Source organism: Roseateles subflavus (genome assembly GCF_030285365.1).
Classification (GTDB): domain Bacteria; phylum Pseudomonadota; class Gammaproteobacteria; order Burkholderiales; family Burkholderiaceae_C; genus Roseateles_B; species Roseateles_B subflavus.
Genome location: NZ_JASVDS010000004.1, coordinates 457,243 through 514,913, shown reverse-complemented (window position 1 = coordinate 514,913; position 57,671 = coordinate 457,243). Strand labels below are relative to the sequence as shown.

Here is a 57,671-nt window from a genome sequence, read left to right as displayed (position 1 = left end):
GGCCTCGGGCAGGGTGTGGATGACACGGCAGTGCCGCGCGAGGCGGCTGCACCAGTCCTTGCGGGTGCGCTCGTCTCGCGTGGCCAGGATCGCCAGGGCATCCCCGGGCCCCTGGGTGCTGCCGGCCAGCAGGGCCGAAAGCGCCTCGGGGGCGTCGTAGGGCCACAGCAGGAGGGGCGATCCGAGCGGTGCGCGGGCCAGCGCACCGAACAGATCGCCCGAGGCGGCCCCGGCCGATGCGTGCGAGACCTCAAGGGCGGCGGGCAAGGCCGGCGTGCCCGCCAGGAGCCGGGCGCCGGTGTCGAGCGCCGATTGCGTCCATGCCCGTGCCAGCGCGTGCTGGTGCCGCGTGGAGGCGCTCTGCCAGTGCGTGACGGGATGGCTGCCCTGCCAATCCTGCCAGCGCACCGTCAGGGCCTGGGCAAAGGCCGGGACCATGGCGCGGGGCAGGCACACGCCGCGCACGGCCCGCTCATGCAGCCCTTGCAGGGCCAGGGTGCCCAGCGCGATCTGGTCCGCCAGATGGTTGAACAGGGCCGAGCCGGGCTCGACGTCCTCGCCCACCACCGCCAGGCCGGCGGCGACGGGGGCCCGCATCCAGGGCGCCAGGCCCTGCGGCGGCGCTATCGGGTGCGGCTCCCCTGCCGTCCTGGCGCACCAGATCTGCACGTGGTCCGTGCCCTCCAGCAGCGGCAGCACCTGTGACGCCGCCCAGGTCTCATCGCTCACCTGCCAGCGCAAGATCGCGCCGAGGTGCGGCAGGCCGCTGCGCATCAGCGGCAGCAGGGCCTCCAGCACGGGATGGCTCTCCGTGCTGAGCGCGAGGCAGGCGCGGCCGGCAAGCCAGGCGCGGGCAAAGCCGAGCAGGAGATGGGCCGCGGGCCGGTGCAGCCCGAGCACCAGCACGTCCACGCCCTCGGCGCTGGTCTGCACGGGCGCCATCCAGGCCGTGTCATCGCCCGGCAGGGAGTGCGGTGGCCGCGGCACCACCAGCGCGGCATCCCCCCAGTCCTGGGCCGGCGCCTGGGCGAGCGCCCGCACGGCCTGCAGCCCGGCATCGATGTCCAGGCGCTGGTCCCAGGGCGCATAGCCGGCGAGCCAGCCGGCCTGCATCAGGACCTCGCGCTGGGTCTGCAGGTGGTCGCAGAGCTCGATCAGCTGCCGCGCCCGCAAGGGGAAGGCATCCTCTTGGCGACGGGCCGCTGCGGCACGCAGGCGCGCAAGGCCCTGGCGCACAAGCACCGTGGCGGGCGGGCCATCGACGGGCGCTGCCGCCTCCTGCGGCCCACGGGGCACGCGCGGCGGGCGTGCAGGCGTGGCGACCGGCCGGATCGGCGCGGAGAGGGGGCTGTCGAGGGGGCTGTCGAGGGTGAGCTCGGAGTCGGCGTGAACGGTCATGGGGCGGGTACTTTCGTGGCTGACGCGCTGGGGCGCCGGCACCGGCCGCCGCGGCGAGCAGGCGTGCGGAGCCGACGGCGCGGCGCGGCGCGTCGGGTGAGGCGGGAAGGCGATGGGCGGCGCGAGGCCGCGCGGCCATCGCGGTCAGGGGGGCGGGTGCCGGGTGCCGGTCAGCAGGCGGCCTCGGCGGCCGGCTGTCGACTTCGGCTGCGCCGCGCTCGCACGGCATGGGCCAGCAGGCGCAGGAGCTCGGCGCTCTCCTCCCAGCCGATGCAGGCATCCGTGATGCTCAGCTCCGGCGCGGGCGGGACGCCGGGTTTCAGGTCCTGGCGGCCCGCGGCGAGATGGCTCTCGATCATGACCCCGCCGATGGCCGCATTGCCGGCACTGATCTGGGCGGCCAGGTCCGCGCAGACGAAGGACTGTCGCCGGTGGTCCTTCTGGCTGTTGCCGTGGCTCGCATCGACCACGAGCACCTCGGGCAGGCCGGCGGCGCGCAGCTGGGCGGCGGCCGCGGCCAGGCTGTCGGCATCGTAGTTGGGCCGCGTGCCCCCTCTCATCACGAGATGGGCGTCGGGGTTGCCGGTGCTGTGGTAGACCCCCAGCTGCCCGTGCGGCTGCAGCGCCAGGAAGCTGTGGGGATGCCGCGCCGACTGGATGGCATCGACGGCCACCTGGACCTGCCCCTCGACGCCGTTCTTGAAGCCCACGGGCATGCCCAGCCCGGAGGCGAGCTGGCGATGGACGGGCGACGCCGACGTGCGGGCGCCGATGGCCACCCAGCTCAGCAGGTCATCGAGATAGCTCATGGAGGCCGGCGCCACCACCTCGTGAGCCACGGGCATGCCCATGGCGTTCAGCTCCTCGAGCAGGCTGCGACCGATCTCCAGCCCTTGGGCGATGAGGCCGCTGCCATCGAGAAAGGGGTCGTTGAGCAGGCCGGTCCAGCCGAGGGCGGTGCGCGGCTTCTCCAGGTAGGCGCGCATGACGATCTCGAGTTCCTGCCCCCACTGTTCGCGCAGGTGCAGCAGGCGGCGGGCATAGTGCCGCGCGGCCATGCAGTCGTGGATGGAGCACGGGCCGATCAGCACTAGCAGGCGGTCACTGCGACCCTGCAGGATGGCGCGGACGCCCTGGCGTGCCTGCTGCACGGTCGCCGCGGCCGTCGCGCCGCAGGGAATCAGCCGCTTGAGCTGTGCCGGCGTCAGCAGTTCGCTCACGAAGCCCGGCGCACGCGGCGCCACATCGACAGTCATCTCGTTCTCCTTGCGTGCCATCCCCCCTGGGTCGGCGAGTGGATGCGATTGAGCCTCACTTGCAGTTGGCAAGAAACTGGCAAAGGATGCAGGCGCGCGGCGGGCCGGCGCGGGGCGGCCGTCACACGGGCATCACGGACCTCCCGTCGCCGCAGGCGGGCCGCGGAGCCCATGCCCCGGGCAATCCCCTGGCGCCGGGGCGCAACGCTTTGTCGGGATTGGGGCTCGCGGGCCGAATGCGTACAAGGCGGCGGGGTGGCATGTCGCCAAGATCGCAACGCGGCCGCCAAGTGCCGTGCCGGCCCCTCTTCCGAGGGCACCGGACCCATGAATCCCCCTCCGCGAGACAAAGCCATGAACACACCCTGCCTGCCTCCCTGCTCCCCCCGGCCGCCCGCGCGCCTGCGCGCGGCGCTGCTCCTGGCCCTGCCGCTGGCCCTCGCCACCACGGCGCAGGCCGAGGACCTGCTGCTGCGGCTGCGCCACAACCCGCTGGATCCCGCCGCCGGCCTGCAGCTGAGCCACGCCGAGAAGGGCCGCTTCGCCAGCCAGGCCGAGCCCGGCGAGGCGCGCGACGGGGATCTCGTGCTCATCGCCCGGGATGCGCGCGGCCAGGAGCTGTTCCGCCGCACGGCCCGCCATCCGGGCCGGCAATGGGCGGAAGTGTTCGACCCGCGCACCGGCCAGATCCAGCTGGCCCGCGCGATCCAGCGGGACGGCAGCGTCGAGCTGCGCCTGCCCTGGTCGGCCGAGGTGCAGAGCGTCGACATCGTCGAGCACAGCGCCACGCTGGCGGCCCGCAACGCCCTGTCCGGCGCCACGCCGCTTCGGCGCCTCGCCCGCGGCGAGCTGGAGAACCTCGCGGCGCAGTCCGCCCTGCCCCCTGCCCAGCGCAGCCTCGCCGCCCCCCTGGCGACGCCCACCGGCAGCACCGTGCTGTGGAACAGCGGCGCGAGCGCGCAGCGCATGGACATCGTGCTGATCGGCGACGGCTATGCCAGCGCCGACCAGAGCAAGTGGATCGCCGACGCCAAGAAGATCAACGACGGCATCCTGGCAGACCCGCTCTTCGCGGCCTACCGCAACTCGATCAACATCCGCCGCGTCGACATCGTGAGCCCGCAGTCCGGCGTCAGCGAAGGCGGCGTGACTCGCAACACGGCACTCGGGACCGTGATCGGCTGCTATGGCATCGACCGGCTCGTCTGCGCCGACGAGAACAAGGTGTTCACCGCCGTCGGCTCGGTGACGGCCGGCGATGCGCGGGACGTCATCATCGTCGTCGCGAACAGCACGACCTATGGCGGCGCCGGCGGCAACATCGGCACCATGACCATGCACCCGCAGTCCATCGAGATCGCGCTGCATGAGATCGGTCACACCGCCTTCAAGCTGGCCGACGAGTACGACTACGGCACCTGCGATGCCAGCACCGAGCCGAGCGAGGCCAACGCCACGCGGGCGAGTACCCGCAGCACAGCCAAGTGGGCCTCGAAGATCAGCGCGAGCACGACCGTTCCGACGCCGGCCGGCAGCTACGCCAATGGCACGGTCGGCCTCTTCGTGGGCGCCAAGTACTGCACCAGCGGGCTGTACCGTCCGACGGAGAACTCCCGCATGCGCGCGCTCGGCCAGCCCTGGCACGCCGTCAACGAGGCCCGTGCGGCGCAGGTGTTCACCAGCTACACGGGCGGCTCCGGCGGCGGCGGCGGGGGCGGCGGTGTGACCGTCAACGGCAGCCTGAGTGGCGCAGGGGCCAGCGCGACCTACCCCAGCGGCGGCAGCGGCTATCACCAGAGCACGGCCGGCGGCGCCTTCTCGCTGCAGCTGACGGGCCCGTCCGGCACCGACTTCGACCTCTACCTGTACAAGTGGAACGGCAGCGCCTGGGCTGTCGTCGCCAAGAGCGAGGGCAGCGCGTCGAACGAGACCATCAGCTACAGCGGCAGTGCCGGCTACTACTACGCGCAGGTCAAGTCCTACGCGGGCAGCGGCGCGTTCACGCTCACTTACACCTTCCCGAACTGATGCCATCGACGGGCCGCTCTCAGGGATAACCGCATGGGGACATGCCCTGAGGCGCGCCCCTCCCGCGCCCCGCGCGGGAGATCGCTGCGTCAATATCAGGCACGGAGTGAGTGCAAGGAAGGAGCCCAACATGCAGGAAAGCATGCGTGCCCCGTGCCAGCCGCCGCTGAGGGTCGAGGCGGGTCCATCTGCCCTGGGTCGCCCCTGGTGCGAAGGACCGGGGCTGAGCCGGGAGGATGAATCGCGCGCCGACGCCGCCACGGAGCAGGCCCTGCTCTTCGGGGCCGCCCAGACGGCCATGCTGTTCGAGGGCCTGGCCGGATTTCTGTTCGTGGTGAAGGACCGCGCCGGCCGCTATGTCTCGTTCAACGCATCGCTGCTGCAGCGCCTCGGCCTGCCGCAGGACGCGGCGTTGCGCGGGCGGACGGTCACGGAGCTGTGGCCGGAGGCGTTGTCCTGCCGCTACCGGGCGCAGGACGAATGGGTGCTGAGCCGCCGCAGTCCCCTGCTCTACCAGCTCGACCCCATCTTGCTGCCCGGCGGCGGGGCGGGCTGGTGTGTCACGCACAAGTACCCGCTGTGCTCGGCCGGCGGTCAGCTGCACGGCATTCTGTGCCTGTCCAAGGACGTTCCGGGCCTGCGGCGGGACGCGGACGATGCCACGCTGGTGGAGGCCGTCGACGCGATGACCAAGACCTGCGAGCGCCGCCACAGCGTCGCGCAGCTGGCGGGCATGGCGGGCCTGAGCCAGGCGCGCTTCTCGGCCCTGGTGCGGCGCGTGTTCGGCATGAGCCCGCAGGAGTTCATCGTGCGTCATCGGGTCCGGGCAGCGTGCGCGCTGCTGCGGCAGGAGGGAGAGTCGCTGATGGACGTGGCGCTTGGCTGCGGCTTCTACGACCAGGCGCAGTTCAGCCGCCAGTTCCGGCGCGTTGTGGGCATGGCCCCGTCGGCCTACCGACGGCAATGGGCGACGCAGCCGACGGGCATGATGCCCTGGCCGTGGGAGCCCTGGGTGCACTGAGCCCGGCGCTGAAGGCGGTGCTGAGGCCTGCCGGGCTCGGGCATGGATCGCCGGTGCCCGGCACCACACCATCCCGGGCGCTTCCTGCCAGGGCCGTCACGCCGGCTGCAGCGCGCCGCGCAGACCGGGGCTCATCCAGAGCGCCTCGCTGCCCTGGCCTTCGCCCGGGCCGGCCAGCATCAGTTCCACGCCCTGGAGGCCGTGGGTCCAGCGACGGGCCTGAGCGGCTCCACCGACCATCATGGCGGGCCCCCAGGCGTTGACGTCCGCCACACGACCGGCCAGCAGCGCCAGCCCGTGCAGCCCCTGCGTGGGCTGGCCGGTGCGCGGGTCCAGGATGTGATGGCAACGGCGGCCAGCGGTGTCGAAGCCGCGTTCGTAGTCGCCGGAGGCCGCCAGCACCGCGCCACGGTGCGGCATGTCGACCACCCCCAGCCAGCGCTGCGGGTGGCGCGGATCCCGCAGGGCCACACGCCAGGCGCGCCCGGGCGCCGCACGCCCGAGCGTCAGGACGTCGCCGCCGCCGTTGATCAGTGCGTGCTCGACGCCATGGGCCTGCAGCACCTGCAGACCGGCCTCGAGGATGGGCAGCTTGGCCGCACCGCCCAGGTCCAGCTGCACGCCGGCACGGTCCAGCATCGCCCGGCGCCCGGAGGCGTCGATCGACAGGTGCTGCCAGCCGCGCAGCCGACGCTGCTCGCGGATGTCGGCCTCGCTCGGCTCACGCTGCAGCCCGGGCCGGAAGTCCCAGCCCCGGTAGCTGCCGACGGTGGGGTCGTAGAGGCCCTGGGTGTCGCTCGCGCGCTGGCGTGCCGCGGCCAACACGGCGCCCAGCTCGGACGAGACAGTCAAGACCTGACCCAGCCCTGCCTCGGCCGCCAGCTGCGACAGCGGATTCCCGATCTCGAAGCGGCTCATCTGGGCCGCCAGGGCGGCCATGCGCTGCCAGGCCGCGTCCATGGCCTCGCGGGCCAGGGCCGGCGGCACGGCGGCGACGCGCAGGTCGACCTGCGTGCCCATCAGCTCGCGGCGCTCAGACGCCACTGGAGCCGGCTTTGACTCGCCCGCCGGCAGCACCGCGGCCTGCAGGCCGACCGCCGGAAGTGCCGCCGCGAAACCGCCGAGTGCCGCGAGGCAATGACGCCTTTGCATGGTGTGTCCCTTCCCTGCCGACGGCACTCAGCGCGACTGGTCGGCCATGAAGTCGACCGCAGCCTTCACTTCGTCGTCGGTGAGGGTGGCACCACCGCCGCGTGCGGGCATCATGCCCTTGGCGCCGGTGAAGCCCTCGAGGGCGTGCTTGTAGAGCATGTCCTTGCCCTGGGCGATGCGGGGGCCCCAGTCGGCCTTGTCGCCCGGCTTCGGGGCACCGGCCACGCCGGCGGCATGGCACATCGAGCAGGTCTTGCCGAAGATCGACTTGCCGAGGGTGTTCTCTGGCGCGGCCGGAGCGGCGGCGGTCACAGGGGCCGCGGTGCTGCTGGCCGGCGCGGGAGCGCCTGCGCTGGCAGGGGCGTCCTGCTTGCTGCAGGCGGCGAGGCCCACGACGGCCAGGGCGATGAGGGTGCTGAAGGTGCTGCGGGCCAGGCGGCCACGGTAGATCGAAGTCATGAATGGGCTCCAAAGATGACGCCACCCGCTGGGCTGGCGCCGATGAGGCCGGATTCTGTGCAGCCGCGCGGCGCACCGCAAGCGTCTGCGGCTGCTTAAAGGTGTATTTCTCGTAAAAGTTCAAAACCTTGATGTGGTTCAAGGTACCAAACACCGGCTTTCCCGAGGATGCGAGCGCATCAGGCAGTGGCCCTGCACCCCGCAAGCGGCGCTGACTCCTGCGAGCGTTTCAATCACCCGAGGTCAAACCATGAAGGACGAGAACACCGTGACGAGCCAAGAACCCAGCGGACTGGGACGCCGTCGATTCATGAACTCCGCAGCCCTGGCCGGCCTGACGCTCGGCGTCGCGGCCTGCGCCGAGAAGAAGAGCGACGGCACTCCCGCCGCTGCGGGCAGCGCTCCCGCCGCGGCCGGTCATGCCGGCGGCAATCCTTCGCACCTCAAGCCGGGCGAGCTGGACAGCTACTACGGCCTCTGGAGCGGCGGCCACACGGGCGATGTGCGCGTGCTGGGCCTGCCCTCGGGCCGCGAGATCCTGCGCATCCCCTGCTTCAACCCGGACGCCCTGGTGGGCTGGGGCATCACCAATGAATCCAAGAAGGTGATGGGCACCAAGGCCGACGGCAGCCTGCGCTACACGGTGGCCGACACCCACCACGTCCACGCCTCGTACAAGGACGGCAACTACGACGGCCGCTACGCCTGGGTCAACGACAAGATCAACAGCCGCATCGCCCGCATCCGCCTGGACTACTTCGTCTGCGACAAGATCACCGAGCTGCCCAATGTGCAGGGCTTCCACGGCATCTTCCCGGACAAGGCCGACCCGGTCGATCCGAAGATCAACTACACCACCCGCGTCTTCTGCGGCGGCGAGTTCGCCATCCCCCTGCCCAACACCGGCACCGAGGACAGCAGCAAGTACCGCTCGCTGTTCAGCTGTGTCGATGCGGAGACCATGGACGTCCGCTGGCAGGTGCTGATCGACGGCAACTGCGATCTGGTGGCCACGTCCTATGACGGCAAGCTCGCAGCCACGAACCAGTACAACACCGAGATGGGTGCGAAGTACGAGGACATGATGTCCGCCGAGCGCGACGCCTGCCTCTTCTTCAACGTCGCCCGCATCGAAGCCGCCGTGAAGGCCGGCAAGTTCAAGACCTACGGCGACTCCAAGGTGCCGGTCGTGGACGGCACCCGCGAATCCAACAAGGATCCCAAGACCGCGCTGACGGCCTACGTGAGCGTGCCCAAGAACCCGCACGGCGTGAACGCCAGCCCGGACGCCAAGTACTTCATCTGCGCCGGCAAGCTCTCGCCCACGGCCACCGTGATCGAGCTGGCCAAGGTGCTGGAGTACTTCGACGGCAAGCTGGAGGCGCCGGACAAGGCCATCGTGGCGGAGGTCGAGCTGGGCCTGGGCCCCTTGCACACCGCCTTCGACGGCCGCGGCAACGCCTACACCACGCTCTTCCTGGACAGCCAGGTCGTGAAGTGGAACGTGGACGCCGCCATCAAGTTCCATGGTGGCGACAAGAGCGCCAAGTACGTGGTCGACCGCCTGGACGTGCAATACCAGCCGGGCCACCTGAATGCCAGCCAGTCCGAGACCCGTGCCGCCGACGGCAAGTACCTGGCCGTGGGCTGCAAGTTCTCCAAGGACCGCTTCCTGCCCGTGGGCCCGCTGCATCCCGAGAACGAGCAGATGATCGACATCTCGGGCGACAAGATGGTGCTGATGGCCGACCACCCCGTGCGTGGCGAGCCGCATGACTTCATCATCTTCAAGCGTGATCTGGTCAAGCCCAAGCAGGTCTACAACCTCGAGGACTTCCCGCTGGCGGTGAAGGACCCGAAGGCGTCGGGCGTCGAGCGCAATGGCAAGAAGGTCACCGTGCGCCTGACCTCGCAGGCCCCGGCCTTCAGCATGCGCGAGTTCAAGCTGAAGAAGGGTGACGAGGTCACGCTGATCCTGACCAACCTGGACAAGGTGGAGGATCTGACGCACGGCTTCGCGATCCCGAAATACAACGTGAACTTCATCGTGAACCCGCTGGAAACCGCGTCGGTGACCTTCGTGGCGGACAAGCCGGGCGTGTTCTGGTGCTACTGCACGCATTTCTGCCATGCACTGCACCTGGAAATGCGCACTCGCATGATTGTCGAGTAAAGGTCCACCCCCTACGCGCTTCGCGCGCCCCCTCAAGGGGGCACATCCGAAGGACCGGCAAAGCCGGATCCTCGGATGTCGCTGGGGGCGCCACGGCTGCGCCGGGCGCGTTTTGGCGCTCGGGCTCGGTTGGGGTGTCCTGGCGGCGCCGGACACGTTTTGATGGGAGCGCTTGGCGGTGACTCGAGACCACTGTCTGAGCAGGAAAGAGAAGATGTCGGTAGTTCTTCGTTTCATCGCGGCCTTGTGGGCCGCGCTTTTTCTTGGCGGATTCGCGGGTCTGACGCTTGCGGCAGATCAAGCGCCTGCGGCCAAGGCGCAGGAGCGCGGCACGCATCAGGCCTATGAGGCCCACCTGCCGGATGACCTGGCGACGGCGCCTGCACTGTGCGCGAAGCTGGACTGCGCCGCGGTGTTCCCGGGCGCGGTGAGCTTCTCGCCGCGCAAGGGGCAGCCGCCCTATGTCGAGGCCTATGGTCCGGCCAAGGACGGTGAGGCGCATGGCCCGCTGCTGGGCTACGTGATGCTGTCCACCGACATCACCGACACCCCCGCCTACTCGGGCAAGCCCGTGGTCACGCTGATCGGCATGGACCGCGAGGGCCGCTACGTGGGCGTGAAGGTGCTCAAGCATTCCGAGCCCATCCTGCTGCTGGGCATCCCCGAGGCGGCGCTCGTCAACTTCAACCACCAGTACGTGGGCAAGTCGGTGCGGGACAAGATCGAGGTCGGTCCCTCGCGGCCCGAGGAGCAGGTGCTGGGCGTGGACGCCATCTCGGGCGCCACCGTGACCGTGATCGCGCAGAACCAGGTGATGCAGCTCTCCAGCAGCGCCGTGGCACGCCAGGTGGGCCTGATCGCGCCGGTGCACCGCGAACCGCTGAAGGCCATCGAGGCCGGCACCACCTACAGCTGGGAGCAGCTGGTCAAGCTGGGCGCGGTGCAGCGCCTGCAGGTGCGGCCCGAGCAGGTCGGCCTGGACCGGAGCCCCGAGCCCTTCATCGAGCTGTGGTTCGGTGACCTGAACCACCCCGACCTCGGCCGCAGCCTGCTGGGCGCGACCGGCTACGAGAACCTGCGCAGCCGCCTGAAGGCGCATGAGCAGGCCTTCTTCATCATCCGCAGCGCGGGCGCGGAGTCCTTCAAGGGCTCGGGCTTCGTGCGCGGCGGGATCTATGACCGCGTGCAGGTGCGCCAGGGCGCCGAGTCCTTCACCTTCCGCGACCTGGACTACCTCAACCTCTATGGCCTCGAAGCCGCCGGGGCGCCGAGCTACACCGAGTCGGCCATCTTCATCATCCGTGCGCCGAGCTTCTCGGCGGCCTACCCCTGGAAGCTGGCCTTCCTGGGCAACCGCGTGGACCGCGCCACGGGCCAGCGCAGCTTCGCCAACTTCGAGGCCAAGTACTGGCTGCCCGCCGCGCTGATGCAGGGCGGCCGCCCCGAGGTCGAGGAGGACGACGCCCCCTGGCGTCGCGTCTGGAAGTCCCGCGCCCCGGGCATCGCCGCCTTCATCGTGCTGCTGGTCGGCGTGACGGTGGTCTACGCGCTGCGCGAGCGACTCACCCGCCGCGCCACGCACCGCAACAAATGGCCGGTCAACCTCTTCAAGTACAGCGCCTGGGCCCTGTCCATCACCTTCGTGGGCTTCGGGGTGATGGCGCAGCCCTCCATCACGCAGGTGCTGACCTGGTTCCACGCCCTGCTGTTCCAGTGGACGTGGTCGCTGTTCCTCTCCGACCCCTTCATCTTCGTCTTCTGGATCTTCATCATCCTGACCGTCTTCCTGTTCGGCCGCGGGCTCTTCTGCGGCTGGATGTGCCCCTTCGGCTCGCTGTCCGAGGCGCTGTACAAGGTGGGCGGCAGGCTGGGTCTGAAGCGCTGGCAGCGCCGCGTGCCGCAGGCCGTGCATGACCAGCTCAAGTGGCTGAAGTACGGCATCTTCTTCGGCCTGCTGGCCGTCTCGCTGGTGTCGATGAGCACGGCGGAAATGCTTGCCGAGGTGGAGCCCTTCAAGACGACCTTCCTCGTCGGCATCCTGAACCGCGCCTGGCCCTACGGCCTCTTCGTGTGCACCCTGCTGGGCGTCTCGCTCTTCGTCGAGCGGCCCTACTGCAAGTACATCTGCCCGCTGGGTGCTGCGCTGGCCATGCCCAGCACCTTCCGCTGGTTCGGCCTGCGCCGCAAGATGGACTGCAACAGCTGCAAGGCCTGCGCCGTGGGCTGTGGCGCCCAGGCCATCGACGCCGCCGGCCGCATCGACCATCGCGAATGCCTGCACTGCCTCGATTGCATGGTGCTCTACACCGACACCGCCGGCTGCCCGCCGCTGGCCAAGGAACGCAAGCGCCGGGAGCGCGACGGGCTGCTCATCACGCCCATCGGGCGCGATGGCTACTTCATCCCCCTCACCCCCGTGGCACCGGAACTGCCCGCCAAGGTGGCCCACGGACCGGACCCGCGCATGCCCACCGAGCCGCAGCAGCCGCCCCACAAGGCCGATGCCAGGGGCCTGCGCTGGGTGCTGCTGGAACTGCGTGACCACCTCTGGCCCTGGAGCCCGCAGAGCCTGCGCGGCCCGCGTGCGCTGCTGCTGGCCGGTGTCGCCTTCGCCCTGGCCGCGAGCGTGGCCTGGGTCCTGGCGGCCACCGGGCGGCTGTCCGGACCGGCGCTGATCCTGTGGTGGTTCGGCTGGAGCGTCTACGAGGTGCTGATCCGCCTGCAAGGCCGCCGCTACGTCAAGGACGGTCCGTGGTGGCAGGCGAACTACCGCCGCGCCAGCGTGATGGACATGCTCAGCTACGTCGGCTTCAAGAACCTGCTGCTGGGCGCCAGCTGCTTCCTGCTGCTCAAGGCGATGGGAGTGCTGCTGCCATGACGCCCCCCTCGGCCCGGTCGATGGCGGCACGCCTGATCGCGGCGCTGCTGGGCCTCGCGCTCGGCAGCACCGCCTGGTCCGCCACCTGGCGCGTGAAGCCGGGCGAGGCCATCCAGCCGGTGCTGGACCGTGCCGCCGCGGGCGATGTGGTGGAGGTCGAGCGTGCCTTCCATGACGAGTCCCTGCGCATCGCCAAGCCGCTGACCCTGCGCGGCCTGAACCGGCCCACCCTCAGCGGCGGCCGGCGCGGGGACACGATCCGCGTGACGGCGCCCGATGTGCGCATCGAAGGGCTGATCGTGCGGGACAGCGGCCACAGCCTCAAGGACCAGCACGCCGGCATCTACCTGCAGCCCGGTTCGCACCGCGCCGTGGTGAAGGACTGCGAGCTCGTCTACAACCTCTTCGGCCTGTGGATCGAGAAGGCGGACGACGTGCGCGTCGAGCGCAACAACATCACCGGCCTGCGCGATCTCAACACCTCGCAGCGCGGCAACGGCGTGCAGCTCTACAACACGCAGGGCGCGCGCATCGTCGGCAACCGCATCAGCTTCGTGCGGGACGCGCTGTATGTGGACGTCTCCCACCACGCCGAATTCCGGGGCAACGAGCTGCACCACAGCCGCTACGGCACGCATTACATGAACTCCTACTACAACCTGTGGGAGGGCAATGACAGCCATCACAACCGCGGCGGCCTCGCGCTGATGGAGGTGCGCGACCAGACCGTGCGCAACAACCGCACCTGGGCCAACACCGACCACGGCATCATGCTGCGCACGCTGCAGGACTCCGTCATCGAGGGCAATGTGGTGGCCGGCAACGGCCGCGGATTCTTCATCTACGACGTCGAGTACGCCACCTTGCGCGGCAACCTGGTGCTCAACAATGCCGTGGGCGTGCACCTGAGCGCGGGGTCCACCCGCAACACCGTGCAGGGCAACGACTTCATCGGCAACCGCGAGCAGGTGCGCTATGTGGGCAGCCGCGATGAGGCCTGGGGCGACAAGCCCGGCCAGCCCGCCGGCCACGGCAACCACTGGAGCAATTACCAGGGCTGGGACCGCGATGGCGACGGCCTCGGCGACCTGCCCTACGAGGCCAATGACGTCGTCGACCGCCTGCAGTACCAGCATCCCGCGATGGCGCTGCTCAGTGGCAGCCCCGCCGTGCAGGCCCTGCGCGTGCTCGGCCAGCAATTCCCCGTGCTGCGCGTGCCCAGCGTCGTTGACGCCGCACCCCGCATGAACCCTCACCACCGCGACTGGAGCTCCTGGCGTGACAAGCTCGCACAATGACGGCCGGGCCGTGCTGCAACTGCACGGCCTTTGCAAGCACTACGGCGCCGGCTCCACCCTGCTGAAGGCCCTGGACGGCGTGGACCTGGAGGTGGCGCCCGGGCAGCTCTTCGGCCTCATCGGCCACAACGGGGCGGGCAAGAGCACGCTCTTCAAGCTGCTGCTGGGCCTGATCCGGCCGACCGCCGGCAGCCTGCGCGTGCTGGGCGAGGCCGTGGACGGCCCGAACTTCCGCGCGCTGCGCCGGCACCTGGGCTACCTGCCCGAGAACCTCGTGCTCTACGACAACCTCAGCGGCCTGGAGACCCTGCAGTTCTTCGCACGCCTCAAGGGCGCTCCCCTGGCGCCATGCGAGGCCCTGCTCGAGCAGGTGGGCCTGGCAGCCGCCAGCCGCCGTGCCGTGCGGGAGTACTCCAAGGGCATGCGCCAGCGCCTGGGCTTCGCACAGGCCCTCCTCGGCGAACCGCGCCTGCTGCTGCTGGACGAGCCGACGACCGGCCTCGACCCGTCGGCCATCCGCGACTTCTACCGCCAGCTCGACGCCCTGCGCTCGCGCGGCGTGTCCCTCGTGATCAGCTCGCACATCCTGGCGGAGCTGCAGGGCCGTGTCGACGCGCTGGCCATGCTCAGTGGGGGGCGGCTGAAGGCGCAGGGCACCGTGCAGGCGCTGCGCGAACGCTCGGCCATGCCGCTGCGGATGCTGCTGGCGGGCACGCCGGCCCAGCTGGACGCCCTGCCCTCGCAGCTGTCCGGCCTCATGGAGCGGCTGGCGCTGCAGCGCGAGGACGCGCAGCATGCCTGCCTGCGCTGCCCGCGGGAGCTGAAGATGCCCGTGCTGCAGCGCCTCGCCGCGCTGGACCTGACGGACTTGAGCCTGCAGGAGCCCAGCCTGGAAGACGTCTACTTCGAACTGCGGGAGGCCGCATGAACGGGGCCCTCCAATGGCGCTGCCTGGCCACGCTGGCCGGCAAGGAATTCCGCGATCGCCTGCGCAACCGCTGGGTGCTGGCCGTGGCGCTGGTCTTCACCGCCTTCTCCCTCGCCATCACGTACTTCGGCAGTGCCGCCCAGGGCGTGGTCGGGCCGCGCTCCATCGAGCTGACCATCGCCAGCCTGGTGAGCCTGGTGATCTACCTGATCCCGCTGATCGCCCTGCTGCTGGGCTTCGACGCCATCGTGGGCGAGCGCGAGCGGGGGTCGCTGGATCTGCTGCTGGCCCACCCCTTGACCCGACTGGAGCTGCTGCTCGGGAAGTACCTGGGACTCGCGGCAGCGCTGAGTCTGTCCACGCTGATCGGCTTCGCGCTGGTCGGGCTGCTGCTGTGGCAGCGCTTCGGGCAGGCGGGGCTCTACCACTACAGCGGCTTCGTGCTGAGCTCCATCCTGCTCGGGCTGGCCTTCCTGAGCCTGGCGCTGCTCATCTCCGTGCTGGCGCCGGACCGCACGCGCGCCTCGGGCCTGGCCATCAGCCTGTGGTTCGTGCTGGTGCTCGTCTTCGACCTCGCGCTGATGGGCCTGCTGGTCGCGAGCCAGGGGCAGGTCGGCGGCGACGCCCTGGCCTATGTGCTGCTGCTGAACCCGGCGGACCTCTTCCGCATCCTCAATGTCTTTGCGCTGGACGACGTCCGGCGCCTCTATGGCCTGGCGGCCGTCGTGCCGCCGAGCCTCGGCCAGCCCTGGCTGCTCGGGTCCGCCATGCTCGGCTGGATCCTGGCGCCGCTGGCTCTTGCCTCCTGGAGATTCAAGCCATGACTGCCCCTTCTTCTCTCGATGCCCGCCCCCTGCCCCCGCTCACCCGCCGCCAGGGCCTGGCGCTCGGTCTGATCGGGCTGGGCGGTCTCGGGGGCTTGCTGAGCGCCTGCGGCAAGCCGGACGAAGCGCCGCCCGCGCCCAGCGAGATCGTCGCCGGCCTGAGCTGCGACCTCGACGGCATGCTGCTGGCCGACTACCCCGGCCCCAAGGGCCAGATCCTCTACGTCGGCGATGCCAAGCCGCACTGGTTCTGCGACACCGTGGAGCTCTTCAACGTGCTGCTCAAGCCCGAGCAGCAGCGCGCCGTGCGCGTCGCCTACACCCAGGACATGGCGCAGGCCGACTGGGAGATCCCGCGCGGGCACTGGTTTGATGTGCGCCAGGGCTTCTACGTCCTGGGCAGCAAGCGCCAGGGCTCCATGGGCCCGACGATCGCCAGCTTCAAGGAGCAGGCCGCGGCGCAGGCCTTTGCCCAGGCCTTCGGCGGCAAGGTGCTGGCCTTCGCCGCGCTGAAGCCTGACATGGTGGACCTCAGCGGCGGCGCCCAGCAGGACAGCCGGATGTGAACGCCCGGATCGAGCTCCACCCGCAGGCCGCCCCCAGCGCGGGGCCCGGCCGCCGCCGCGCCCTGCGCTGGGTGCTCGGCGGGCTGTGCCTGCCCGTGCTCGGCGGCGGCGCGGCGCTCGCCACCTGGCCGCGCGGCCAGGGTGACGCGGCCAGCCTGTCGCAGTCGCCGCAGCCGCCGCAGGACGTCTGCCGCGTCGCACCGCTGCAGTCCTGGACGCCCGCGCTGGGGCCCGATCCGCTGGCCGCACGCCTGCCGCCGCCGGACGCGCGCTGCCCGGTGTGCGGCATGTACCCGGCCCGGCAGCCGCGCTGGGCCTGCCAGCTGATCTACCGGGATGGGGCGGCGCATTTCCTGGACGCGGCGCCGGACCTGCTGCTTTATCTCCAGCATCCCGCCCGTCACGCGCCCGGCTACGGTCGCGGGGACGTCGCGCGGGTCTACCTGCCCGACGCCGGTAGCGCCGAGCCGCGATGGATCGCGGCCGAGGACGCCACCGTGCTGGTGGACAGCGCCTGGCCTGCGGCGGCCGCCAGCCCCATGCGGCGGGGCGCGCTGCCCGCCTTCGCCGAGGCCGACCTGGCGCGCCAACTGCAGGCCCGTCACGGCGGCGCGTTGTGGTCCTTTGCGCGGCTGCTGGCGCTGCCGGCCACGCAGTGGCCGCGCTCCCTGCAAGGCCTGGGGCCCCATCACTGACGCGCAGTTCGCATAGCGCCCACTCACATAACCCCACAGGGACCGACGAATTGGCGGTGCGGATCGACGGGCAGCGCATACTCCGCGGCTTATCCTCACGGAGCGGGCGATATTGCGATCCAGATTCAATCGGACGGTGCGCCAGGTGTTTGCAGCCGCACTGGCAACGACCCTGATTCTGTGCGCCGCCCTCTACAAGCTCAGCGTCGACGCCGAGGAGGCCGTGGCACTGGTGTCGCAGACGCACCAGCTGCTGGCCAAGGTCTCCCTGGTGCGCAATGCCACCCTGCAGTCGGAGCTCGACACCCAGAACTTCCGTCTCACCGGCCAGCAGGTCCACCGCCGCTCGCGTGACCTGCAGCTGGTGCGCCGCGAGTCGGCCCTCGCCGGCATCCAGCGCCTGGTGGAGGACGACGCCGCCCAGCTGGGGCGATGGGAGCAGCTGCGCCAGGTGATCGACCAGCGGATGGCCATCGCCAACGAGATCGTCCGGCTGCGGGAGGAACAGGGTCTGGAGGCGGCCACCGCCTATGCCATGGCGGCCCCGCTGCAGGCCACGCGGGCCCGCATGCACGTGCTGCTGGATGCCCTGGAAGGCGAGGCCGTGCGGCAGCAGCAGCTGTACATCGACCGCCAGACCCGCACCCGCGAGCAGCTGCGCTGGGCCGGGGCCGTGGTGTCGGCCGCGCTGCTGGCGGTGCTCGCCGCCAGCCATGTCCTGATCCGGCGGCAGCTGGCGGCGGCCCAGGAGCACCAGCAGGACCTCGCCGAGCGCGAGGAGCACCTGGACGTCACCCTGCGCTCCATCGGCGATGCCGTGCTGGTCACCGACACCGAGGGCCGCGTCCGCCGCATGAACCCCGCGGCCGAGCACCTGCTGGACAGCCCGCTGGAGCAGTCGCAGGGCCGTGACATGGGCGAGCTGCTGAGCCTCGTGGATGCCGATTCCGAAACCCTGTCGCCCCTGCCGCTGACGCGCCTGGCCGAGGCGGTCCGCGCCAGCGGCCTGCAGGCCCGGCTGCAACGGCCCGACGGCAGCCTGTGTGCCGTCAACGTGATGGCGGCGCCGCTGTGGAGCCGCAAGCGACAGTTCCTGGGCATGGTGTACGTGGTGCGGGACACCACCGACGAGCTGGCCCTGCAGGCCCTGCTGCGCCAGCAGAAGCAACAGGCCGACCGAGCGGCCCAGGAACGCAGCGACCAGCTCCTGGAGAGCAAGGACCATCTGCGCAACGTCCTCAGCAACGTGCCGGCCATGATTGCCTATGTGGACAGGACCCTGCGCTACGTCTACGTCAACCGGCAGTACCTGGACTGCTTCGCGCCTCCGCTGGCGGACCTCACCGGCCTGACCGTGGAGGAGGTCCTGGGCAAGGACCGGTTCGCCATCGCCAGCCCGATGATCGACAAGGTGCTGGCCGGCGAGCCGCAGGACTACGACTGGGAGCCCTTCCCCGGCGTCTGGCAAGCGATCAGCTACGCGCCGCGGCGCAAGGCGGATGGCGCCGTGGAAGGCTATTACGTGCTGGGCAGGGACATCACCCATCGCAAGGAGGCCGAGCAGCGCATCCAGGTGCTGAACCAGCATCTGGAGGAGCATGTCGACGAGCTGCAGCGCGTGAGCCGTGCGCTGCGCACCCTTAGCGCAGGCAACAAGATCCTGCTGCGCGCCCAGGACGAGCAGACCTTGCTGGACGGCATGTGCGAAGCCGTGGTCAGCGCCGGCGGCTACCAGCTGGCCATCGTGTGGCAGCCCCATCCGCTGGACCCGGACCGGCTGCAGGCCGTGGCGCAGAGCGGCCTGCAGGCCGGCCTCGACTGCCTGCGCCGGCAGGACTGGATCCTGGCGGACACGCCGGCGGGCCAGGGCGCCCCGGCTCGCGCCATGCGCCTGGGCCTGGCCACCTTTGTCGGCAACATCGCCGAGGAGCCGGCCGAGGCCCTGTGGCACCGCAGCCTGGATGGCGTCACCTGCGCGATGGCCTGCCCGCTGATCACCGCCGGGCGATGCTTCGGGGTGCTGGCGATCTACGACCGCCGCCCCTCGACCTTCGACCAGGAAGAGGCGCGCCTGCTGACCGAGGCTGCGGAGGACCTGGCCTTCGGCCTGGACACCCTGCGCACCCGCGCCGAGCGCCAGCAGGTGCTCGCCGCGATGCACCGCCTGGAGCGCACCGACGCCCTCACGGGGCTGCCCAATGGCACCGAGTTCGGCGAGGCGCTGGCGGCGGCGCTGGAGCCGCCAGCCACCGGAACGGCACCGGCCGGCTTTGCGCTCCTGCAGTGCAATGTGGAGCGCCTCAAGGACATCAACGACACGCTCGGTTTCAAGCAGGGCGATGCCCTGCTGCAGGAGATCGGCGAACGCCTGCGGGCCGAGGCGCCGGACTCGGCGCTCGTGGCGCGCCTGCGCGGCGACGAGTTCGCCGTGCTGATGCGCCACGCCGACCACGCGCAGGCGCTGGCCCTGGTCGAGCGGCTGCAGCGCGCCCTCGCCCGGCCGGTGCTGGTGGCGGACATCCCGCTGCACGTCAACGTCTGCATGGGCCTGGTGCAGAGCCCGCAGGACGGCACCAACCCGCACGACCTGTTCCGGCGCGTGGACATCGCCATGCAGCACGCGCGCCGCAAGGGCCTGCCCTGCGCGTCCTTCGAGCGCAGCATGGACCGCATCGATCCCGGCAAGCTCAAGCGGGCCGGCGAGCTCAAGCGCGCGCTGGAGCGGGACGAGCTGCGGCTGTACCTGCAACCCAAGGTGGACATGCGCGAGGGGCGCGTCTCGGGCGCCGAGGTGCTGGTGCGCTGGCAGCATCCGGAGCTGGGCCTGCTGGGGCCCGGCGAGTTCATCGACCTCGCCGAGCAGACCGGTCTCATCAAGCCGTTGACCGAATGGGTGCTGGGCCGCACGCTGGCCCAGCTGAAGGCCTGGCGTCCGCAGGGGCCGCATCTGCCCCTGGCCGTCAACCTCTCGGCCCGCAATCTGCGCGACGAGGACCTGCTGCCCACCGTGCTGCGCCTGCACCGCGAGTGGGGCGTCGAGCCGGGCACGCTGGAGCTGGAGATCACCGAGAGCACGGTCATGGAGGACGCCAGCTTCGCGATGCGCATCCTGCACGGCCTGCGCGATGCCGGCATCCCGCTGTACGTCGATGACTTCGGCACCGGCTATTCCTCGCTGGCCTATCTGCAGCGCCTGCCGGTGGACTACATCAAGATCGACCAGTCCTTCGTGTTGGACATGACCGAGAGCCAGAACTCGGCCACCATCGTGCGCTCGACCATCGACCTCGTGCACGACCTGGGCCGCAAGGCAGTGGCCGAGGGCATCGAGTCCCGCGAGCACTGGCGCCGCCTGCTGGGCATGGGCTGCGATGTCGGCCAGGGCTACTTCATCGCCCGGCCCATGCCGGTGGAGCAGTTCCCGGCCTGGTTGAAGGACTACCGGGCGCCGGAGCCCTGAGCGGCGCCCGCCTTGCCCGTCCCCCGCGACCTGCGCCGCAGGGTCAGCGCGCGGCCCGCCCCAGGGACGGTGCGGCGTCAGGCAGGCACTGCCGCGCCTGCCCCAGTGCCACTGCCTCGCCGATCACCAGCACCGCCGGTGAGCCGAGCCCTTCGCCGGCCACCAGCGCCGGCAGCAGGGCCAGCACGCCGAAGGCCTCGCGCTGGCGCTCGGTGTGGGCCGCGCTGATCACCGCGACGGGGGTGGTGGCGGCGAGCCCGCCCGCCAGCAGTGCCGCGACGATCTCGTGGCAGCGGCTCACGCCCATGTAGATGACCAGCGTGAGGCCCGACCGGGCCAGCGCCGCCCAGTCCGGTGCCCGGCCGCCCTCGCCGTTGTGGCCCGTCACCAGGGCCACGCCGGGCGCGCACCGCCGGTCCGTCACCGCAATGCCCACGCTGCTGGGGCCCGCGAGGCCGGCGCTCAGGCCGTTCAGCACCTCGACCTCGATGCCCTCCGTGCGCAGGGCGTCGACCTCCTCCCCGCCGCGGCCGAAGATGAAGGGATCGCCTCCCTTGAGTCGCACCACGTGCAGGCCCTGGCGCGCCGAGCGGATCATCAGTCCATGGATGAAGTGCTGCTCGGTCGACACGCAGCCGCCGCGCTTGCCCACGCGCAGCACGCGGGTGGGACTGGGCAGCTCGGCGAGCAGACGGGGGTCGACGAGGTCGTCCACCAGCACGAGGTCGGCCTGCATCAGGCGCGACCAGGCCTTGCGAGTCATCAGCTCGGGATCGCCGGGACCGGCGCCGACCAGGCTGACGCGGCCGGCGATACCGCAGGCGTCGGTGTTCGGGGTGCTCATGAGAGGGTCTCCAGGGTCGTTTGACTGAGTCGGCGCAGCTGCGGCAGGCAGGAGCCGCACTGGGTGCCGCAGCGCAGGGCCGCCTGCACCGCCTGCAGCCGGTCGGCGGGGGCCAGGTCTTGACAGCGCTGAAGCTGGCCCTGGATCTGCGCCTCGCGCACGCCCAGGCACTGGCAGACGACCGGGCTGGCGGGCGGCTCGGCAAGCCGGGCCTGCGGGGCCAGCAGCTGACGTCCGAGCGGCGCCACGGGGCGGGCCTCGCGCCACCAGGCGTCGAGCCAGGCGCCGTCCTCGCCCTGCGCCACGCGCAGCCAGGCCTGCAGGCGGGCATCGCCGCCCTCGCCCTGCAGACGCAGCAGGCGCAGGTGGCCGCGGCGGCCGTCGGCATAGCGCATCGTGCCCGGCCGCTGCAGGTCCAGCGCCGCGAGCAGCTGCGTCACCCACGCGGGATCGGGCGTCTGCGCGAAGGCGGCCTCCAGCTGCCAGCCAACCTGGCCCGGCGTGGCCCCCTCGGCGGGCACGCAGCTGGCGTAGGCGGCATCGCGACCGAGCGCCAGCAGCTGCTGGTGCAGGCGCTCGGCGTGGGCAGCATCGACATGGGCGGCCCCCATCACCCGCCAGGGCAGCTCGACCCGGCGCAGGCGGATGGCGGCGAACTTGAGCTCGGGCTGGGCCGAGTCCGGGCAGCGCGCATCCTGGCTCAAGGAATTCACGCCGTGCATCGCGGCGCCCTCTTCGTCTCGTCCGAGCAGGTATTCGCTGCCCCAGTGCATCGGCAGCCAGGCCTGGCGCAGGCCGAGCTGCGGGTCCGCCGCCACCCGGACGTGCAGCGTGCCGCGGGCGCTCTCCACGGCCACGAGCTCGTCCTGCCGCAGCCCGTGGCGGGCGAGTTCCTCCGGATGCAGCCCCAGCCGGGGCGCGGGCGCGCTCGCGAAGGCCGCCGGCACCGTGCCGCTGCGGCTGAGGCTGTGCCACTGGTCCCGCAGGCGGCCGGTCGAGAGCTGCAGCGGCCGCTCGACGGTCAGCGGCTCCGCGGGCGCGCGCCAGGCGATGGGCAGGAAGCGGGCACGGCCGCTGTCCGTGGCGAAGCGCCCGTCCTCATACAGCCGCGCGCGCCCCTGCGCGGCGCCTGCCGGGCAGGGCCACTGCTGCGGCGCGACCTCGAGCCCGGCGTAGCTGAGGCCGGTGATGTCGAGGTCCCGGCCGCGTGTGGCCGCCCGGTGCTCCAGCCACGCCTCGGCCGGGTGGTTCCAGTCGAAGAGGCGAGGCTGGCCCGGGCGCAGGGCCGGCTCCAGGCGGCGCGCCAGGTCTCGCACGATCTGCCAGTCCGTGCGCGCGTCCCCCGGGGGCGGGACCGCGGCACGCACGCGGCTGATGCGCCGCTCGCTGTTGGTGACGGTGCCCTCCTTCTCGCCCCAGGTTGCCGCGGGCAGCAGCACGTGGGCGAACTCGGCCGTGGCGCTGCCCGTGAAGGCGTCCTGCAGCACGACCAGCTCGCAGCGCTGCAATGCGGCGCGCACGAGGGACTGCCGCGGCAACGACTGCGCCGGGTCCGTGCAGGCGATCCACAGCGCCTTGATCTCGCCGGCCTCGGCGGCCTCGAACATCTCGACGGCCGTCTTGCCGGGGCGATCCGGGATCTGCTCGACCCCCCACAGCCGCGCGACCTCGGCACGATCGACCGCGGAGGCCGGATCCCGGTGTCCCGGCAGCAGCGTGGCCATGCCGCCGGCCTCGCGGCCGCCCATGGCATTGGGCTGCCCGGTGAGCGAGAACGGCCCGGTGCCCGGGCGCCCGATCTGGCCGGTGGCCAGGTGCAGCTGGATCAGCGCCTGGTTCTTGTCGGTGCCGGCGCTGCTCTGGTTCAAGCCCATGCAGTACAGGGACAGCGTGGCCGGGCTCTGCGCAAAGAGCTGCGCCGCCTCGATGATCTGAGCCTCCGGCAGGCCGCACAGCTGCGCCGCGCGGGCCGGCGTCATGGCGCGCACGGCCTCGCGCACGGCCTCGAAGCCCTCGGTGTGGGCGGCAATGTAGTCCGCGCGGATCCAGCCCTGCCAGATCATCACGTGCAGCAGGCCCTGGAACAGCGCCACGTCGCTGCCAGGGCGCAGCGCCAGGTGCAGGTCGGCGAACTCCGCCGTCTCGGTGCGGCGCGGGTCGACGACGATGATGCGCAACCCGGGGCGCGCGGCCTTCGCCGCCTCGATGCGCCGGAACAGCACCGGGTGGGCCCAGGCCGTGTTCGAGCCGGCAATGAAGAGGCAGTCGGCCCGCTCCACGTCCTCGTAGCTGCAGGGCGGCGCGTCCGCGCCCAGGGCCTTCTTGTAGCCCACGACGGCCGAGCTCATGCACAGGCGCGAGTTGCTGTCGATGTGCGGTGTGCCCCACAGGCCACGGGCCAGCTTGTTGAAGGCGTGGTAGTCCTCCGTCAGCAGCTGGCCGGAGACGTAGAAGCCGAGCGCTTCCGGGCCGTGCGCCGCGCGCAGGGCCAGCAGGCGCGCCACGAGACGATCCTGCACCTCGTCCCAGCCGCTCGCCTGCCAGGCTTGTGCCCGGTCCTCGCGCCATTGCGGCTGCAGCAGGCGGCGGCTGGCCAGCACTTCTGGCTGCGCCGTCAGGTGCAGGCTGGCCCCCTTGCTGCACAGCCGGCCGAAGTTGGCCGGATGGTCGGGGTCGCCGCGCACGCCGGTGATGCGCGGGCCCTCGCTCTCGATGATCACCCCGCAGCCCACGCCGCAGTAGGCACAGGTGCTCCGCGTCTCCCTCATGGCGTCAGCAGCGACGGCCGCAGGCGCTGGGCGCCAGCGCTTCGGTGCCCAGGCTGTCCAGCTCGCTCGCCAGCAGCAAGACCTGACCCTCGACCAGCCTCACCTCGAAGCGCGGCGTGCGGCCCTCGTCGGGCTCGCGGGCGCTGCCGGTGCGCAGCTCGATGGTCCAGTGGTGCAGGGGGCAGGCCACGGCCTTGCCGAAGACCAGGCCCTGGCTCAGCGGGCCGCCCTGGTGCGGGCAGCGGTCCAGCAGCGCATGCACCTCGTCGTCGGAGGTGCGGAACAGGGCGACGGGCGCGGCCTCCGGCAGCGCGGGGCGCTGGATGCGGCGGGAGCCCAGGCGCGGGATGTCGTCGAGGCGGCAGACGGCGATCCAGCCGTCGGTGGGGATCGTGTGCATGGCGGCTCCTCAGAGGGTCTCGAACTGGCGCAGGTCCACGCGCGCCTTGTCGTGCTCGAACCAGGGGTCCGGCTCGTTCGCGAGCGCGGCCTGCAGCGCCGCCCACAGCGCCTGGCGACCGGGGCCGTCCTCCAGGATGCGGCGGCGGACGTGGTCCATGCCGACGCGGGCGACGTAGTGCACCGTCCGCTCCAGGTACCAGCCCTCCAGGCGGTAGAGCTGCAGGAAGGCGCCGCTGTACTCCAGCACTTCCTCTGCCGTGCGCAGCTTGCACAAGAACTCGGCCACCTCGGTCTTGATGCCGCCGTTGCCGGCGATGTAGATCTCCCAGCCCGAGTCCACGCCGATCACGCCGACGTCCTTGATGCCGGCCTCGGCGCAGTTGCGCGGGCAGCCGCTGACGGCGATCTTGACCTTGTGCGGCGCGTACATGCGCCACAGCGCGCGCTCCAGGTCCTTGCCCATCTGCGTGGAGTCCTGGGTGCCGAAGCGGCACCACTCGCTGCCCACGCAGGTCTTCACCGTGCGCAGGGCCTTGGCATAGGCGTGGCCGCAGGGCATGCCGAGGTCCTGCCAGACGGCCGGCAGGTCCTGCTTCTTCACGCCCAGCAGGTCGATGCGCTGGCCGCCCGTCACCTTGACCGTGGGGATGGCGTACTTGTCCACCACGTCCGCGATGCGACGCAGGTCCGCGGCCGTGGTCTCGCCGCCCCACATGCGCGGGATCACGCTGTAGCTGCCGTCCTTCTGGATGTTGGCGTGGCTGCGCTCATTGATGAGGCGGGACTGCGGATCGTCCACCGCCTCGTGCGGCCAGGTGCTGATGAGGTAGTAGTTCAGGGCCGGGCGGCAGGTGGGGCAGCCGTCGGGGCTGGTCCACTCCAGGGTCTGCATCACGGCCTCGCGGCTCGTGAGATGCCGATCGCGGATGGCCTCGCGCACCTCCTGGTGGCTGAAGCCCGTGCAGCCGCACATCGCCTTCTTGCGCGGCGTGGCCGAGTAGTCGCCGCCGGCGGTGAACATGATCAGCTGCTCCACGAGGCCGGTGCAGGAGCCGCAGGAGGCGCTGGCCTTGGTGTGCTTGCGCACCTCCTCCAGCGTGAAGAGGCCCTTGTCCTTGATGGCCTTGCAGATCGCGCCTTTGCTGACGCCGTTGCAGCCGCAGACTTCATCGCTGTCGGCCATGGCGGCGGCCTTGCTGTGGCCTTCGTGGCCCACGTCGCCGATATTGGATTCGCCGAACATCAGGCGCTCGCGGATGTCCGCGACGCTGCGGCCCTCGCGCAGCAGCTTGAAGTACCAGCTGCCATCGACGGTGTCGCCATAGAGGCAGGCGCCGACGAGCTTGTCGTCCTTGATCACGAGCTTCTTGTAGACCCCGGCGTGCGGGTCGCTCATCAGGATCTCCTCGCTGCCCTCCCCGCCCATGAAGTCGCCGGCCGAGAAGAGGTCGATGCCCGTCACCTTGAGCTTGGTGCTGGTCTGGCTGCCCTGATAGCGGCCGATGCCGAACTGCGCCAGGTGCGTGGCGCAGACCTTGCCCTGCTCGAACAGCGGCGCGACAAGGCCATAGGCGATGCCGCGGTGGGCCGCGCACTCGCCCACGGCGTAGATGCGCGGGTCGGTGACCGTCTGCAGGGTGTCGCTGACCACCACGCCGCGCTGGCACAGCAGGCCGGCTGATTCGGCCAGCGCCGTGTTCGGGCGGATGCCCGCGGCCATCACCACCAGCTGGGCGGGGATCACCGTGCCGTCCTTGAAACGCACCTGGCTGACGCGACCGTTCTCGTCGCCGATCAGGGCCTCCGTCTGGGTGCCCAGGCGGAACGTGAGGCCGCGCTGCATCAGGGAGTCGCGCAGCAGGCTCCCGGCCTGCTCGTCGAGCTGGCGCTCCAGCAGCCAGTCGCCCAGGTGGACCACGGTGACGTCCATGCCGCGCAGCATCAGGCCATTGGCGGCTTCCAGGCCCAGCAGGCCGCCGCCGATGACCACCGCCTGGCGGTAGCGCGTCGCGGCGTCGATCATCGTCTGGGTGTCCGCGATGTCGCGGTAGGCGATGACGCCGTCCAGGTCCTTGCCGGGCACCGGCAGGATGAAGGGGGTCGAGCCGGTGGCGATGAGCAGGCGGTCGTAGGCGGCCTCCGTGCCATCGGCGGCGCGCACCACGCGGCGGCGGCGGTCGATCTCGGTGACCGTCCGGCCCAGGTGCAGGGTGATGCCCTGCTCCTCATACCAGCTCAGCGGGTTGAGGACGATCTCGTCCAGCGTCTGCTCGCCGGCCAGGACGGGCGAGAGCAGGATGCGGTTGTAGTTGGGGTGCGGCTCGGCGCCGAAGACCGTGATGTCGTAGAGGTCCGGCGCGATCTTCAGCAGCTCTTCGAGGGTGCGGACGCCGGCCATGCCGTTGCCCACCATCACCAGTTTCATCTTGTCCATGCGTGCTCCAGGCAAGACCTGGCCCTGCCCGCGAGGCTCGCAGGCAGGCCGGTCGGAAATCCAGGGGGGGGTCAGGCTTGCAGCGCGGGCTCGGCCTGGTCCTGCCCGGCGTGTCCGGCGTACAGGAAGTCGATCACCGCCTTGCGGCAGTGCAGGTAGACCGCGTCCTCGGCCAGCTGCACGCGGTGCCGCGGGCGAAGCAGCGGCACGGGCAGGACCTGCGCCAGCGTGGCCGCGCGACCGTCCGGTGTGGGCGGGCTCATCATGACGATGCGGTCCGAGAGCAGCACGGCCTCGTCCACGTCGTGCGTGACCATGAGCACCGTGCTGCGCGTGGTCGCGACGATCTTCAGCAGCTCGTCCTGCAGATGGGCCCGGGTCAGTGCGTCAAGTGCACCGAAGGGCTCGTCCATCAGCAGCACCTTGGGCTCCATCGCCAGGGCGCGGGCGATGCCCACCCGCTGCTTCATGCCGCCCGAGATCTCGTGCGGACGCTTGTAGGCCGCATGGGCCATGCCGACGAGCTCCAGCGCGGCCTGCGCGCGGGCCACCAGGCGAGGCCGGGCCTCCTTGGCGGCAAAGACGGTCTCGACGGCGAGCAGCACGTTGTCCAGGCAGCTGAGCCAGGGCAGCAGCGAGTGGTTCTGGAAGACCACCGCACGCTCGGGCCCGGGGCCGGCGATCTCGCGCTGGTCGCACAGCAACGCGCCCTGGCTGGGCTTGAGCAGCCCGGCCACGAGATTCAGCAGCGTGCTCTTGCCGCAGCCGGAATGGCCGATCAGGCTGATGAACTCGCCTCGGCGGATGTCCAGATCGATGCCCTCCAGGGCCTTGAACGATCCCTGGCGGGTCTTGTAGACCATGTCCACGCCCTGGATCTGGATGAAGGGGTTGTTGCTGTGCATGGCAGTCTCCTCATTCCTCAAAGCTGAAGCGGCGCGCCAGTGCGACCAGCGCCGATTCCAGCAGCAGCCCCACGATGCCGATCACGAAGATCGCCACGATGATGTGCTGCACGTTCAGGTTGTTCCACTCGTCCCAGACCCAGAAGCCGATGCCCACGCCGCCGGTCAGCATCTCCGCGGCCACGATCACCAGCCAGGCGGTGCCCACCGACAGGCGCACGCCGGTCAGCATGTAGGGCAGCACCGAGGGAAAGAGGATGCGCGTGAGCAGCTTCCACTCCGAGAGGTTCAGCACGCGGGCGACGTTCAGGTAGTCCTGCGGCACGCGCTGCACGCCCACCGCCGTGTTGACCACCATGGGCCAGATCGAGCAGATGAAGATGGTCCAGATCGCCGCGGGGTCGGCGCTCTTGAAGACCAGCAGACCGATGGGCAGCCAGGCCAGCGGCGAGACGGGCTTGAGCAGGCTGATGAGGGGCGAGACCATGCGGTTCGCGAACTCGAAGCGCCCGATCACGAAGCCCAGCGGGATGCCCACCGCGGCCGCCAGGCCGAAGCCCAGGGCCACGCGCTGCAGGGAGTTCAGCACGTTCCAGCCGATGCCGACGTCGTTCGGTCCCTTGCGGTAGAAGGGGTCGCTGAAGAGCTGCACGGCGGAGTCCCAGGTGGCGGCCGGCGTCGGAATGGGGCCGCCCTTGAACGTCAGCAGCGCCCACAGCCCGATCAGCAGGGCCAGGCCCAGCACCGGCGGCAGCGCCCGGGCGAGCAGCGCCGACACGTCCAGGGGCTGGCGCGGCGCCCGCGGCGGCCGCGGAAGTGGCGGGCTCGCGGGCACGGGCGGCGCGGGCGCAACGCTCGTGTCGCGAGGGGAATGGAAGACGGCAGACACCATGGAGACTCCTTGAGATCGTTCAGTGCGAGGGAGGCTCAGGCCTTGAGCTTGAAGCCGTCGGCATAGCGGGCGGGGTCCTTGCCCTCCCACACGGTGCCGTCGATCAGCTTGCTGCTGCGCATCGGGTCCTTGGGCACGCTCACCTTCAACTGCGAGGCAGCCTCGCGGTAGAGCTCGACCTGGTTGATCTGCTTCGCCACGGCCAGGTAGTCCGGGTGGTCCTTGATGAGCCCCCAGCGCTTGTGCTGGGTGAGGAACCACATGCCGTCGGAGAGATAGGGGAAGTTCACGGCGCCGTCGTCGAAGAACTTCATGTGCTTCGGGTCGTCCCAGGTCTTGCCCAGGCCGTTCTGGTAGCGGCCCAGGATGCGCTGGTTGATGGCGTCCACGCTGGTGTTGACGTAGCTCTTGTCGGCGATGGTGTCGGCCATCTTCAGCTTGTTCTGCAGACCGGCGTCGATCCAGCGGCTGGCCTCCAGCACGGCCATGATGACGGCGCGTGCGGTGTTGGGATACTTCTTCACGAAGTCGCCCGTGGCGCCGAGCACCTTCTCGGGATGGTCCGGCCAGATCTCCTGGCTCGTGGCCGCCGTGATGCCGATGCCGTCCATGATGGCGCGGTGGTTCCAGGGCTCGCCGACGCAGTAGCCGTCCATGTTGCCGACGCGCATATTGGCCACCATCTGCGGCGGCGGCACGGTGATGACCTTGGCCCCGCCCCAGGGGTGCACGCCGTGCGCAGCGAGCCAGTAGTAGAGCCACATGGCATGCGTGCCGGTGGGGAAGGTGTGGGCGAAGCTGTACTCGCGCTTCTCCGTGGTCATCAGCCTGGCCAGCGAGGCGCCGTCCACCGCGCCCTTGTCGGCCAGCTTCTTGGACAGCGTGATGGCCTGGCCGTTGCGGTTGAGGGTCATCAGCACGGCCATGTCCTTCTTGGGGCCGGAGACGCCGAGGTGCAGGCCGTAGACGAGACCATAGAGCACATGGGCCATGTCGAGGTCGCCGTTGACGAGCTTGTCCCGCACGCCGGCCCAGGAGGCCTCCTTGCTCGGGATGATGCGGATGCCGTACTTGCGGTCGAATCCCAGGACCGAGGCCATCACGACCGAGGCGCAGTCGGTGAGCGGGATGAAGCCGATACGGACCTCCTCCTTCTCCGGCTTGTCCGAGCCCGCGGCCCAGGCCTGCGGCATCGTGAGGCTCGCGGCGGTCCCGACGGCGGCGCCGAGCATCTGTCGTCTCTCCTGGCTCATCAAGCCCTCCTGGTGGCTGCTGGACATGCGTGTTCTCCTGATGACTGCAAAGCAAAAAAGGCGTCACGACCTGCTGGCGGCGCGCTTGCACCGCTCAGGGGTCGGACGCCTTTGTCCGGATGTCGGGGCCGATGCCTTCGGCCTGTCGTCGAGGACCACGCCTTTGTGGCCCCCGAACGCTCTTCAGCAGGAAGCGTGCCAGGCGGTTTCCCCCGCGGCGGGCGCTCCTGATGCACCGCAACACGCCGCCGGCGCCTCGCCTTGGTGCATGCCTGCCGGGCGCGGCCTCATGTGGGGCGCAGCAGGGATTGCGCGTCGATGATCCGGGCGGCGACTTCGGCCATGGGCAGCTTGCGGTCCATCGCGAGGCGGCGCAGCCGCTGGTAGGCCGCCTCCTCGTCGAGCCCGGCCTCCTGCATCAGGATGCCCTTGGCCCGCTCGATGGTCTTGCGCGCCGCGAGCTGGGCCTGCGCGCGGTCGAGTTCCTGGCGCAGGGCCAGGTCTTGCTCGAAGCGGGCGATGGCGACCTGCAGCACCGGGGCCAGGCGATGCGGCTGCATCCCGGCGACCACATAGGCGCTGACGCCCGCCGCCAGCGCCCGCCGCATCGGTGCATCCGCGGGGTCCTCGGCGAAGACCACGACCGGGCGCGGCAGTGCATCGTTGAGCGCAGCGAGGTTCTCGAGCGTGTCCCGCGTGGGCGACTCGGCGTTGACGATCACCACGTCCGGCTGCAGGCGCTGCACGCAGTCGTGGATCAGCGCGGCGTTGTCCACCGTGCCCAGCACCTCGCAGCCCAGCTGCTGCAGTTCCCCGCGCAGCAGCTGGGGGCTCGCCACGCCGTCCTCGATCAGCAGCACGCGGATGCCCTGCATCCCGCCGGGCTCACCGCCCTTCCCTGGTTTGTCGATACGGTCCATGCGCGGGGCGGCGCAAGATCCGTGCCCGACGAAACTTGTGTGGACCGCGGCCCCAGGCCTCAATTGCGTACAAGCCAGGCGACCGTGGGCTGGGCATCATGCCTCCCGGAGAAGAGAAGGCCCGATGCAGGCCTTCCGTCCAGGCGGCCCTCGTGGGTCGGAAGCGCCCGAGAGAGGGGATCCCCCGTGCAGCTCTGCGATCCAGAGCTGCGATGTCCTCTTTCGCGTCCACGGAGACTGCTTTCATGCTTGCTCGACTCCTTGGCACCGGCCTCGTGGCCGGTGCCCTTCTTCTTCCGCAGCCCGGATCCGCCGGTCCGGCCTCCATCGCCCTCGGCGACATCGACCAGGGCACCTTCTGCTACCGGGAGCCCCTGAACCTGAAGGCCGACGTCAGCGACCTCAAGGCCGGCTTCACGGCCAGCAACTGGCTCGCCACGATCACCGGCGTGTACGGTCGGCGCTGGCCCAGCGGCAAGGCGCTCGCCCAGGCGCAGGCGAACGACCCGTACTTCAAGGGCTTCGTCGACACCAGCAGCTTCAACAAGATGGCCGAGTCCCTCATGGTGGCCCTCCACGAGGAAACCCACATGTGGGACCTCGACGGCAGTCGCACGCAGTGGAACGCCTACAGCTCCTCGTGGATCGACGACACGACGCAGTTCCTCAAGTTCCCGCTCTACGACGCGGACGGCGGCTTTCCCCGCAAGGAGATCCTGGCGCTCATCAAGGACGACGCCTCGTCCGACATGGACAAGCTCTACCTCCAGGACAGCGCCCAGGGCGACTACCACCTCCAGGGCGTGACGGCCGAGCTCAACGCCGGCCTGATGGGCCTGCCCGCCGCGCTCGCGGTGGCGGAGTTCATCGACGGCATCGGGGCCAGCAACTCCCGGGACATCGCGCTCACCAACCTCAACTACCTGCAGCTCTACCTGCGCGTCGCCAAGGCGAATCATGCGGGCTACTACGCCAAGCTCAAGAGCGACGCCACGTGGCGCAAGTACGTGCTGGTGCAGTTCCTGCGCACGGCCTACTTCATCACGCAGTCCGACGCCCAGGCCGCGAAGCTCGGCAGCAGCAAGGTGCCGGCACTCATCAACCGGGTCTATGCCCCCGAGAACCTCGCCATCCTCGAGGACTTCAGCGGCTATCGCTTCCCCACGCGCATCAGCGACAGCTGCATGGGTGGCGGCGTCAGCACGGCGCCGGTGATCAGCGCGCCGCCGCAGAACGTCGTCGTGACGGCCGGCCAGGCCGCGAGCTTCAGCGTGTCGGCCAGTGGCGGCGCCCTGAGCTACCAGTGGCGTAAGAACGGCGTGAACGTCGCCGGCAACGGCAATGCGGCCACCTACCGCATCGACAGCGCCCAGACCGCCGACGCGGGCAGCTACCACGTCGTGGTCAGCAACAGCCTGGGCACGGTGGCCAGCAGCGCGGCCAGCCTCACGGTGAACCCCGCCAACCTGCAGATCGGCGTCAGCCCGTCCATTGCGACGCTGAACATGGGCGCCACCCAGGCCTTCTCGGCGACGGTCACGGGCACGCCCAACACGGCGGTGACGTGGTCGGTCGTGGAACAGGACGGCGGCAGCATCACCCCGGCCGGCGTCTACACCGCGCCGGCCCGTCTGGGCACCTTCCATGTGAAGGCCACCAGCCAGGCGGACAGCAGCCGCAGCGCGCAGGCCACGATCACGGTCAACGGGCCGACGGACTCGGGCACCACCGTCACCGGCACGCTGGCCTCGGGGGCCTCGACCCGCCTGCCCGGCGGCAGCCCCGGCTACTGGACGGTCGCCACGCGCTACAACTTCCGCTTCAACCTGACGGGCCCCGCCAGTGCCGACTTCGACCTCTACCTCTACAAGCTCGTCGGCAGCACCTGGACCCTGGTGGCGAAGTCGGAGGGCCCGACGTCCACCGAGGCCATCAGCTACGTCGGCGACGCCGGCCGCTACTACCTGCGCCTGACGTCCTACGCGGGCAGCGGGGCCTACACGCTGAAGTACTCGATCTACCCCTGAACGGATTGCTTGCTCTCCCTTTTGACAGCACCGGCGCGAGTCGGTGCTTTTTTTTGGGCGGCTGCGGGTAATCCTGGGAGATGGCATTCCCTGAGGCCCGCTCTCGCTTGTACGCATTTCCGGCACTGGCGTCGGATGCGTACAAGTGGGCAGTGGGCGATTGGCGGAATAGTCCGGCCCAACAACAGGACTCCGCCGCGGCGCGCACGCCGTCAGGCCGGGGCCGACGGCAGCGGGCCACCTTGGCGGCCCCGCTGCCCGCGAGGGTCGCAGGCGGTGCCAACGGCACGCTGGTCTTGCAAGTGCACGCTTCTGCAGGGACCGAACCAGGTCATGGGCAGTTCTGGCGCGCCCTTCGCCGCTTCGTCGGCGAGGGCGGCGGGCCGGTCATGGGCAGAGGCGCTCCCCCGTTCCTCCACGAGAGGGGCGGACCATCGCTTCACCACAAGAGAGATACGACATGAGCAAGACGACACCCTCCTCCCTGCGAACGCTGTTCGCCCTCGCCGCCGTCGCCGCGGCCACCCAGGCCCTCGCGGCCGAACGCATCGACCTGTCCGCCGGCAAGGGTGCCACGCCCGGCCAGACGCTGGTGCCCGGCGCCCAAGGCGCCGCGGCCCTGGGCCTGCGTGCCGAGGACCTGCGCGCCACCCGCAGCCAGACCTACGCCAGCGGCCTGGTCGTGACCCGCCATCAGCAGCTCTTCCAGGGCGTGCCGGTGTGGGGCCATGGCATCGTCGAACACCGCGCCGCCGCCAAGGGGCTTGCGGCCCCGAGCTCGCACTTCACCGGCGTGCTCGTCAACAAGATCGAGCAGGACCTGGCCAGCGCACGCCCGGCCCTGAACGAATCCGCCGTGCTGGCGCAGGCCCGCGGCCTGGCCCGTGCCGCCGACACGCGCAACGAACAGGTGCAGCTGTTCGTTCGCCTGAACGAGCAGAACAAGGCCCAGCTGGTCTACCAGGTCTCGATGCTGTCGGGCCAGGAGAAGACGCTGAGCCGGCCCTTCTTCCTGATCGACGCCAACACCGGCGCCGTGCTGGACCGCTGGGAAGGCCTCAACCACGCCAACGGTACCGGCCCTGGCGGCAACCAGAAGATCGGCCAGTACGAGTACGGCACCACGGCCGGCAAGGGCTATCTGGACGTCACGCAGAGCGGTTCCACCTGCTCGCTCAACAGCACGAACGTCGCCACCATCAACCTCAACGGCGGCACCTCGGGCTCCACGCCTCACAGCTTCACCTGCCCGCGCAACACCGTGAAGACGATCAACGGCGCCTACTCGCCGATGAACGACGCGCACTCCTTCGGCAACATCATCTTCAACATGTACCAGGACTGGCTGAGCGTGCGCCCCATCAGCCAGAAGCTGCAGATGCGCGTGCACTACGGCAACAGCTACGAGAACGCCTTCTGGGACGGCACGGCGATGCACTTCGGGGACGGCGCCTCCACGTTCTATCCGCTGGTGTCGCTGGACGTGGCGTCCCATGAGATCAGCCACGGCTTCACGGAGCAGAACTCGGGCCTCGTCTACTCGCGCCAGTCGGGCGGCATGAACGAGGCCTTCTCCGACATGGCCGGCGAGGCCGCGGAGTACTACGCCCGGGGCTCGAACGACTGGCTGGTGGGCTACGAGATCTTCAAGGGCTCCGGCGCCCTGCGCTACATGGACGAGCCGACCAAGGACGGTCGCTCCATCAGCAACGCCGCCAACTACAACGACTCGCTGGACGTGCACCTGACCTCGGGCGTCTACAACAAGGCCTTCTACACGCTGGCCAACAAGTCCTCCTGGAACACGCGCAAGGCCTTCGAGGTGTTTGCGGACGCCAACCGCCTGTACTGGGGCCAGAACGAGACCTTCAGCAATGGCTCCTGCGGCGTGATGAAGGCGGCGCAGAGCCGCGGCTACGCCGTGGCCGACGTGATCAGCGCGTTCAACGCCGTGGGCGTCACCTGCCCGAACCCGCCGTCCGACGGCCTGCCGGCGATCACCAGCCAGCCGGCCAGCGCCACCGTCACCGTGGGCAACACCGCCACCTTCAGCGTCTCCGCCACGAGCGATACCACGCTGAGCTACCAGTGGCGCAAGAACGGCAGCGCCATCAGCGGCGCCACCGGTGCCAGCTACACGACGCCCGCGACCACGACGGCCGACAACGGCGCGCTCTTCAGCGTCGTCATCACCAACGCCAAGGGCAGCGTGACCAGCGCCAACGCGACGCTGACCGTCAAGAGCAGCGACACCACCCTGCCCGTCATCACCAGCCAGCCGGCCAGCGTGACGGTCAACGCGGGCAGCCCGGCGACCTTCTCGGTGACGGCCACCAGCAGCTCGGCCATGAGCTACCAGTGGCGCAAGAACGGCAGCAGCATCAGCGGGGCCACCTCGGCGAGCTACACGACGCCCGCCACGACCACGGCTGACAACGGCGCGAACTTCAGCGTCGTGGTCACCAACGCCAACGGCAGCACCACGAGCGGCAACGCCACGCTGACGGTCAACGGCGGCGGCACGGGCGGCACCACCGTGACGGGCACGCTGGGCAATGGCGGCTCGGCCACGTACCCGAGCGGCAGCCCGGGCTACCACTACAGCAGTGGCGGCGGCGCATTCAAGATGAACCTCAGCGGCCCGGCGAGCGCGGACTTCGACCTGTACCTGTACAAGTGGAACGGCAGCAGCTGGTCCATCGTCGCGCGCTCCGAGGGCTCGACCTCCACCGAGGCCATCTCCTACAACGGCACGGCGGGCTACTACTACATCGAGGTCTACTCGTACTCGGGCAGCGGCACGTTCACGCTGAACTACACCCTGCCGCGATAAGCGCCGGGCGCCGTTCTCATTTCAGGGGGCTGGCGTCCTGAGGGTCAGCGGCGCGGCAGCGACTGGAAGAAGGCCCAGATCGTGTCGTTGGCGTCGAGGGCCTGGGAGGGCTTCTCCTTGCCGGGGCGGCTGCGGTCCGAGCCCGGCCAGCTGTGACCGCCGGTCTCGGTGGTGCAGAGTTGGACCTGCACGCCGTCGGCGCAGCCGCTGTGTCGCACGCAGGTGGCGCCGGGGCGCTCGAGCACCGGCTGCGTGGCCGCGCTGCACTGGTTGCGCTGCACCCAGCGGCGCTCGGTCTCGGGGACGGACACGAAGTCCATCACCTTGCTCGTGTCCCGGAAGGCCTTGGGACCGGCACCGCCCTGGTAGAGGACATGGTCGTCGTCGAGCGCATGGATCATCAGCACGGAGACCGGCCGGCGTGGCTGGCAGGTGCTGGTGGCGTCCGTCCCGGCCACGGCGGCGATGCCGGCCAGCTGCTCGGACAGGTCGCAGGCCAGGCGGTGGCTCATCATCCCGCCGTTGGACATGCCGATGGCGTACACGCGGCCGGCATCGACGCTCAGCCGCTGCTTCAGGTGGCCGATGAGGGCGCGCACGAAGGCGACATCCTCGCTGCCGCTGTCCCGGGCGGAGCCGCAGCAGCCGCCGGCATTCCAGGTGGCCAGATGATGGCCCGGCAGGCCGCTGTACCCGTTGGGGAAGACGGCGATGAAGCCGGCGCTGTCGGACTTGCTGATGAGCCCGTAGCGGCTGTCGTCCGCCTGGAGCTCCATGCTCCCGCCACCGCCGTGGAAGGCCAGCACCACCGGCATCGGCTGACCCGGGCGGTAGCCGGGCGGCACATGGACCATGAACCGCCGCGTCTGTCCCATCACGTCGAGGCGCCCCGTGTGCGTGCCCGGGCTCGCCAGCTCGGCGTCGCTGACGTCCGTTGGGGGCGCGTCGGACTTGCGGCCCTCGCGCCGTTCGGCCATGCGCTCGCGGATGCGTTCGCGCAGCGTGCCCTGCTGGGCCTCGACGGGCGGGGGCAGGCTGATGAGCGTGACGGCCGCCAGCAGCAGGGCCAGGAGCGCCGAAGCGCGGCGCGGGACTCGACAGTTCATGTGAGGGTCTCCATGACGAGGCCCGGACCGCCGCCGGGCTCAGTGCTTGTGGTCGTGCTTGTGGTCGTGCTTGTGGTCGTGCTTGTGGTCGTGGTCGTGATGACCGTGATCGTGGTCATGGCCGCAACCCGGGCCATGCACGTGCGGCGCGGCCGTCACCGCGATGCCCAGGGGCTTGCCGCGCGCCGCCGGCGCGTGGTCGTGGCCATGTTCGTGGTCGTGCCCGCAGCCCGGGCCGTGCACATGGGGCGCCGGCGCATGCGGGGCCACCACGCGGATGAGCGAGCCGTCCTCGCCCACCAGCACGTCGCCATCGTGCAGGGGGGTGCCGGTGGGCAGCGCCACGCGCAGCGGGCGCCCGAGGCTGTCGATGGCCTGGAACTGGCCGGCGGCGGTCTGGACGGCATCCAGGGTGACGGCGGACGCGCGCTTGAGCAGCACGGCAGCCAGACCTTGGCCCTGGGGCAGGAACTTGGAGACGGGGATCATGATGAATCTCTGCAGGTAGCGCCTCTGCGAGGCACGATGGCGGCATTGTCCGTGATCGTCCGGCGCCCTGCTGTGCCCGCATTGCATCCCGGGCAGGCCACCTGCCGCGTGTCGGTTTCGTCAAGGAATGCAAAGTCACCCGCGCTGGGCGGCAGGGCGGCTGCCAGCGATTGACGCCCCATTGGTGCGATGCAACAATCGCGCCCGTCTCAACAACGGAGTCCCCCTCGTGGACAGTGTCAGTCCTCCTTGCTTCTCTGCGATGCGTGCCGCCCGGGCCGCCGCAGCGCTGATGCACTGACACCCGTTGGACGGGTGGCTGCGCGTCCTGCCGCTGCCGCCCACCGCTCCCTGGAGCCGCCTACAGCCGCCTGCAGCCGGTCCTCCCGGTCTTGCCAGCGCTGATGGAAGGGCCAGAATCGCCCGGAACGCCGGCCCTGGCCGGCGCTCCCGCGGCTCGCCTCGCGCCTTTCCCCACCCGCCCGCGTGCCGGATCCTCGGCAGCCGCTTGGCGTCACCCGGCCTGCTGCCGGGCGCATGACGCCGTCGGAAGCCCTCCCTGCCGCGGCGCTTTGCCTGAGCGTTGTCGCCCATGAGCAAGAACACGCGCGAATTCTTCGCCCGGCCCGTCGTCGAGGCCGGCATCAACCGCTGGGACTGGGCGCTGCTGCCCCTTGTCCTGGCCATGCTCGTCCTGCTGGGCTACGGCGCGGCGCAGATGGCCCGCCCCTTCGAGCTGGGGGACGTGCTGCCGCTGTCCCTCGATCCCTGGCAGCTGCCCTACTACCTGCTGCGCACCACGCTGCGCATGTTCATGGCGCTGGCCGCCGCGCTGGTCTTCAGCGCGGTGTTCGCCGTGCTGGCCGCCAAGTACCGGGCGGCCGAGCAGGTGCTGGTGCCGCTGCTGGACATCCTGCAGTCCATCCCCATCCTCGGCTTCCTGTCGATCACGGTGACGGGCTTCATCGCCCTCTTCCCGGGCAACCTGCTGGGCGTGGAGTGCGCGGCGGTGTTCGCGATCTTCACCTCGCAGGCCTGGAACATGGCCTTCAGCCTCTACCAGTCCCTGCGCACCGTGCCCTCGGAGCTGCACGAGGCGGCGCAGGTGTTCCAGCTCTCCGGCTGGCAGCGCTTCTGGCGACTGGAGCTGCCTTACGCCATGCCCGGGCTGCTGTGGAACATGATGATGTCCATGTCCGGCGGCTGGTTCTTCGTCGTGGCCTCGGAGGCCATCACCGTGTCGAACCAGAGCATCAAGCTCCCCGGTGTCGGTTCCTACATCGCCCTGGCCATCGAGGCGCGCGACCTCGCCGCCATCGGCTGGGCGATCGGGGCGATGCTGATCGGCATCCTGCTCTATGACCAGCTGCTGTTCCGCCCGCTGGTCGCCTGGGCGGACAAGTTCCGCTTCGAGGAAGGGGGCACGGACCTCGCGCCGCGCTCCTGGCTCCTGAGCTGGCTGCGGCGCACGCACGGGATGCAGCGCCTGGCGGGCTGGTCGGGGCAGCAGCTGCAGCGCACGCTGCTGCTCTTTCGGCGCCGCTACGACGGCACCTCGGTCCGGGCGCGCCCCGCCGTGCCGTCGCCCCTGCTGCGGCGGGCCTGGGACGCGCTGCTGGCCGCGCTGGTCCTGTTCGCCGTCTGGCGCCTCGTGGACTTTGTGCACACGGAGGTCGGCTGGGCGGAAGTGGGCCACGTCTTCGTGCTGGGCGGCTACACCCTGGCGCGGGTGCTGGTGCTGATCGCCCTGGCGGCGCTGGTGTGGGTGCCCATCGGCGTGTGGATCGGCCTGAATCCGCGCTGGGCCGGGCGCCTGCAGGCCGTGGCGCAGTTCCTGGCCGCCTTCCCCGCCAACCTGCTCTTCCCGGTCGTGGTGATGGGCGTCGTGCACTGGCACCTCGACCCGGACTGGTGGTTGTCGCCGCTGATGATCTTCGGCACGCAGTGGTACATCCTCTTCAATGTGATCGCCGGCGCGTCCAGCATCCCGAGCGAACTGCGCTTCGCTGCACAGAACCTCGGCGTGCGGGGCTGGCTGAAGTGGCGGCGCTACCTGCTGCCGGCCGTCTTCCCCAGCTTCGTCACGGGGGCGATCACCGCGAGCGGCGGCTCGTGGAATGCCTCCATCGTCGCGGAGTACGTCAGCTGGGGCGACACCACGCTGCGGGCCCAGGGCCTGGGCAGCTACATCGCCGAGATGACCGCCCGCGGCGACTTCCCCCGCATCGCCCTGGGCATCGGGGCCATGTGCGTCTTCGTGATGGGCCTCAACCATTTCGTGTGGCGGCGGCTCTACCGCCTGGCGGGCGATCGCCTGCACGCCTGAGCCCCGCCCGTCACCCCACAGCATTCACAGATCCGGAGGTATCCCATGGCACAGGCCATCATCGAACTCCAAGGCGTCGGCAAGACCTTCCGCTCGGCCGACGGCCATGTGCGCCCCGTGCTTGACGCCGTCGACTTCAGCCTGCGCGAGGGCGAGATCGTCGCCCTGCTGGGCCCGTCGGGCTCGGGCAAGAGCACGCTGCTGCGCATCATGGCGGGGCTGATCGCGGCCGACCGCGGCCGGGTGCAGTACCGCGGCCAGCCGCTGCATGGCACGGCGCGGGCCATCAGCATGGTCTTCCAGTCCTTCGCGCTCTTCCCCTGGCTGACGGTGCAGCAGAACGTCGAGCTGGGCCTCGAGGCACGCGGCATGGGCAAGACCGAGCGAGAGGCGAAGGCCGAGGCCGCCATCGAGCTGATCGGCCTCTCCGGCTACGAGGGCGCGCTGCCACGCGAGCTCTCGGGTGGGATGCGCCAGCGCGTGGGCATCGCGCGGGCGCTGGTCACCGAGCCGGAGGTCCTGCTGATGGACGAGGCCTTCTCGGCCCTCGACGTGCTCACGGGCGAGCGCCTGCGCGAGGACATCCTCGAGCTGTGGCAGGGCGGCACCATGCCCACGAAGGCCATGCTCGTGGTCTCGCACAACATCGAGGAGGCCGTGCTGATGGCGGACCGCATCCTCGTGTTCGCGAGCGACCCGGGCCGCATCCGCTGCCAGCTCGCCATCCAGCTGCCCCGGCCCCGCCACCCGGACAGCGCCGAGGTGCGGGCGCTGATCGACGAGGTCTATGCGCTGATGACGGCCGGCGCGGGCCGCCCGGTGCGGGCCGGCAGTGAAGCCGCGGGCGCGGTCAGCGGGGAGGCGGCCCGGCCGGCGAGCGTCACCGAGCGGCTGCCGCAGGCGGACGTCGCGCGCATGGACGGCCTGCTGGAGCTGCTGGCCGCCCCGCCCTTCCGAGGCCGTGCGGACCTCCCGCAGCTGGCCGCGGCCTCCGAGCTGACCGATGCCCAGATGCTGCCCGTCGCGCATGCCCTCGCGCAGCTCGGTCTGGCGCATCTGGAAAGCGGCGACCTGCAGGTGAGCGCCCTCGGCCAGCGCTATGTCGATGGCGGGCATGCGCTGCGCCAGGAACTCTTCGGCCAGCAGGTGCTGGACCGCGTGCCCCTGATCGCCCACATCCGCCACAGCCTGGAGCAGGACGCCGGCGGGCAGCTGCCCGACCGCCCGTTCCTGCGCCTGCTCAGCGAGCAGCTGGGCCCGGTCGAAGCGGACGCGGTGCTCAACACGGCCATCTCCTGGGCGCGGCATGGCGAGGTCTTCGAGTACGACTTCCACACCCGGCTGCTGCGCCTGCCGACGGGGGAGACCGAGGCGAAGGACGAGGCCGTCTGACACCGGCAGGGCCGCCCGGTGCGCGCGGCTGCCGCCGTTCGCGCCTTGAAAACCGCCGTTCAGGGAGCCCCTGATGGCGGCCGTCAGGGCGCGGGCTATGCTCGCGCGCCATGAAGACCCAACGCCCCTTCCACACGACACCCACCCCTGCCCGCCTCGCCCAGGCCCTGGCGGGCGCCCTCCTGTGCAGCACCCTGGCCGTCGCGGCCGACAAGCCTGCGGACAAGCCCGGCACCGAGGCGAAGAAGCCCGCCTGGAACGTCAACCAGCCGCCCGGCGAGGTGCAGACCGTCTCCGTGGACGTGCGCACCGGCACCTGGATGAGCGTGGACGTGAGCCCGGACGGCCAGACAATGGTCTTCGACCTGCTGGGGGACCTCTACACCCTGCCGATCGCCGGCGGCGAGGCGACGTCCCTCACCAAGGGCCTGGCCTGGGACATGCAGGCCCGCTTCTCGCCGGACGGCAAGCGCATCGTCTACATGTCGGATGCCGGTGGCGGCGACAACATCTGGGTGATGAACGCCGACGGCACGGGCGCCCGCGCGCTCACGACGGAGGACTTCCGTCTGATGAACAACCCGGTGTGGCACCCGAACGGCCAGTACGTGCTGGCCCGCAAGCACTTCACCGGCACCCGCTCGCTGGGCTCGGGCGAGATCTGGATGTACCACCTGGACGGCGGCAAGGGCGTGCAGCTCAACGAGAAGCCGAACTGGCAGAAGGACCGCGGCGAGCCGGCCATCTCGCCGGACGGCCGCTTCCTGTACTACTCGCAGGACAGCACGCCCGGCAGCAGCTTCCAGTACAACAAGGACGGCAACGGCGAGATCTTCCGCATCTTCCGCCAGGACCTGCAGGACGGCACCACCGAGCCCTTCGTCACCGGCCCCGGCGGCGCGGTGCGCCCGACCCCTTCGCCGGACGGCAAGTACCTCGCCTTCGTGCGCCGCGTGCGCAGCGCGGACGGCCCGCAATCCACGCTCTTCCTCAAGGACCTCGCCACGGGCCGCGAGTTCGCCGCCTGGGGCCAGCTGGAGCGCGACCTGCAGGAGAGCTGGTCCGTGCATGGCGTCTACCCGGCCTTCGCCTGGACGCCCGATGCCCGCTCGATCGTGGTGTGGGCGCAGGGCAAGCTGTGGCGCGTGGACCCGTTCAAGGGCAGCGCCGCCGAGATTCCCTTCCATGTGAAGGACACCCGCGAGATCCGCCCGGCCCTGCGCTTCGCCCATGACGTCTCGCCCGCCGAGTTCGACGTGAAGCAGCTGCGCTGGGTCACCGTCTCGCCGCAGGGCAGCCAGGTCGTGTACTCGGCCCTGGGCCGCCTGTATGTGAAGGACCTGGCGGGGGCCTCGCCGGCCCGTCCGCTGGGCAAGGACGACGGCGGCTTCGCCTACTACCCCAGCTTCTCGCGCGATGGCCGCGAGCTGGTCTATGTGCGCTGGGATGATGCGCAGCTGGGCAGCGTCTGGAAGCTGGACCTGGCCTCCGGCCGCGAGACCCGCCTGACCCGCACGCCGGGCAAGTACCTGGCGCCTCGCCTGTCGCCGGACGGCAAGTGGGTGGCCTACCAGAAGTCCAAGGGCGGCTACCTGACCTCGCCGCTGCAGGGCCTGGAGACCGGCCTGTACGTGGCGCGCGCCGACGGCCAGGGCGAGCCGCAGCGGGTCAGCAAGGACGGCACGGCGCCGCAGTGGGGCGCCGGCAGCGAGCACCTCTACTTCACCCGCAGCAGCTATCCGAGCGAGGTCGACAGCGTGCACAAGCTCGTGCGCCTGAATCTGCAGGACCGCAGTGAGCTGGACATCGCCAAGAGCGAGTTCGCCAGCGAGTTCAGCCTGTCGCCGGACGGCCGCTGGCTGGGCTTCGTCGAGCGCTTCCATGCCTACGTCGTGCCGCTGCCGGCCACGGGCAAGACGCTGTCGCTCGCGCCCAAGATGGACGCCGTGCCCGTCAAGCAGCTCGACATCAACGCGGGCGAGTACTTGCAGTGGTCGGGCGACAGCCAGACCCTGCACTACGCCCTGGCCGACCAGCTCTTCAGCGTGCCCCTGGCGCAGGTCTTCGCCAAGGGCGAGGGTCAGGCCTACAAACCTGCCGAGCAAGGCCGTGCCATCGGCTTCCGCCAGGCGGCGGACAAGCCGCAGGGCCGCATCGCCTTCACCGGCGGGCGCATCGTCACCATGAAGGGCAACGAGGTCATCGAGGACGGCACGCTGCTGATCGAGGGCGACCGCATCGTGGCCGTGGGCCGTGCAGCGGACGTCGCGGTGCCGGCCGATGCCCGCCGCGTGGACGTGCGCGGCAAGACGCTGATCCCCGGCCTGATCGATGCCCACTGGCACGGCGGCATGGCGGAGTCGCGCCTGATCCCGCAGCAGAGCTGGGTGAACTACGCCTCGCTGGCCTTCGGCCTCACGACCATCCACGATCCCAGCAACAGCACGGCCGAGATCTTCACGCAGGCCGAGATGCAGCGCGCCGGCCGCGTGGTCGGCCCGCGCATCTTCTCGACCGGCACGATCCTGTACGGCGCCAAGGCGGACGTCACGGCGCTGATCAACAGCTACGAGGACGCCCTCACCCACCTCAAGCGCATGAAGGCGGCGGGCGCCATCAGCGTGAAGAGCTACAACCAGCCGCGCCGCGAGCAGCGCCAGCAGGTGCTGGCCGCTGCCCGCGAGACGGGGATGATGGTGGTCCCCGAGGGCGGTTCGCTCTTCCAGACCAACATGAGCATGGTCGTGGACGGCCACACCGGCGTGGAGCACGCGCTGCCCGTGGCCAAGGTCTATGACGACGTCCTGCAGCTGTGGCCGCAGACCGCCGTGGGCTACACGCCGACGCTCAATGTGGCCTATGGCGGCCTCGACGGCGAGCACTACTGGTACGCGCGGACCGATGTGTGGCGCCACCCCATCCTCTCGAAGTTCGTGCCGCGTTCGGTGCTGGAGCCCCGCAGCGTGCGCCGCGAGACGGCGCCGGAGGAGGACTTCAACGTCATCCAGGTGGCGAAGACGGCCACGGCCCTGGAGCGCGCCGGCACCCGCACCAACATCGGGGCGCACGGCCAGCGCGAGGGTCTGGGCGCGCACTGGGAGATGTGGATGTTCGGCCTGGGCGGCATGAGCTCGCTGGAGGCGATTCGCAGCGCCACGCTGAACCCGGCCCGCTACCTCGGCCTCGACCACGACATCGGCTCGCTCGAGAAGGGCAAGCTGGCGGACCTCGTGGTGATCGATGGCGACGTGCTCAAGGACATCCGCCAGAGCGACCGCATCAGCCAGGTGATGGTCGGCGGCCGTCTGTATGCCGTGCCGAGCATGAACGAGGTCGCTCCGCGCCAGAAGGCCCGCAAGCCCTTCTTCTTCGAGGGTGAGGCCGCCGGAACGCCGCTGGATGGCGACGCGCTGGCCGAGGGTCACGGGCATCACGGCCACTGAGGAGCCCCGGCTCCCCTGAACGACAAGGGCGCCCCGCGGGGCGCCCTTTCTTCATCGTGCCGTTGTGCCAACGGACGTGGCGATCAGCCGAGCTTCACAGGCACGAAGATGCGGTCCCGCCCGCGCTGCACCAGCAGGGCCACGGACTTCTCGGCCCCGGCGACCACGCTGCGGACCTGCTCCACCGAGCTCACGGGCGTGCCGTTCACGGCCAGCAGCACGTCACCCGGACGCACCCCGGCCAGCGCGGAGGGGCCGCTGACGTCGTCGATCACCAGGCCCTCCTTCATGCCGCTGTCCCGGCGCTCCTGGGGCTCCAGCGGCCGCAGGGCGAGACCCAGCCGGCCCTGCTGCGGGCCCGCCTCGTCGTCGGCCTTGGCCACGCGGCCCTTGCGCTCGCCGTCATCCCCGAGCTTGGCCTTGAGCGTCTCGAGCTTGCCGTGGCGCCAGACCTCCAGCGTGGCGGCCTCGCCCGGCAGGGCCTGGCCGACCAGGGCCGGCAGGTCCCCGCTGGCCACGATGGGCTGGCCGTTGAACTTCAGGATCACGTCACCCGACTTCAGGCCCGCCTTGGCGCCGGCGCTGCCGTCCTCGATGCTGGCCACCAGCGCGCCTTCCGGCCGCGCCAGCTTGAAGGAGTCCGCGAAGCCCTGGTTCACGTCCTGCACCGTGATGCCCAGGCGGGCGTGCTGCACCTTGCCGCCCTTCTCGATCTGCTGGCGCACGCGCTGAGCCACCTCGACGGGGATCGCGAAGGACAGGCCCTGGTAGCCGCCGCTCTGGCTGTAGATCTGCGAATTGATGCCCACCACCTCGCCGCGCGCGTTGAACAGCGGGCCGCCGGAGTTGCCGGGGTTGATGGCGACGTCGGTCTGCAGGAAGGGCACGAAGCTCTCCTGCGGCAGCGCGCGGCCCTTGGCGCTCACGACACCGGCCGAGACGCTGTTCTCGAAGCCGAAGGGCGAGCCGATGGCCAGCACCCATTCCCCCACGCGCAGGTTCTGCGTGCTGCCCAGGGTCACCGTGGGCAGCCCCTTGGCCTCGATCTTCAGCACGGCGACGTCGGTCTTGGGATCTGAGCCGAGGACCTTGGCCTTGAACTCGCGGCGGTCCGTCAGCTTGACGGTGACCTCGGAGGCATCGCGCACCACGTGGGCATTGGTGAGGATGGTGCCGTCCTCCGACACGATGAAGCCGGAGCCCTGGCCACGCGTGGGCATCTCGCCGCCACGCGGGAGCTGGGGCTGGAAGCGCCGGAAGAACTCGGCGAAGGGGTCGTCCGGGTCGAGGTCCGGCATCTGGCCGCGACGCTGCACCGGCGTCTTCACGGTACCGGTGACGCTGATGTTCACCACCGCCACGCCCTGGCGGGCCGCGATGGTGGCGAAGTCCGGAAGACCGGCGGGCGGCGGCGTGAGGGCGGCGGCCGGCGCGGCCGTGCCCGCGACCGGTGCCGCACTGGCCAGCACGGGGCTGCTCACGGCGCCGCCGTCGGTCGAGGCCGGCGTGGCGGAGGTGCTGGTCTTGATCGTGGTGCTGGCGTGCATGGCGCCCGCACCACCGGCGGCGCCGAGCACGCCGGCCGCCACCAGGGCCCAGACCAGCCGGCGGGCCGGGATCATGCGGATGGAGCGAGGTTCTTTCATGGCGTTCTCCTTGGCTGCTGCGACCCGGAGGTCGCGATGGCAGTGACTGTGGAGCGCGTCGCTTAGAAGTCGCTTAACGAAGCTGAGCCCGTCCTGAGGGCCAGGTCTTGCCGCCGGCCCCGGCGATCAGACCGACGCCGGCCCCGGCTCGGCCGCCGGGAGCCGCACCTCGACCTGCAGCCCTCCGAGGCGCCGGGACTGGTCCAGCCGCAGCTGCGCGCCATGGCGCTCGGCGATGGCCCGCACGATGGCGAGGCCGAGCCCGCTGCCCGGGGCCTGCGTGGCCGCCTTCGAGCTGCGGTAGAAGCGGTCGAAGACCCGCTGGCGTTCCTGCGGCGGGATGCCCGGGCCGCTGTCCTCCACGACCAGCAAGACCTGACCCTCCCCCGGCGTGGCATGCAGGCTCAGGTCCACCTGCCCGCCCGCGGGGCTGTACTTGATGGCGTTGTCCAGCAGGTTGCGCAGCAGCACTCTGAGGCCGTCGCCCTGCCCCATCACGCAGGCCGGATCGCACACGTCGAGCCCGACGTCCACGCTCCGCAGCGCCCCCAGCTCGCTGGCGTCCGCGACGGCCTGCCGGCAGAGCTCGTCCAGTGCGACGGGCACGCGCGCCTGCGGGGCGGCGGCGCCTTCCTGGCGGGCCAGGGACAGCAGCTGCTCGATCAGGTGCGAGGCGCGTTCGATGCCCTGTTCCAGGCGCTGCAGGCCGGGCTCGCTGCCCTCGGCCCGCTCGCCGCCCTGGCGCAGCGCCTGCAGCTGCAGCTTGAGCGCGGCCAGCGGCGTGCGCAGCTCATGGGCGGCGTCGGCGACGAAGTGCTGCTGGTCCTCGAAGGCGCGGCGCACCCGGCCCAGCAGCGCGTTGAATTCCTGCACCATGGGCCGCAACTCGCCGGGCAGGTCCCCGGCCGGCACGGGCGCGAGGTCCCCCGGCGCGCGGCCCGCCAGCTGCGCCCGCACGCGCTCGACGGGCGCCAGCGAGCGGCTGATCACGCCCCACACCACCAGGCCCAGCAGCGGCAGCATCAGCAGGGTCGGCATCGCCGTGCGCCAGGCCAGTTGCGAGGCCATGCGGCGGCGCACCGAGAGATCCTGCGCCACCTGGATGACCTGGTCGGCCGTCTGGACGGAGAAGACGCGGTAGGTCCGGCCGCGGTCACTCACATCGGAGAAGCCCAGCACCGCGCGCTGCGGCAGCAGCCAGGGGCCGGGCGAGCGGAACATGGAGGCGCCGTCCAGACCCCAGACCTGCACGTGGAAGTCGAAGCTCTGCTGCTCGCCCAGCGGCAGCGAGATGGTGCCGCTGCCCGGCCCGGCCACGCTGCCGCGCAGCGAGAAGGCCATCTGCTGCATCTGGTAGTCGAAGAGCTGGTCGGCCTCGGCCAGCGCCGTGCGGTAGGCGCTGTAGGCCTGCAGGAAGGCGGCCAGCGAGACGGCGGCCAGCAGGAAGAGCAGCAGCCGCTGGCGCAGCGAGCGCGGCATCAGGGCGCGACGCACCCCGGCCAGCAGGGCCGCCGCCTTCATTCCTTGGGCACGCGGTAGCCCACGCCCCGCACGTTCTGGATCAGCTCGGCGCCGAGCTTCTTGCGCAGACCGTGGATGTAGACCTCCACCGCATTGCTGGAAATCTCGTCCTTCCAGCCGTAGAGCTTCTCCTCCAGCTGCTGGCGCGAGAGGACGATGCCCGGCCGCGCCAGCAGCGGCTCCAGCACCGCCCACTCGCGGGCCGAGAGCACGACCTCGCGGCCGTCCTTGCTGACCTCGCGGGTGGCGGGGTTGATGGCGACGCCCTTGTGCTCGTAGACCGGCTCGGCGCGGCCCTGCGCCCGGCGCAGCAGCGCGCGGATGCGGGCCAGCAGCTCGTGGAACTCGTAGGGCTTGAGCACGTAGTCGTCCGCCCCGGCGTCCAGGCCGGCGATGCGCTGCTCCAGCGCGTCCCGGGCCGTGGCGATGAGCACCGGCAGCGTCTGCTTGCGGCCGCGCAGCTGCTTCAGCACGGTCATGCCGTCGGCCTTGGGCAGACCGAGGTCGAGGATCAGCAGGTCGTAGTTCTGGCTGACGAGGGCGGTGTCGGCCATCTCGCCGTCGCGCACCCAGTCCACGGCATAGCCCTCGGCCCGCAGCAGGTCCAGCAGCGGTTCACCGATCATCAGGTCGTCTTCGACGAGCAGCAGTCTCATGGTCTCGCCCGGGGCATGGGGCCGGATCAAAAGGAGAATTCTCCACGCAAGAAGCCCCCGGGGCTTAGCGGCCCCTTAATCTCTTGCCGGCCAGGGTGATTCCGTGGCTACAATGCGCCCGGTCAGGAGAGAGCTCTCTAGCGGGAGCCGCCGAAGGCGCAGAGGCATTGGTGATCCCACGCTTCGAACGCTCAGGCAAAAGGACTGACAAAACGTTCCGACCGGAACGTTCCTCACTGGAGAGAGGCGGGTCCTGAACCCGTCCACCGAAGGGGCAAGCTGCGGGCGATACGCCGGTGGCCAATCTCTCAGGTAAAGCGGACAGCGAGGGCAGCTCCCCAGTCCTGGGTCACCACCCGGGCGGGGTTTCAGAGTGCCCTCGAAGGAAACCGTTCCATGTCCGCCACCGCGCCCGCCGACCTCAAGAAGACCCCCCTGCACGCCCTGCACGTCGAACTCGGCGCCAAGATGGTGCCCTTCGGCGGCTACGACATGCCCGTGCAGTACAAGGCCGGCATCCTCGCCGAGCACAAGCACACCCGCACCGCCGCCGGCCTGTTCGATGTCTCCCACATGGGCCAGCTGCGCCTCGTGGGCGCCGACGCCGGCGCCGCGCTGGAATCCATCGTGCCGGTGGACATCGTCGATCTGCCCGTCTTCAAGCAGCGCTACGCCCTCTTCACGAACGAGCAGGGCGGCATCCTTGATGACCTGATGGTCTGCCGCCGTCCCGACGACATCTTCGTGGTGGTCAATGCCGCCTGCAAGGAGCAGGACACGGCCCATCTGCAGGCCAAGATCGGCAGCCGCTGCGAAGTGATCCCCACCCCCGAGCGCGCCCTGCTGGCGCTGCAGGGCCCGCAGGCCGTCACCGCCCTCGCCCGCCTGAACCCGGACGTGGCCCAGCTGACCTTCATGACCGGCGGCTTCTTCAATCTGGACGGCATCGAGACCTTCCTGACCCGCTCGGGCTACACCGGCGAGGACGGCTTCGAGATCTCGGTCCACAACGACCAGGCCGTCGAGCTGGCCCGCAAGCTGCTGGCCCAGCCCGAAGTGATGCCCATCGGCCTCGGCGCGCGCGACACCCTGCGCCTGGAAGCCGGCCTGTGCCTCTATGGCCATGACATCGACACCACCACGACGCCCGTGGAAGGCGCCCTGACCTGGGCGATCCAGAAGGTGCGGCGCGCCGGTGGCGCCCGTGCTGGCGGCTATCCCGGCGCCGACACCATCAACGCCCAGCTGGCCGGCGGCGTGCAGCGCAAGCGCGTGGGCCTCGTGTCCGGCGAGCGCATGCCCGTTCGCGAAGGCGCGAAGCTGGTCAATGCCGACGGCACCGAGATCGGCGTCGTGACGAGCGGCTCCCTGGGCCCGACCGTCAACCAGCCGGTGGCCCTCGCCTATGTGCAGACGGCCTTCGCCGCGCAGGGCACCGAGGTCTTCGCCCTGGTGCGCGACAAGCGCGTGCCGATGACCGTCGCCGCCACCCCGTTCGCGCCGCACCGCTACTTCCGCGGCTGATGCCGCGGCTGGTCTCGCGGGGCCGCACGCGGCCCCGGCGCCTGCCCCCTTTTCTTTCGTTTCTTTCCCTGGTCTTTTCTCCCGACATTCGGAGCACACCATGAGCATCAAGTACACCCCCGACCACGAGTGGATCCAGATCAACGCTGACGGGACCGCCACCGTGGGCATCACCGTCCATGCGCAAGACGCGCTGGGCGACGTGGTGTTCGTGGACCTGCCCGCCGTCGGCAAGTCCTTCGCCGAGAAGGAAGTGGCCGGCGTGGTCGAGTCCGTGAAGGCCGCCGCCGACGTCTACATGCCCGTCAGCGGCGAGATCACCGAGGTGAACGAGGCCCTGCGCGCCGATCCGGCCCTGGCCAACACCGACCCGCTGGCTTCGGGCTGGTTCTTCAAGGTCAAGCTGTCGAACCCGGCCGAGCTGGACGCCCTGATGGACGCCACCGCCTACGACGAGCTGGTCAAGAACAGCTGATCACCGCGAGGTGAAGAGCGGGCACCGACCGACCAGTCCGTGCCCGTTTTTGTATCTGCCGGGGGCCACCGCCGTTCGATCCGGACTGCGCCTGCGAGCCCCCTGCCCGGTCCGCCGCCCGAGGCCATGAGCCGCCGGCGGCCCCCGATGAAGGATTTGCCATGTTGATGTCTGCTCTGAAGCCCCTGGGCGAACTCGAGAACGCCGCCGAATTCCACGCCCGCCACATCGGCCCCGATGCCGCCGACGAAGCCGCGATGCTGTCCGTGATCGGCCAGGCCTCGCGCCGCGCCCTGATCGAGGCCATCGTGCCCGCCAGCATCAAGCGCTCGGCCGGCATGCAGCTGCCGCCCGCCGCCACCGAGGCCGCCGCGCTGGCCGAGCTCAAGGCGCTCGCCGGCAAGAACCAGGTGCTCAAGAGCTACATCGGCCAGGGCTACTACGGCACGCTGACCCCCGGCGTCATCCTGCGCAACATCCTCGAGAACCCTGCCTGGTACACCGCCTACACGCCTTACCAGGCCGAGATCTCGCAGGGCCGCATGGAAGCCCTGGTGAACTTCCAGACCATGGTGACCGACCTCACGGGCATGGCCATCGCCAACGCCTCGATGCTGGACGAGGCCACCGCCGCCGCCGAGGCCATGACCCTGGCCGCCCGCGTGGGCAAGAGCAAGAGCCAGACCTTCTTCGTGGCCGACGACGTCCTGCCGCAGACCCTGGAAGTGGTGCGCACCCGCGCCGAGCCGCTGGACATCACCGTGGTGGTGGGCCCCGCGGCCGACGCCGGCAAGACCGAGTGCTTCGCCGCCCTGGTGCAGTACCCCGGCGTCAATGGTGACGTCCGCAGCCTGCAGGGCATCGCCGATGCCGTGCACGCCCAGAACGGTCTGCTGATCGCCGCCGCCGACCTGCTGGCCCTGACCCTCATCAAGGCGCCGGGCGAGCAAGGCGCCGACATCGCCGTGGGCACGACCCAGCGCTTCGGCATGCCCATGGGCAATGGCGGCCCGCACGCCGCCTACATGGCCTGCAAGGACGAGTTCAAGCGCAACCTGCCCGGCCGCCTGGTCGGTGTCTCGGTGGACGCGCAAGGCAACAAGGCCTACCGCCTCGCCCTGCAGACCCGCGAGCAGCACATCCGCCGCGAGAAGGCCACGTCCAACATCTGTACCGCCCAGGTGCTGCCGGCCGTCGTGGCCAGCATGTACGCCGTCTACCACGGTCCCCGGGGCCTGAAGCGCATCGCCCAGCGCGTGGCGGCCTACACCGCCATCCTGGCCGAGGGCCTGAAGGGGCTGGGCTTCGGCATCCACAATGCCGCCGCCTTCGACACCCTGCACGTGCAGACTGGTGCCAAGACCGAGGCCCTGCTGGCCGCCGGCGTGGCCGCGGGCATGAACTTCCGCCGCGCCAGCGCTCAGTCGCTGAGCCTGTCGCTGGACGAGACCACCACCCGTGACGACCTCGCCGCCGTGCTGGCCGTCTTCGCCGAGGGCAAGTCCCTGCCCGGCTTCGCCGCCTTCGAGAAGGGCATCGCGGCCATGATCCCGGCCGAGCTGGTCCGCACGAGCAGCTACCTGACGCACCCGGTGTTCAACACCCACCACAGCGAGACCGAGATGCTGCGCTACCTGCGCGCCCTGTCCGACAAGGACCTGGCCCTGGACCGCAGCATGATCCCGCTGGGCTCGTGCACCATGAAGCTGAACGCCACCAGCGAGATGATCCCCATCACCTGGCCCGAGTTCGCCCACATGCATCCGTTCGCCCCGCGCGAGCAGCTGGCCGGCTACGAGCTGCTGAACGAGCAGCTGACCGCCTGGCTGTGCCAGGCCACGGGCTACGCCGGCATCAGCCTGCAGCCCAACGCCGGCTCGCAGGGCGAGTACGCCGGCCTGCTGGCCATCAAGGCCTGGCATGAGTCGCGCGGCGAAGGCCATCGCAAGATCTGCCTGATCCCCGAATCCGCCCACGGCACCAACCCCGCCTCCGCGCAGATGGTCGGCATGCAGGTGGTGGTCACCAAGTGCGACAAGGAAGGCAACATCGACCTGGTGGACCTGAAGGCCAAGTGCGAGCAGCACAGCGCCAACCTGGCGGCCATCATGATCACCTACCCCTCGACGTACGGTGTGTTCGACACCCAGGTCAAGGAGATCTGCGCCCTGGTGAAGAGCCACGGCGGCCGCGTCTACGTGGACGGCGCCAACATGAACGCACTGGTCGGCGTGGCCGCGCCGGGCGAGTTCGGCGGTGACGTGTCCCACCTGAATCTGCACAAGACCTTCTGCATCCCCCACGGCGGTGGCGGCCCGGGCGTCGGCCCGGTCTGCGTGGTCGCCGACCTCGTGCCCTTCCTGCCTGCGCACCGCAGCGCCGGCGTGGGCGTGGCCACCAATGTGGGCGCCGTCTCGGCCGCCCCGCTGGGCAATGCCGCCGTGCTGCCGATCAGCTGGATGTACGTCCGCATGATGGGCGCCGACGGCCTGCAGGCCGCCACCGAGGTCGCCATCCTCTCCGCCAACTACGTGGCCGCCCGCCTGGCCGGCGCCTACGACATCCACTTCAGCGGCAACATCGCCGGCGTGAAGGGCGGCGGCGTGGCGCACGAGTGCATCCTGGACCTGCGCCCGCTGAAGGACAGCTCCGGCGTGTCCGCCGAGGACGTGGCCAAGCGCCTGATCGACTACGGCTTCCACGCCCCGACGCTGTCCTTCCCGGTGGCCGGCACGCTGATGGTCGAGCCGACCGAGTCGGAGTCCAAGGCCGAGCTGGACCGCTTCTGCGATGCCATGCTGGCCATCCGCGCCGAGATCGCCAAGGTCGAGGCCGGTCAGTGGGCCCGAGAGGACAACCCGCTGGGCAATGCCCCGCACACGGCCGAGGTGCTGCTGGCCAACGAGTGGGCCCATGGCTACACGCGTGAGGAGGCCGCCTACCCGGTGGCCACGCTGCGCCGCCAGAAGTACTGGTCGCCCGTCGGCCGCGTGGACAACGTCTACGGTGACCGCAACCTGTTCTGCTCGTGCATTCCCATGAGCGAGTTCGAGCAGGCCTGAGGCCCGTCCGTCGTCAGCCACCGCCACGGCAGGAGCCCGCAGCATGGACAGCCCGAGTGATTCGCAGTTGGACCAGAGCTTCACGGCCCTCGCCGTGCTGAGCCCCGCGGGCAAGCTCATTGCCCAGGGGCGTCATTCGCTCGAGCTGCGCTCCTGGCGCCCACCCGTGGTGCCGCTGCGGGACTTGCTGATCGTCGAGAGCCGCCGCCAGGTGGCCTCCGACGACCAGCTCGACCCCGACGCCGCCGGGGTTGCCCTGGTCGATGTAATGTCCGTGGAGCCGTGGCCCGGCTCGCCGGGGATGTTCGCCTGGAAGCTGGCCAACGTCCGCCCGATCTTTCCCAAGCTGAGCCCGCTGCCTGCGCGCGGCGGCCTCTACACCATCTGCCTGCGCAGCCTCGCCGAGTCTGCCGTCACCTGAGAGAGCCCCATGGCCGTTTCCGTTTTCGACCTGTTCAAGATTGGCATCGGCCCCTCCAGCTCCCACACGGTGGGCCCGATGCGTGCCGCCCGGCTGTTCGTCTCGCGCCTGCGCAGCGAGGGCCTGCTGCCCCGCACCGCCCGGGTGCTGTCGCAGCTCTACGGCTCGCTGGGCGCCACGGGCAAGGGCCACGGCAGTGACACCGCCGTGCTGCTGGGCCTGGCCGGTCATGAGCCGGACACCGTCGATGTCGAACGGGTGCCGCATTACCTGGACGAGATCCGCCAGGGCAGCCGCCTGCAGCTGCTGGGCGAGCAGTGGGTGGACTTCAACGAGGCCAAGGACCTGGTCTTCTTCCGCCGCCAGAGCCTGCCCTTCCACGCCAACGGCATGCGCTTCAGCGCCTTCGACGCGGAAGGCGCGCTGCTCTCCGAGAAGACCTACTACTCGGTCGGCGGCGGCTTCGTGGTCAGCGAGGAGGTGGCGGCCGACGGCAGCAAGCAGAAGGTCATCGCGCCGGACGCCACGGTGCTGCCCTACCCCTTCAAGACGGGTGACGAGCTGCTGCAGCTCACCCAGACGCACGGCATCAGCATCGCCGAGGTGATGCGCCGCAACGAGCGCCACTGGCGCAGCGACGAGGAAACGCGGGCGGGCCTGCTGCGCATCTGGCAGGTGATGCAGGACTGCGTGAGCCGCGGCCTGCGCACGGAAGGCATTCTGCCGGGCGGCTTCAAGGTCAAGCGCCGCGCCGCACAGCTCTACCGCGACCTCACCGCCAATCCCGAGGCCGCGCTGCGCGACCCGCTGCAGGTGATGGACTGGGTGAACCTCTACGCCCTCGCCGTGAACGAGGAGAACGCCGCCGGCGGCCGGGTGGTGACGGCCCCCACGAACGGCGCCGCCGGCATCGTGCCCGCCGTGCTGCACTACTACAGCCGCTTCGTGCACGGTGCCAATGAGGACGGCGTGGTGGACTTCCTGCTCACCGCCGCCGCCATCGGCATCCTCTACAAGGAGAACGCCTCCATTTCCGGCGCCGAGGTCGGCTGCCAGGGCGAGGTGGGCGTGGCCTGCTCGATGGCGGCCGGCGCGCTGTGTCAGGTGATGGGCGGCACGCCCGCGCAAGTGGAGAACGCCGCCGAGATCGGCATGGAGCACCACCTTGGCCTCACCTGTGATCCTGTCGGCGGTCTCGTGCAGATCCCCTGCATCGAGCGCAATGCCATCGCCTCGGTCAAGGCCATCAATGCCGCCCGCATGGCCCTGCGCGGCGACGGCACGCACTTCGTGAGCCTCGACAAGGTCATCAAGACCATGCGTGACACCGGCGCCGACATGATGACCAAGTACAAGGAAACGGCCCGCGGCGGCCTGGCCGTGAACATCGTCGAGTGCTGATCCCGGCGCCGCGAATGTCCTGAGGGCCCCCGCCCAGGCCGGGGTCCTGGCCTGGGCGGCTGGCCTCAGCGGGGGGCCCTCGCCTGAGGGCCCGGCCTCATCCCGCCGGAGAACCGCGCTCCGCGGCCGCCAGACCCACGCCGGGCTTGCGCCGGCGGGAGGCCAGGAAGCCACCCATGCCCGTGGCGAAGAGCAGCGGCGTGGCCGGCTCCGGCACCTGGGCGATCGAGATGTCGAAAGAGGTATCCCCGGTGATCTTGTTGCCGACCTTCGAGGAGGTGAAGGTGCCCGTGTTCTCGAGGACGACCACGTCGAATCCCAGGTAGGGGCTGGTCAGCTTGGAGGTGAAGGTCTTGCTGGCCTGGTCCAGATCGATGGACAGCGTTTCGCGGTTCTTCTTGCCCTTGTCGTCGGTGATGTCGATCTTGCCCTCCACCGTCAACTTGCCGCCGCCCTTCTCCTTCTTGAGGTTGCTGGCCGTGGTCTGGATCTTCTGGCTGACCCCGTCGGTCTCGATCTCGAGCTCCAGATCGGCCGTGTTGTCGGTCTTCTCGGTGAGCTTGCCCTTGTCCTTGAAGTTCTTTCCCTTGTAGGGGCCCCTTTTCCAGGTCCCCTTGCTGTCGAGCGTCCATACCTTGTTCAGCAAGGCATCGGTCGCCATGGCCGCCGAGTACTCGAACGTCCAGTCCTCGCCGAGGTACTTGCCGGTGAGCATGCCCGCGTAGCTGCCCGAGAAGATGCCGGGCGCGGTCTCGACGACCTGGTAGCTGCCCTGGTAGTGCAGCTTGGCCCCGGATTCGAACAGGCCGTCACCCAGGAGCTGGATCACGAGGGCGTCGAGACTGGAATCGGCGTGCAGCTGCTGCGCCACGACGAATTCCTCTTCAATGGGGATCGGGACTGCGGTCGATCGGAGCGGCGCGGCCGTCGACAGGGATGTCGACAGGAGCCATGCCGTTCCAAGGAGTGCCAAAGCTGCTGATCTCATGTTCATGTCCTCCGGAGGTTGAATGCCCCGACGCCCGCTCGAGGGGGTCGGGTGTCGGGATGTTCGTCCGGGGACTTGCCGCTCGCAGCTACGCTCCCATCGAGCTTGCGCCCTCTGGCGGATTCGAGTAGCCCGCCCGGCGAGCCCCGCAGGCGGGTGTCGATCAGGCGGTCCTGCGCCGGCGCAGGCTCAGCATGCCGCCGACCCCTGCGGTGAGCAGCAGCGGGGTGGCAGGCTCCGGCACCTGCGCGATCGTGATGTCGAAGGCCGTCCCCCCCTCGAAGCAGCTCATCGCGCAGTCCGACACGGTGAAGGTGCCCTCGTTCTTCAGGACGACCACCCCGACGCGGAAGACGCTGCTGGAGACCTCGGAGGTGAAGGTCTTGGTGGCCTGGTCCAGCACGATGCCCACCGTTTCCTCGTGCGTCTCCCCGGCGGGGCCGACCACCGTGAAGTCGCCCTCCACCGTCAGCTTGCCGCCGCCCTTCACCTTCTTGAGGCCGGTGGCCGCCGTCTTGATCTTCGGCGTGACGCCCTCGGTCTCGATCTCGATGTCCAGATCGGCGGTGTTGTCGGTCTTCTCGACGATCTTGCCCTTGTCTTTGAAGGTCTTCCCTTTGTAGGGGCCCTTCTTCCAGGTGCCCTTGCTGTCCAGGCTCCAGACCTTGTTCAGCAGGGCGTCGGTGGCCATGCCGGACGAGTATTCGATCGCCCAGTCCTCGCCCAGGTAGCTGCGCGTGAGCATGCCGAGATAGCCGCCGGAGAAGACCCCGGGGGCGCTCTCGGTGACCTGGTATCTCCCTTCGTAGTGCAGCTTGGCGCCGCCATTGAACAGGCCCGCCCCGAGCAGCTGCATCACGATGGCGTCGAGGCTCGAGTCGACGTGCAGCTGCTGGGCCACGACGAACTCCTCCGGGATGGGGATGGGCACGGCGGTCGTGGCGACGGGGGCTGCCCGGGCCATCGGGGCAAAGAGCAAGAGGGCTGCGCTGAGCAGGGCAAGAGCGGTGGGTTTCATGATCGGTGTCTCCGGTTGAAGGGGCGCCTGCGGGCCCTGGTGCGGGCCCCGGCTTCGGCATGCTCGTCCTGCCGGCCCGCCTCCCGAAACTGCGCAGGCAGGGAGCTTGCCCCCGTTGACGCCAGCCGCCGCGCCCCTTCCGGCCCGCGGCGACCGCTGAAACGTCAGGAAACTCCCGTACCGTCGCCCATGAACGGCTGTTAAGCTGCCGTTCATGAACCTGCTGCTCGCTGAAGACGATCCTCTGCTCGCCGACGCCCTGTGCGCCCAGATGCGCCGCAGCGGGTTCGAGGTCGAGCACGCGCCGAACGGCGCGGTGGCCGAGTACCTGCTGGTCAAGCAGCCCTTCGATGTGGCGGTGCTGGACCTCGGCCTGCCCATGATCGACGGGCTGACGGTGCTCAAGCACGTGCGCGTGGCCAAGCCGGCGCTGCCGGTGCTGATCCTCACCGCGCTGGACAGCCTGGAGGACCGCGTGGCCGGCCTCAACGCCGGCGCGGACGACTATCTCACCAAGCCTTTCGACTTCCCCGAGCTGGAGGCCCGCTTGCGCGCCCTGCTGCGCCGCAGCCGCACGGGCGTCCCCGCGCAGCGCGCGGAGGTGGCCGGCCTGAGCCTGGACCAGGAGGCGCGCCGGGCCCTGATCCAGGGCGAGCCCATCGACCTCAGCCCGCGCGAATGGCTGCTGCTGGACCTCCTGATGGCCCACCGCGACCGCGTCGTCACCAAGGAGCAGATCAACCAGACCTGGGCCTCGGCCGATGGCGGCGGCAATGACCCGCAGGGCAG

At 70.4% G+C, this 57,671-nt stretch carries 40 protein-coding genes and 2 riboswitches (2 of these 42 only partly in view); of the genes, 21 read left to right on the top strand and 19 right to left on the bottom strand.

The features are described from left to right. Nucleotides 1-1,398 carry the 5' portion of a MaoC/PaaZ C-terminal domain-containing protein gene (locus QRD43_RS16625; protein ID WP_285983611.1) on the bottom strand. Its footprint begins 657 nt before the window's first position, so 1,398 of the gene's 2,055 nt are visible here — the first part of the coding sequence; it begins with the start codon at nt 1,396-1,398; its stop codon lies off the left edge, out of view. A 170-nt stretch (nt 1,399-1,568) separates the two neighbouring features. Next, the gene (locus QRD43_RS16620; RefSeq protein ID WP_285983610.1) at nt 1,569-2,654 is read right to left on the bottom strand and encodes a 3-deoxy-7-phosphoheptulonate synthase; all 1,086 of its coding nucleotides are present in this window, start codon (nt 2,652-2,654) and stop codon (nt 1,569-1,571) included. A 354-nt stretch (nt 2,655-3,008) separates the two neighbouring features. Here QRD43_RS16620 and QRD43_RS16615 point away from each other — a divergent pair, with 354 nt between their 5' ends. Beyond that, on the top strand, nt 3,009-4,682 hold the full coding sequence (locus QRD43_RS16615) for a M64 family metallopeptidase (protein WP_285983609.1): 1,674 nt from the start codon (nt 3,009-3,011) through the stop codon (nt 4,680-4,682). 142 nt (nt 4,683-4,824) lie between these two features. Further along, nucleotides 4,825-5,703: an AraC family transcriptional regulator gene (locus tag QRD43_RS16610; protein WP_285983608.1), complete on the top strand. Its 879-nt coding sequence runs from the start codon at nt 4,825-4,827 to the stop codon at nt 5,701-5,703. A gap of 96 nt (nt 5,704-5,799) precedes the next feature. On the opposite strand, the gene QRD43_RS16605 is transcribed toward QRD43_RS16610, so the two are convergent. Continuing rightward, on the bottom strand, nt 5,800-6,855 hold the full coding sequence (locus QRD43_RS16605) for an FAD:protein FMN transferase (protein WP_285983607.1): 1,056 nt from the start codon (nt 6,853-6,855) through the stop codon (nt 5,800-5,802). Between the two features lie 27 nt (nt 6,856-6,882). Further along, nucleotides 6,883-7,314 (bottom strand): c-type cytochrome, encoded by a 432-nt coding sequence (locus QRD43_RS16600; RefSeq protein WP_285983606.1) that lies wholly within the window; start codon nt 7,312-7,314, stop codon nt 6,883-6,885. Between the two features lie 250 nt (nt 7,315-7,564). On the opposite strand from QRD43_RS16600, the gene nosZ reads away from it, so the two are divergent. The 8 genes from nosZ (at nt 7,565) to QRD43_RS16560 (ending at nt 20,136) form a co-directional block, all read left to right on the top strand. Next, on the top strand, nt 7,565-9,487 hold the full coding sequence (nosZ, locus tag QRD43_RS16595) for a TAT-dependent nitrous-oxide reductase (protein WP_285983605.1): 1,923 nt from the start codon (nt 7,565-7,567) through the stop codon (nt 9,485-9,487). 214 nt (nt 9,488-9,701) lie between these two features. After that, nucleotides 9,702-12,365, top strand: coding sequence for a NosR/NirI family protein (locus tag QRD43_RS16590; protein ID WP_285983604.1), 2,664 nt, complete (start codon nt 9,702-9,704; stop codon nt 12,363-12,365). Then, complete coding sequence (locus QRD43_RS16585; RefSeq protein WP_434063899.1) at nt 12,362-13,663, top strand: nitrous oxide reductase family maturation protein NosD; 1,302 nt, start codon at nt 12,362-12,364, stop codon at nt 13,661-13,663. Before QRD43_RS16590 ends, QRD43_RS16585 begins: the two co-directional genes overlap by 4 nt. Continuing rightward, nucleotides 13,644-14,591: an ABC transporter ATP-binding protein gene (locus QRD43_RS16580; protein ID WP_285983603.1), complete on the top strand. Its 948-nt coding sequence runs from the start codon at nt 13,644-13,646 to the stop codon at nt 14,589-14,591. The genes QRD43_RS16585 and QRD43_RS16580 overlap by 20 nt, the downstream gene beginning before the upstream one ends. Then, the gene (locus tag QRD43_RS16575; protein WP_285983602.1) at nt 14,588-15,415 is read left to right on the top strand and encodes an ABC transporter permease; all 828 of its coding nucleotides are present in this window, start codon (nt 14,588-14,590) and stop codon (nt 15,413-15,415) included. Before QRD43_RS16580 ends, QRD43_RS16575 begins: the two co-directional genes overlap by 4 nt. Beyond that, on the top strand, nt 15,412-15,981 hold the full coding sequence (locus QRD43_RS16570; protein ID WP_285983601.1) for a nitrous oxide reductase accessory protein NosL: 570 nt from the start codon (nt 15,412-15,414) through the stop codon (nt 15,979-15,981). The genes QRD43_RS16575 and QRD43_RS16570 overlap by 4 nt, the downstream gene beginning before the upstream one ends. After that, entirely contained in the window at nt 15,978-16,676 is a 699-nt protein-coding gene (locus QRD43_RS16565; protein WP_285983600.1) for a nitrous oxide reductase accessory protein NosL, read from the top strand. Before QRD43_RS16570 ends, QRD43_RS16565 begins: the two co-directional genes overlap by 4 nt. Nucleotides 16,677-16,821: 145 nt before the next feature. Next, nucleotides 16,822-20,136 (top strand): EAL domain-containing protein, encoded by a 3,315-nt coding sequence (locus tag QRD43_RS16560; protein ID WP_285983599.1) that lies wholly within the window; start codon nt 16,822-16,824, stop codon nt 20,134-20,136. A 43-nt stretch (nt 20,137-20,179) separates the two neighbouring features. On the opposite strand, the gene cobA is transcribed toward QRD43_RS16560, so the two are convergent. The 8 genes from cobA to QRD43_RS16520 form a co-directional block, all read right to left on the bottom strand. Then, nucleotides 20,180-20,980 (bottom strand): uroporphyrinogen-III C-methyltransferase, encoded by an 801-nt coding sequence (cobA, locus tag QRD43_RS16555; RefSeq protein WP_285983598.1) that lies wholly within the window; start codon nt 20,978-20,980, stop codon nt 20,180-20,182. Then, on the bottom strand, nt 20,977-23,748 hold the full coding sequence (locus QRD43_RS16550; protein WP_285983597.1) for a nitrate reductase: 2,772 nt from the start codon (nt 23,746-23,748) through the stop codon (nt 20,977-20,979). The genes cobA and QRD43_RS16550 overlap by 4 nt, the downstream gene beginning before the upstream one ends. A 4-nt stretch (nt 23,749-23,752) precedes the next feature. Next, a complete protein-coding gene (gene nirD, locus QRD43_RS16545) occupies nt 23,753-24,148 on the bottom strand; it encodes a nitrite reductase small subunit NirD (RefSeq protein ID WP_285983596.1) in 396 nt (131 codons plus the stop codon). 9 nt (nt 24,149-24,157) lie between these two features. After that, on the bottom strand, nt 24,158-26,584 hold the full coding sequence (nirB, locus tag QRD43_RS16540; protein ID WP_285983595.1) for a nitrite reductase large subunit NirB: 2,427 nt from the start codon (nt 26,582-26,584) through the stop codon (nt 24,158-24,160). Between the two features lie 71 nt (nt 26,585-26,655). Further along, nucleotides 26,656-27,489: an ABC transporter ATP-binding protein gene (locus QRD43_RS16535; protein WP_285983594.1), complete on the bottom strand. Its 834-nt coding sequence runs from the start codon at nt 27,487-27,489 to the stop codon at nt 26,656-26,658. Between the two features lie 10 nt (nt 27,490-27,499). Beyond that, a complete protein-coding gene (ntrB, locus tag QRD43_RS16530; protein ID WP_285983593.1) occupies nt 27,500-28,381 on the bottom strand; it encodes a nitrate ABC transporter permease in 882 nt (293 codons plus the stop codon). 35 nt (nt 28,382-28,416) lie between these two features. Next, on the bottom strand, nt 28,417-29,613 hold the full coding sequence (locus tag QRD43_RS16525) for a CmpA/NrtA family ABC transporter substrate-binding protein (protein ID WP_285983646.1): 1,197 nt from the start codon (nt 29,611-29,613) through the stop codon (nt 28,417-28,419). 308 nt (nt 29,614-29,921) lie between these two features. After that, nucleotides 29,922-30,554: an ANTAR domain-containing response regulator gene (locus QRD43_RS16520; protein ID WP_285983592.1), complete on the bottom strand. Its 633-nt coding sequence runs from the start codon at nt 30,552-30,554 to the stop codon at nt 29,922-29,924. Between the two features lie 245 nt (nt 30,555-30,799). On the opposite strand from QRD43_RS16520, the gene QRD43_RS16515 reads away from it, so the two are divergent. Both QRD43_RS16515 and QRD43_RS16510 read left to right on the top strand, forming a co-directional pair. After that, entirely contained in the window at nt 30,800-32,581 is a 1,782-nt protein-coding gene (locus tag QRD43_RS16515) for an immunoglobulin domain-containing protein (protein WP_285983591.1), read from the top strand. Between the two features lie 460 nt (nt 32,582-33,041). Continuing rightward, the gene (locus QRD43_RS16510) at nt 33,042-35,414 is read left to right on the top strand and encodes a M4 family metallopeptidase (RefSeq protein WP_285983590.1); all 2,373 of its coding nucleotides are present in this window, start codon (nt 33,042-33,044) and stop codon (nt 35,412-35,414) included. Nucleotides 35,415-35,458: 44 nt separating this feature from the next. On the opposite strand, the gene QRD43_RS16505 is transcribed toward QRD43_RS16510, so the two are convergent. Further along, nucleotides 35,459-36,520 (bottom strand): CE1 family esterase, encoded by a 1,062-nt coding sequence (locus tag QRD43_RS16505; protein WP_285983589.1) that lies wholly within the window; start codon nt 36,518-36,520, stop codon nt 35,459-35,461. Nucleotides 36,521-36,559: 39 nt separating this feature from the next. Next, nucleotides 36,560-37,009 carry an urease accessory protein UreE gene (locus QRD43_RS16500; RefSeq protein WP_285983588.1) on the bottom strand — a complete coding sequence of 150 codons (450 nt, stop codon included), beginning with the start codon at nt 37,007-37,009 and terminating at the stop codon, nt 36,560-36,562. 592 nt (nt 37,010-37,601) lie between these two features. On the opposite strand from QRD43_RS16500, the gene QRD43_RS16495 reads away from it, so the two are divergent. The 3 genes from QRD43_RS16495 to QRD43_RS16485 all read left to right on the top strand — a co-directional run bounded on the left by QRD43_RS16495 (nt 37,602) and on the right by QRD43_RS16485 (nt 44,170). Beyond that, entirely contained in the window at nt 37,602-39,335 is a 1,734-nt protein-coding gene (locus QRD43_RS16495) for an ABC transporter permease (protein WP_285983587.1), read from the top strand. Nucleotides 39,336-39,380: 45 nt separating this feature from the next. Beyond that, nucleotides 39,381-40,727: an ABC transporter ATP-binding protein gene (locus QRD43_RS16490; protein WP_285983586.1), complete on the top strand. Its 1,347-nt coding sequence runs from the start codon at nt 39,381-39,383 to the stop codon at nt 40,725-40,727. 110 nt (nt 40,728-40,837) lie between these two features. After that, nucleotides 40,838-44,170, top strand: coding sequence for an amidohydrolase family protein (locus QRD43_RS16485; RefSeq protein WP_285983585.1), 3,333 nt, complete (start codon nt 40,838-40,840; stop codon nt 44,168-44,170). An 83-nt stretch (nt 44,171-44,253) separates the two neighbouring features. Here the strand turns inward: QRD43_RS16485 and QRD43_RS16480 are convergent, their stop codons facing one another. The 3 genes from QRD43_RS16480 to QRD43_RS16470 form a co-directional block, all read right to left on the bottom strand. Further along, on the bottom strand, nt 44,254-45,816 hold the full coding sequence (locus QRD43_RS16480) for a DegQ family serine endoprotease (RefSeq protein WP_285983584.1): 1,563 nt from the start codon (nt 45,814-45,816) through the stop codon (nt 44,254-44,256). A gap of 126 nt (nt 45,817-45,942) precedes the next feature. Beyond that, nucleotides 45,943-47,337, bottom strand: coding sequence for an ATP-binding protein (locus tag QRD43_RS16475; protein WP_285983583.1), 1,395 nt, complete (start codon nt 47,335-47,337; stop codon nt 45,943-45,945). Further along, on the bottom strand, nt 47,334-47,993 hold the full coding sequence (locus tag QRD43_RS16470; RefSeq protein ID WP_285983582.1) for a response regulator: 660 nt from the start codon (nt 47,991-47,993) through the stop codon (nt 47,334-47,336). Before QRD43_RS16470 ends, QRD43_RS16475 begins: the two co-directional genes overlap by 4 nt. Before the next feature lie 113 nt (nt 47,994-48,106). Further along, a riboswitch (glycine riboswitch) is annotated at nt 48,107-48,210 on the top strand. A gap of 9 nt (nt 48,211-48,219) precedes the next feature. Further along, a riboswitch (glycine riboswitch) is annotated at nt 48,220-48,328 on the top strand. 61 nt (nt 48,329-48,389) lie between these two features. Between QRD43_RS16470 and gcvT the strand changes: the two genes are divergently transcribed. The 5 genes from gcvT to QRD43_RS16445 all read left to right on the top strand — a co-directional run bounded on the left by gcvT (nt 48,390) and on the right by QRD43_RS16445 (nt 54,876). Then, nucleotides 48,390-49,517 carry a glycine cleavage system aminomethyltransferase GcvT gene (gene gcvT / locus QRD43_RS16465; RefSeq protein ID WP_285983581.1) on the top strand — a complete coding sequence of 376 codons (1,128 nt, stop codon included), beginning with the start codon at nt 48,390-48,392 and terminating at the stop codon, nt 49,515-49,517. 100 nt (nt 49,518-49,617) lie between these two features. After that, nucleotides 49,618-49,992 (top strand): glycine cleavage system protein GcvH, encoded by a 375-nt coding sequence (gene gcvH, locus QRD43_RS16460; RefSeq protein ID WP_285983580.1) that lies wholly within the window; start codon nt 49,618-49,620, stop codon nt 49,990-49,992. Nucleotides 49,993-50,153: 161 nt separating this feature from the next. Further along, entirely contained in the window at nt 50,154-53,054 is a 2,901-nt protein-coding gene (gcvP, locus tag QRD43_RS16455; RefSeq protein WP_285983579.1) for an aminomethyl-transferring glycine dehydrogenase, read from the top strand. A 43-nt stretch (nt 53,055-53,097) separates the two neighbouring features. Then, entirely contained in the window at nt 53,098-53,475 is a 378-nt protein-coding gene (locus QRD43_RS16450) for an ASCH domain-containing protein (RefSeq protein ID WP_285983578.1), read from the top strand. Between the two features lie 9 nt (nt 53,476-53,484). Then, entirely contained in the window at nt 53,485-54,876 is a 1,392-nt protein-coding gene (locus QRD43_RS16445; protein ID WP_285983577.1) for an L-serine ammonia-lyase, read from the top strand. A gap of 97 nt (nt 54,877-54,973) precedes the next feature. On the opposite strand, the gene QRD43_RS16440 is transcribed toward QRD43_RS16445, so the two are convergent. Both QRD43_RS16440 and QRD43_RS16435 read right to left on the bottom strand, forming a co-directional pair. Next, nucleotides 54,974-55,747, bottom strand: a complete 774-nt coding sequence (locus tag QRD43_RS16440; protein ID WP_285983576.1) for a PEP-CTERM sorting domain-containing protein — start codon at nt 55,745-55,747, stop codon at nt 54,974-54,976. Nucleotides 55,748-56,027: 280 nt separating this feature from the next. Beyond that, nucleotides 56,028-56,882 carry a PEP-CTERM sorting domain-containing protein gene (locus QRD43_RS16435; RefSeq protein WP_285983575.1) on the bottom strand — a complete coding sequence of 285 codons (855 nt, stop codon included), beginning with the start codon at nt 56,880-56,882 and terminating at the stop codon, nt 56,028-56,030. Nucleotides 56,883-57,096: 214 nt separating this feature from the next. On the opposite strand from QRD43_RS16435, the gene QRD43_RS16430 reads away from it, so the two are divergent. Then, nucleotides 57,097-57,671, top strand: partial view of a response regulator transcription factor gene (locus tag QRD43_RS16430; RefSeq protein ID WP_285983574.1) — the 5' portion only. Its footprint extends 133 nt past the window's final position; the window shows 575 of its 708 coding nt (coding positions 1-575); its start codon is at nt 57,097-57,099; its stop codon lies beyond the right edge, outside the window.

Coding starts and splice junctions, on each gene's coding strand:
- QRD43_RS16485 (WP_285983585.1), top strand. CDS start 40,838: ATGAAGACCCAACGCCCCTTCCACACGACACCCACCCCTGCCCGCCTC.
- QRD43_RS16520 (WP_285983592.1), bottom strand. CDS start 30,554: ATGGACCGTATCGACAAACCAGGGAAGGGCGGTGAGCCCGGCGGGATG.
- QRD43_RS16585 (WP_434063899.1), top strand. CDS start 12,362: ATGACGCCCCCCTCGGCCCGGTCGATGGCGGCACGCCTGATCGCGGCG.
- QRD43_RS16450 (WP_285983578.1), top strand. CDS start 53,098: ATGGACAGCCCGAGTGATTCGCAGTTGGACCAGAGCTTCACGGCCCTC.
- QRD43_RS16515 (WP_285983591.1), top strand. CDS start 30,800: ATGCTTGCTCGACTCCTTGGCACCGGCCTCGTGGCCGGTGCCCTTCTT.
- nirD (WP_285983596.1), bottom strand. CDS start 24,148: ATGCACACGATCCCCACCGACGGCTGGATCGCCGTCTGCCGCCTCGAC.
- QRD43_RS16570 (WP_285983601.1), top strand. CDS start 15,412: ATGACTGCCCCTTCTTCTCTCGATGCCCGCCCCCTGCCCCCGCTCACC.
- gcvH (WP_285983580.1), top strand. CDS start 49,618: ATGAGCATCAAGTACACCCCCGACCACGAGTGGATCCAGATCAACGCT.
- QRD43_RS16600 (WP_285983606.1), bottom strand. CDS start 7,314: ATGACTTCGATCTACCGTGGCCGCCTGGCCCGCAGCACCTTCAGCACC.
- QRD43_RS16445 (WP_285983577.1), top strand. CDS start 53,485: ATGGCCGTTTCCGTTTTCGACCTGTTCAAGATTGGCATCGGCCCCTCC.
- QRD43_RS16495 (WP_285983587.1), top strand. CDS start 37,602: ATGAGCAAGAACACGCGCGAATTCTTCGCCCGGCCCGTCGTCGAGGCC.
- nosZ (WP_285983605.1), top strand. CDS start 7,565: ATGAAGGACGAGAACACCGTGACGAGCCAAGAACCCAGCGGACTGGGA.
- QRD43_RS16605 (WP_285983607.1), bottom strand. CDS start 6,855: ATGCAAAGGCGTCATTGCCTCGCGGCACTCGGCGGTTTCGCGGCGGCA.
- QRD43_RS16590 (WP_285983604.1), top strand. CDS start 9,702: ATGTCGGTAGTTCTTCGTTTCATCGCGGCCTTGTGGGCCGCGCTTTTT.
- QRD43_RS16550 (WP_285983597.1), bottom strand. CDS start 23,748: ATGAGGGAGACGCGGAGCACCTGTGCCTACTGCGGCGTGGGCTGCGGG.
- QRD43_RS16620 (WP_285983610.1), bottom strand. CDS start 2,654: ATGACTGTCGATGTGGCGCCGCGTGCGCCGGGCTTCGTGAGCGAACTG.
- QRD43_RS16615 (WP_285983609.1), top strand. CDS start 3,009: ATGAACACACCCTGCCTGCCTCCCTGCTCCCCCCGGCCGCCCGCGCGC.
- QRD43_RS16535 (WP_285983594.1), bottom strand. CDS start 27,489: ATGCACAGCAACAACCCCTTCATCCAGATCCAGGGCGTGGACATGGTC.
- QRD43_RS16475 (WP_285983583.1), bottom strand. CDS start 47,337: ATGAAGGCGGCGGCCCTGCTGGCCGGGGTGCGTCGCGCCCTGATGCCG.
- QRD43_RS16575 (WP_285983602.1), top strand. CDS start 14,588: ATGAACGGGGCCCTCCAATGGCGCTGCCTGGCCACGCTGGCCGGCAAG.
- QRD43_RS16500 (WP_285983588.1), bottom strand. CDS start 37,009: ATGATCCCCGTCTCCAAGTTCCTGCCCCAGGGCCAAGGTCTGGCTGCC.
- QRD43_RS16490 (WP_285983586.1), top strand. CDS start 39,381: ATGGCACAGGCCATCATCGAACTCCAAGGCGTCGGCAAGACCTTCCGC.
- nirB (WP_285983595.1), bottom strand. CDS start 26,584: ATGGACAAGATGAAACTGGTGATGGTGGGCAACGGCATGGCCGGCGTC.
- QRD43_RS16610 (WP_285983608.1), top strand. CDS start 4,825: ATGCGTGCCCCGTGCCAGCCGCCGCTGAGGGTCGAGGCGGGTCCATCT.
- QRD43_RS16505 (WP_285983589.1), bottom strand. CDS start 36,520: ATGAACTGTCGAGTCCCGCGCCGCGCTTCGGCGCTCCTGGCCCTGCTG.
- QRD43_RS16510 (WP_285983590.1), top strand. CDS start 33,042: ATGAGCAAGACGACACCCTCCTCCCTGCGAACGCTGTTCGCCCTCGCC.
- QRD43_RS16480 (WP_285983584.1), bottom strand. CDS start 45,816: ATGAAAGAACCTCGCTCCATCCGCATGATCCCGGCCCGCCGGCTGGTC.
- gcvP (WP_285983579.1), top strand. CDS start 50,154: ATGTTGATGTCTGCTCTGAAGCCCCTGGGCGAACTCGAGAACGCCGCC.
- ntrB (WP_285983593.1), bottom strand. CDS start 28,381: ATGGTGTCTGCCGTCTTCCATTCCCCTCGCGACACGAGCGTTGCGCCC.
- QRD43_RS16435 (WP_285983575.1), bottom strand. CDS start 56,882: ATGAAACCCACCGCTCTTGCCCTGCTCAGCGCAGCCCTCTTGCTCTTT.
- gcvT (WP_285983581.1), top strand. CDS start 48,390: ATGTCCGCCACCGCGCCCGCCGACCTCAAGAAGACCCCCCTGCACGCC.
- QRD43_RS16525 (WP_285983646.1), bottom strand. CDS start 29,613: ATGCTCGGCGCCGCCGTCGGGACCGCCGCGAGCCTCACGATGCCGCAG.
- cobA (WP_285983598.1), bottom strand. CDS start 20,980: ATGAGCACCCCGAACACCGACGCCTGCGGTATCGCCGGCCGCGTCAGC.
- QRD43_RS16470 (WP_285983582.1), bottom strand. CDS start 47,993: ATGAGACTGCTGCTCGTCGAAGACGACCTGATGATCGGTGAACCGCTG.